This window comes from Microvirga terrae, from assembly GCF_013307435.2.
Classification (GTDB): Bacteria; Pseudomonadota; Alphaproteobacteria; order Rhizobiales; family Beijerinckiaceae; genus Microvirga; species Microvirga terrae.
Genome location: NZ_CP102845.1, coordinates 787,597 through 842,949, shown reverse-complemented (window position 1 = coordinate 842,949; position 55,353 = coordinate 787,597). Strand labels below are relative to the sequence as shown.

Here is a 55,353-nt window from a genome sequence, read left to right as displayed (position 1 = left end):
GAAGCCGGCCTTTTCCCGGTCCACCAGAGCGGCATAGCCCGTGATCACGCCGGTCTCCTCGAGCGTCCGCACCCGCCGCCAGCAGGCCGAGGTGGACATGCCGACATCGTCCGCCAGCTGCTGGTTCGTAGTGCGCCCCTCCCTCTGCAGCTGCGCCAGAATGTGTTCGTCCTGTTTCTCGATCATGGGCTTGTGCGTTCCCGGTAGGTTTTTCCAATAATCATGACGTCTGGCGTCCTTTCTACCACGAACACGCCGCAAGCAGGAAAGAATAGGAAACACCTACCAGCCGTTCGGGATTATCCTGGAGAGGCCGGCTGACGGCGCTCCTTTACCGGGATCAAGCCCATGGACGACGCTTCCTCACTCGATTCCTACCGGCTCGCCGACCGGTACAGCCGCGAACGGGGCCGGGTCTTCCTGACCGGCACGCAGGCGATCGTCCGCATCGTGCTCGACCAGGCGAGGCGCGACAGGGCCGCCGGGCTCGACACCGCCGGGTTCGTGTCCGGCTACCGCGGGTCGCCGCTCGGCGGCGTCGATCTCGAGCTCTGGCGGGTGAAGGATCAGCTGAAGGAGCACCGGATCGAGTTCCTGCCCGCGGTCAACGAGGACCTCGCGGCCACCGCCGTCCTCGGCTCGCAGCAGGTCGAGACCAATCCCGACCGGCAGGTCCAGGGCGTGTTCGGCCTCTGGTACGGCAAGGGCCCGGGCGTCGACCGGTCGGGCGATGCGCTCAAGCACGGCAACGCCTATGGCTCGTCGCCCCATGGCGGCGTGCTGGTGATCGCCGGCGACGACCATGGCTGCGTGTCCTCGTCGATGCCGCACCAGTCCGATGTCGCCTTCATGAGCTGGTTCATGCCGACGCTGCATCCGGCGAGCGTCGCCGAATATCTCGAATTCGGCGAGTACGGCTATGCGCTCAGCCGATACTCCGGCATGTGGGTCGGGTTCAAGGCCGTGTCGGAGATCGTGGAATCGGGCCTATCCGTGGACCTGCATCCCCCGCGCCATTTCGTCGAGCCCGACTTCACGCCCCCGCCCGGCGGCCTGCATTACCGCTGGCCGGATCTGCCCGGACCGCAGATCGAGGAGCGCATGGAGGCGAAGAAGCACGCCGTCTACGCCTTCGCCAAGGCCAATCCCATCGACCGGCGCATCTACGACATCCCGGACGCCTCCTACGGCATCGTCACGGCCGGCAAGGCGCATCTCGACCTGATGGAGGCGCTGCGGCTCATTGGGCTCGACGAGGCCGCCTGCCGGGCGCACGGCATCGACATCTACAAGGTCGGCATGGTGTGGCCGCTCGCCCTGCACGACGCCATGGAGTTCGTGAAGGGCAAGCGCGAGATCCTCGTGATCGAGGAGAAGCGCGGCATCATCGAAAGCCAGTTCAAGGAGTATTTTTACGACTATCCCGGCTCGAAGCCCGAGCGGATGGTCGGCAAGCACGACGAGACCGGCGAACGGCTCATCCCGTGGACCGGCGAATTGTCGCCGCGGTTCCTCGCGGGCGTCCTGGCGAGGCGCCTCGATCGGATCTTTCCCGATCTCGACCTCGCGCAGCGCGCCGCCGCCCTGACGCCGGAGCCGGAACGCGTCATCGCCGTGCCGGGCGCGACCCGCACGCCCTATTTCTGCTCCGGCTGCCCGCACAACACCTCGACCCGGGTGCCGGAAGGCTCGAAGGCGCTCGCCGGCATCGGCTGCCACTTCATGGCGAGCTGGATGGACCGCGAAACCTCGTCGCTGATCCAGATGGGCGGCGAGGGCGTCAACTGGGCGGCCTCGTCCCGGTTCACCGGCCAGGGCCACATCTTCCAGAATCTCGGCGAGGGCACCTATTACCATTCGGGCTCCATGGCGATCCGGCAGGCGATCGCGGCGGGCGCCAACATCACCTACAAGATCCTGTTCAACGATGCGGTCGCCATGACGGGCGGCCAGCCGGTCGACGGGCCGGTGAGCGTCCATGCCATCGCCCACAGCGTTCGCGCGGAGGGCGTGCAGCGCATCGCTCTGGTGTCGGACCAGCCCGGGAAGTTCGTGCCGACGGATCTGCCGAAGGGCGTGACGATCCACCCGCGCGAGGATCTCGATGCGGTGCAGAAGGAGCTGCGCGAGATCCCGGGCGTCACGGTGCTGATCTACGAGCAGACCTGCGCGACCGAAAAGCGCCGCCGCCGCAAGCGCGGACAGATGGACGACCCGAAGCGCTTCGCGGTCATCAACGATCTCGTCTGCGAAGGCTGCGGCGATTGCTCGGTCGCGTCCAACTGCCTGAGCGTCGAGCCGAAGGAGACGCCGTTCGGGCGCAAGCGCAAAATCAATCTCTCCACCTGCAACAAGGACTTCTCGTGCCTGGAGGGCTTCTGCCCCAGTTTCGTGACCGTGGAGGGCGCCACGCGCCGTGCCAAGACCGCGAGCGGCTTCGACGCGGTCACGCGCGCGGCAGCGCTGCCGTCCCCTGCCCTGCCCGATCTCACGCGGCCCTTCGACCTTCTGGTCACCGGCGTCGGCGGCACCGGCGTCGTCACCGTCGGGGCGCTCATCAGCATGGCGGCCCATCTCGAGGGGCGCGGCGTGTCGGTGCTCGACTTCACGGGCTTCGCGCAGAAGTTCGGGCCCGTGCTGAGCTATGTGCGCCTCGCAGCGAGCCCCGATGCGCTCCACCAGGTGCGCATCGACCAGGGTGCGGCCGACGCCCTGATCGGCTGCGATCTCGTGGTCAGCTCCTCGCCCAAGGCATCGGGCACCTATCGCCAGGGCACGCGGGCCGTGGTCAACATTGCCGAGATGCCGACCGGCGACGTGGTGCGCTTCCGCGATGCGGATCTTGCCGGCCGCACGCGCCTGCGCGCCATCGAGCGGGCGATCGGGACCGGCAACCTCGCGAGCCTCGACGCCAATGCGCTCGCCGAAACGCTGCTCGGCGACATGGTCTATGCCAACGTGATGATGCTCGGCTTCGCCTGGCAGCAGGGCCTGGTGCCGGTCTCGCTCGCAGCGTTGTCGCGCGCCATCGAGCTCAACGGCGTGACCGTCGAGCGCAACCGGCAGGCCTTCGCCTGGGGCCGCCTCCTGAGCGCCGATCCGGATGTGGTGCGCCAGGCGGTCGGCGACACGCCGGACGAGGGCGAGACCCTCGATGAGGTGATCGCGCGGCGGGTCGCGTTCCTGACCGGTTACCAGAACGCCGCCTATGCGGCGCGCTTCGAGGCCGTGGTGGCGCGGGTGCGCAAGGCTGAAGGCGCGCTTGGGTCCGACACGCTGACCGACGCGGTGGCACGCTCGCTCTTCAAGCTCATGGCCTACAAGGACGAGTACGAGGTCGCGCGCCTCCACATGGAGACAGGGTTCCTCGACGGGCTGAAGCAGCAATTCGAGGGCGACTTCACGGTGCATTACCATCTGGCGCCGCCGCTCCTGCCGTCGAAGCGTGACGCCCGCGGCCGCCCGAAGAAGCGCAGCTTCGGCCCCTGGATCCAGACGCCGATGTCCGTTCTCGCCAGGATGAAGGTGCTCCGCGGCACGCCCCTCGACATCTTCGGCTACACGGCCGAGCGGCGCACGGAGCGGGCCCTGATCGGCTGGTACGAAGAACAGGTCGACCGGATCCTCGCACGCCTCGGCCCTGCCCATTTCGCCGAGCTGCTGGCGATCGCGAAAGCCCCGATGGACATCCGCGGCTACGGCCCGGTCAAGGAAGCGGCGATCCACCAGGTCCGATCCGATGTCGATCGGATGTGGGAGCGTATCGCGAACGAGTCACAGGTCATCGATCGCCGCCAGCCCGAGCCGCTGCGCGCTTGATGGACACTTACCAGGTCATCACCGGGCTTGTCCCGGTGATCCCGATCGTCTCGAACGCTGCGCCTCGCCGCATCGGGATGGCCGGGACGAGCCCGGCCATGATGGGGCGGTGTGACCGTACGTCCGACAGGTTGGGCAGCCATGACGCCCCGGTGAGGCAGGCCTCAAGATCCCTGCGCGACGCTGCTCTTGGGTGTCGCGGCCATCGCTTGCGTGAGCGCCGCCACCAGATCGTCCGGCATGATCGGCTTGTGGAGGAACGTGGCATTGGGCGGCAGGTCGCCGGGTTCGGGGGCGGTCTTGCCGGAGATCACCAGCACGCCCACCTCGGGCCAGCCCTGGCGAACCAGACGCGCGAACTCGAAGCCGTCGATGGAGCCCGGCATGTCCACATCCGTGAGGACGACGGAAATGTCGGGGCGCGTCTTCAGCAGCTCGAAGGCTTCGTCGGCGTCCTGCGCCTCGACGACCCAGAACTCCGCCTCTCGCAGAATGTCGACCTGCGTGAGGCGAACGAGCGGCTCGTCTTCCACGAGGAGAACGACCGGATGTTTCACGATTCGGCGATGCGGTTTCATGCTCCAGGAAACGGGTCTGTTCCGATCGAGTTCCCTTACGTCACATGAGCGTGAGCGTTTCGAACCCGTCTGAGAGCTCTCAAGCCCGCTTCGCCTTCGCCGTGAGCTGCCGGATCCGATCGACCACGTCCTGCGACGGATAGGGCTTCTTCAGCAAGGGGCCCGCTTCGCAGAGCGTCGCGGCGATGTCGGCCGATCGCTCCGCCCCCGAGGTGAGGATCACCTGCGTGCCCGGCTTGTTGGCGCGGACCCACCGCGCCAGCCCGAAGCCGTCCATGGACCCGGTCATCTCGACGTCGCTGAACACCACGTCGACCGACACCTCGGGTGACTGGAGGATCACCATCGCCTCTTCGGCGCTCACCGCCTCATGGACCCGGTAGCCGCATTCGCGCAGGTAATCGGCGATGACGAGGCGGATCAGAACCTCGTCCTCCACGACGAGAACGGTCTGGAGGGAGGAATCGGCCTCGGCCGTGATGTTGGTCGAAAGAGTGCTCACGGCGTGCTAACCGCCGAGCTTTTGCCTTTGTTCCACGGGCCCCTCTTCAGGGTGGGTCGGGCCAGTTGAGGCTGCGCATGACGAGGCCGACGACCTGGGACGCATGATACGGCTTGCGGATGAGAGGCCCGAGATCGCCCAGATCCGGGCCGTCCGGACCGGGGGTCCCGGAGCGGTCTCCTTCGGCAGAGGCGAGGATGATCCTCATGGCCGTCTGCCGGGCGCCGAGAAGCCGGGCCGTTTCGGCGCCGTTGTCGGATCCCGGCAGATCGAGGGCTACGAAGAGAAGCTCGATCCGGACCGCATCGAGCACCGTGAGGGCCTCTTCGGCGGAACCCGCCTCCAGAACCTTGAAGCCCGAGCCGCGCAGTTCATCGCTGACCAGGCAGCGGATGCGCGCATCGCCTTCGACCACGAGGATGGCGGGGGGTGTCCGGCGTGGAAGAGCCGTGACGGATCCAGCGTTCATTCTTGCCCCTGACGCGATACAATACGCCAACAACGTGCGTCTGACCGAAGGGTTCTCCTGCTCAAGGGTTCTCCTGCGTCAGGCCGGGATCTCGCCCCGACCGGCTGGCCTTGGCAGACGGAACCGTCTATCAATGGCCACGTTTCGTTTTTTTGGCCCTCCTCCTTGCCCCATCGGTCCCGTGTCTGATCCGAAACCCTTAGGCGTCATTCTCCTCGTGGAAGACGAGCCGCTGGTGCGGCTGGTGGCGGCCGACATTCTCATGGAGGCGCATTTCCGCGTGATCGAGGCGGCCGACGCCCAGGAGGCCCTGAGGGTCATGCAGGCGGAGGTCGGCGTGGACCTGGTGCTCTCGGACGTGGAAATGCCGCCAGGCATGAACGGCTACGATCTGGCCTGGGAGATCCACCGGAACTGGCCCTCGACGGGAATCCTCATCACGTCGGGCCGCGAGTGGCCGCGGGCCAACGACCTGCCGCCGGGCGCGGCCTTCCTGGCCAAGCCCTTCTCCCCTGCCGCCCTGGTGTCTCATGCGCTGGCCGCGGCCGAGAAGGCCCAGGCCGCCCGTGCCCAGCGTCCAGGCCTGCCCGGCGAGGCCGCCGACGGCGCGGCTCCGCCCGTTCCGAAGACGGCCTGACCTCCCACGAAAAGAGGGCACGGCGTCGATGCGCCGTGCCCTCTGATGGGTTCCAGGTGAGAGCTGCCGTCCGCCTTCAGGCGGCGCGCACGCCCTGGAGAAAGCCTTCGACCTCCCGGCTCAGGGCCGTCGAGTTGGAGGCCAGCTCGCCGGCCGCGGCGAGCACCTGGGAGGCGGCCGAGCCCGCATGGGTGGCGGCACCCTGGACCTGGACGATGCTCTCGCTCACGTCCTGCGTGCCCCTCGCGGCCTCGCTGACATTGCGCGCGATCTCCTGCGTGGCGGCCTGCTGCTCCTCGACGGCGGCCGCCACGCTCGTGGCGATCTGGTGCACCTCCTCGATGGTGTGGCCGATGTCCCGGATGGCGTCGACCGCATCCCGGGTCGATTGCTGGATCTGATGGATATAGGCCGTGATGTCCTCGGTGGCCCGCGAGGTCTGGTTGGCGAGCTCCTTCACCTCGGAGGCCACCACGGCGAAGCCCTTGCCGGCCTCGCCCGCGCGGGCCGCCTCGATGGTGGCGTTGAGCGCCAGCAGGTTGGTCTGGCTCGCGATCGTGTTGATCAGGGCCACGACCTCGCCGATCTTCTGCGCGCCGTCCGCCAGGGTCTGCACGAGCTGGTTGGTCTTGCGGGCGTTCTCCACGGCCCGGGCGGCCGCGACCGACGTCTGCGACACCTGCGAGCCGATCTCGCTGGATGAGGCGGCGAGCTGCTCCGCCGCGGCCGCGACGGCCTGCACGTTGCTGGAGGTTTCCTCGGCGGCGGCCGCCACCGAGTTCGATTGCTGGTTGGTCTGCTGCGCGGTCGAGGCCATCGAGCGCGCGGTCGCCTCCATCTGCTGGGCCGCCACGGTGAGGTGCTGGACGAGGCCGCCGACGCTGCCCTCGAAGCTCTGGGCGAGCGACATCATCTCGATCCGGCGGCGCTCGACGGCCTGCTTCTCGGTTTCGGCCTGCGCATGACGAAGGGTCTCGGCCTCCTGCATGGCGCCGGCGAAGACCTGCGTGGCCTTCCAGATGTCGCCGATCTCGTCCCGGCTCGCCTTGGCCTGCGGTAGGTTGTAGTCACCCGAGGCGAGGCGCTGAATGGCCTCGGTCACGCGCCGCAGGGGCTGGGCGATCTGCCGGTGTCCGACGAGCCATCCGATGAGCAGCGCGATCACGGTGCCGGCGAGCGCGATCGACACGAGCAGCATCAGGCGCTGGTCGTAGAGCTCGGCCGCGCGCCGGTTGACCGCCTCGATCTCTTCGCTGCCGCGCTTGGTCAGGGCGTCGATGCTGACCTGGAAGGCCTTCCGGTTGGCCCGGTTGGCATCGGTGTTGCCCTGCGCGTTCGCGGCGGTCGGCGAGACCTCGGCGCCCAGGCGGACCGTCTCGGTGCGGAACGCCTTGAACTCCGCCGCATCCTTGACCACGGCGTCGAACAGGGCCTTGCCGTCGCCGGGCACGATGGGCTCCCACTCCTTCAGGAGGGTGTCCATGTCCTTGAGGGTCGCGGCGAGCCCGTCGCCGAACTTGCGCGCCTCGGCCGTGTCCTTCGACGCGTAGATGCCCCGAGCCTCCATGACCACATGGGTCACCAGCCGGTTGAGGCGCTCCCCGTAGAGGGCCCGGGTGGCCGCGAGCCGGACGTCGTCCACGGCCTGGTTGTAGGTCTGCAGCGTGCTGATGCCGACGGCCGCCGTCAGGACGGCGACCAAGCTCAACGCCGCGACGAGCGCGAAAATCTTCGTTCTAATCTTCATGATCACCCCGATCGGCCCAGGCCGCTGCAACATCCTTGAAATCACGCCATGGTATGCTGCCGATGCTTGCGCGAGGCTTGTTCTTGTTCCTCAGGGGAATACGGCCAAGTTTCTCTGCGTCAGGTGACGGAATGTTAAGCATAACCCCATAGGAATGATTCCACGCGATTCTCAACGTGGCGGGTCCCATGGGCATTCGGTTCGACAAGGTATTGGAGCAGGTAGCCAGAGCCGGAACCGTCAAGGGCCCTGTCTCCACGGCCGAGCAGCGGGAGCGCAAGGTCCAGCGGATCGAGGAATCGATCCGCGCCCGCGAAGCGGTGGGCGACCGGATCGTGATGTGCCTGGGCCTCGCCCTCACCCTGTCGGCGATCGGCCTGCCGGTCTATGCGCTGAACTTCAGCGACGGCTACACCTACATCAAGACGGCCGTGACGGACAATGCGGTCGGACGGGCCGTTGCCGCGAGCGTGACGCGCCCCGCCGATCCGAACCCCGCGACGACCGGCTCCCTGACCCGGAAGGATGTCGAGCTCTCGGCCGGCCACAAGGGCGACGCGGCCGCGCAGAGCGCCGACAGGCGGGTCCAGTTCCAGCGCTACGTGATCCACCGCGCCACCGGCGGGTCGGCCCTGATCGAGGGCCCGGAAGGCCTCTGGTGGGTGACGCCCGGAATGACCCTGCCCGGGATCGGTCAGGTCCTGTCCATCGAACGGTCCGATGCCGGCTGGGTGGTGCTGACCACCGAGACCATGATCACGCAATCGCCCGGATCGCGCGCGTCGAGCTAGCGCCGCAGCCGAGACCGGGAGGAAATCCGGCGCGCGGCTTCGTTCGCATGCGGTGGCGCGCTTGCGCTGTCTCGCGACTACTTGGCCGCCGTCACCGTGGGTGCCGCCTGGTTTCCGAGCCAGACCCAGGCCGCGCTGTCGGAGCCTTCCCGCTTCACATAGCGGTAGCCCGTCTCCTGCCAGGACAGGACGGCGTTGCGCTTGTTGTCGAGGATGTAGTCGCCGCGATCCGTGCGCACCATCATGACCGCGTGGCCGGCACCGATCTCGTCGATCACCACGGTCATGCGCAGGGCCCGCTGCGGCAGGCCGGCCTGGGTGAGGCGCCGGCGCTTCAGCAACTGGATGTCCTCGCAATCGCCGAGTCCGTCATCGGGAAAGTCCCAGCGATCCGCCACGCCCCAGTGATCCTGATCCGTGACCGGCAGGATCTCCTTGTTCACCTGCTCGTTCACGTCGACGATGGTCTTCCAGGTCGACTGGTCGAGAACGATCGTGTCGGGCTCGGAGGGATTGTGCGCGCATTCCTGCGGCTGCTGTGCGCAGAATGCCAGCCAGGCCGGCGTCGGACCGGCCGCTCCCACCGAGGCCAGAGCATCGCCGGACCCGCGCGTGGCCCATTGCGGGAGTGCGAGAGCCGGCGCGGCGGCGCCGGCCATGACGGACAGGGCGGCAGCAACACTCGCCGAAGCGAGGAGGCGATCGAGGCGTCGACTGCACCTCGCCAGTATCCTGAGAGAATTCCCGCACATGCCCCGCACCTGTTCAGCATTGTTCTTTTGAATAAAGCTGTCAGCCGCAGGCGCTCGGCGCAAGCGCGAACTCGTCGCAAGATCACGAAGGATCCGCCAGTGTTGACTTCCAGCAACAGGGCAAGCATTCGGCCGCGGATCGTGCTGCCGACCTCTCTGAACGTAGAGGGAAGATCAGTATTCGCGCGACTTCAATTCAACCGAGCCGCTTCGACCCCGCGGCGCACATTCGGCAAGGATGACGTCGCGCAGATGCGCGATGAATGCGATCGCTGACGGCGGCTTCAACGATGACCGACGCCGCAGGATCGGCGCTCCCATTCTTCAAGCCGTCGTATCATTCAAGAGCGGCTCTGCGCGAGGCTGCGATGTCTTGCCCAGTGCCTCGTTCTCTTCGACGAAACCATGAGGCGAACGACGGGCGTCCCGATCAGCCCGACCAGGGATGCCGCGACAACCGGCACGAGAATGACAGCCACGGATCTCTCCTCATCCTTCGGAGGTAACCCCTTCTCTATGGCATCGCGAGCTTGCCCGAACCTGACGCCGTGCTCTCGGGATTTACTACAATCCCAGGAAGAGCTTCGGTTGCGCCGGGTCGCGCCTATAATCAGGCGCAGAAGCGATTTCGAATTTCTGGGAGATTGGTGTGAGAGCGCTCTTCGTGACCCTCGCGGCGGCCATCGGCGCCGGCGGCTGCGTGCCAACGACCCAGGAAACGCTCGCCCTGTCGTGCTCGGATTATATCGGCAAACCCATTTCGGCGCGCATCGCCGCCTGGGGGCCGCCGCGGACCGTCTACAGGATCAGCCCGACCCAGATCGGCTACATCTTCGAGAGCCGGCAGACCGCCTATGTGGGCGGCGAGCCCTATTACACGGTCAACTACCTGATCGGCGCCGACAAGCACCACGCGCCGGTGCGCAAGCTCACGACAATCTGCAGCGGCGTGTTCGTGGTGAACGCGCCCACCGATGCGGTGCCGCTCTCGGAACGGACCATCGTCGATGTCGTCGTCGCGAAGGGATGATCAGAAGCCGCCGAGCCTGAGCTTCGAGATGCTCATCATCAGGTCGACGCTGACGCCCGCTTCCGCGGGCTCCGAGAACAGGGTCAGGACTGGAGCCGCCGTGGCCGCGCTGACATTGTTCATGTCGTACATGGCGGAGAAGCGCTGGATCAGCTTGTCGACCTTCTTGGGATCCTGGAGGTCCTTGACGTTGATGTGCTTCTCCAGGTTGCGGACCTGCAGGTCGAGATCCGCCTTGGAGGCGCCGGTCGGGATGTTGAACGTGGTCTGCACGAACTTCAGAATCGCTTTGTCGCCCAGAAGCCCCATGGTGGTGGTGATGCTGGACGCCTTGCGTTTGAAATAGAGAGCGATCCGCACCCCCTCGTTCTGCTCGCCTTCCTTCTTCTCGAGCGTATACTCGTAGTACCGGCTGACGGCTTTCGTGGTGGCGCTCGCCTGGGACGTCGCCTTGTCGCCCTTGGCGGCGAAGTCGAAGGCGGCGGCGAACTCCTTGTAGCGCGAGTCCGTCATCTTGTTCGCCATGCTCTTGGTATCCGTGATCCCTTCGGTGAGCACCTTCTTGACGAAGGCCTTGGCGTAGATCATGTCCTCGAGGCCATAGGCCTTCATGGCATAGCTGTACAGGCGGTAATCCTTCATGAAATCGTCGATGGTCTTCACCTTCGAGATGTTCGCCAGGTAGTACTCGGTGTCGCGCTTGACCATCGCGTCGTTCTGGGTGAGCGTCTTGGTCAGCGCCGTGTTGGTCTGCAACATCTGGTAGCGGGTCATCGTGCTGATCATGGTTCACTCCTTCGGCCCGCATCGCCGCGGGCCGCGCATCAATCCTGAGCCGTTGCGATGGTCCGGCAATCCTTCGCGAACCGCTCGGCGACCGCCTTGGTCTCGTCGGGCACGAGGGCGAACGTCACGCTCATCGGCTCGAGGCGGTAATTCGCAAGCTCCACGATAAGGGTCTGTGCTGTCGCGAGGCTTGCCACTAAACCCATGACCTCGCTCTCGCCGCGCAGCTGCCCGTAGCGATCGCGGTAGATCCAGGGGGCAACCTCCGGCGGGCGATCGTCGAGCCAGTAGACCGTGCTCCGTCCCCGCGCATCGCTCGGGCCGAGATAGGCGCGCTGCGTCACGGTCGCCGCCATGGCGACCTGCAGCGGCTCGCCTTCCTCGGCGGCGACCCGCGTGCAGGAGAACCAGAGGGAGCTCCCCTCCCCTCCCCGGACCTGTGCCAGCGCCCGGTACGGAAGTCCGCTCTGGTCGGTCTGGAGGGCGTAGTTCCAGGTCCGGAGCGAATCCGTCGCCGAAAGAGCAGAAAGGTCAGGGACGACCAGCCCGAGCGTGCCCGCGAGCACTAGGACGGTCGTGCGGTGAAATGCATTGAACATGGCTCAGCGTTCCGCGAGCGATCCAAAAAGAAGGCCCCGCCTTTCGCAAGACGGGGCCTCATGGTCACCGATCAGGAGGCTCTTAGTTGAAGAGCTTCAGGATCATCTGGCTGTTCTGGTTCGCGATCGAAAGCGACTGCACTCCGAGCTGCTGCTGCGTCTGCAGGGCCTGCAGGCGGGTCGAAGCCTCGTTCATGTCGGCGTCGACCATCGCGGAGACACCGTTCGTCAGCGAGTCGGACAGAACCTCAATGAACTTGGACTGAGCTTCGATCTGGTTCTGAACCGCACCGAAATCCGCTGCGAGTTCACGAACTACCTTGAGAGCATCATCGGCAAGACCCATAGCAGTCGCAATAGAACCAGTTCCGGCCGGAGCATCCGGGGCATTGATGTCAGCGAGATTGATCAGACCGTCGAGTCCGGTAGCGGTCGCGGAAAGGAGATTGACGCTGGCGGGACCAGAGATCGACGTAAACGTCTTCTCGCTATAGCCGGTCACAACACGCAATGCATCACCGGCAGTCGTAGCGTCGCCGCCAGTCAGGAGGTTCACACCGTTGAAGTTCGCTCCCTTCACGAGACCGTCGAGAGTCTTTCCGAGGCCGTCGAGGGCCTTATTGATTTCAGCGTAGCCAGCAGCTGCCGTCGGAGCCGTGCCGTCGACGTCTTTCGCCTGAGTGAGCTGCTCTTTGATCTTCGTGATGGTTTCGACAACCTGGGAAAGCGCAGCGGTGGTCGTCTTAACGAGAGCCGAGTTCTGCTTCAGCGAGTCCTTGACGGTGCCAAGCACGCTGTTGTCGGACTTCATCTGCGTCGACACCGACCAATTGGTCGCGTTGTCGGCAGCGGTGGCGACCTTCAGACCCGTCGAGATCTGGCTCTGCGTCTTGCTCAGAGCGCGCTGGGTGTTGTTCAGGTTCTGGAGAGCGGTCAGCGCGCTGGAGTTCGTGAGAATCGAAGACATGTGCTTCTTCCTTGAATGATGTGAGATTTTTTCAGGGAATGTCGGATTTTAACCGACCCAGCGGAGTGGCTTCATGCCTCGAGACGACCTCGATCCGCTGCTCACATGGCATCCGGGCTTTTACCGGCAAAATGGAATGGCATCATGCCTGGCCTTCATCGGAAGGCGTACCATAGTGCTTTCTTGAGCACCCGAAGCGATGAGCGCTTCGTCGGCGGTGCTTGTGCTTTCTGTTTACTGAGGGGTGTCCGTTGCGTCAAGCAGAAAGAGATCGATTTTCGCAAAAATTGTTGTGTTTACAGTTTGTTAACTATGACGGCCCGCTCTGCGCGGCATAAAAAGAGCGCCCGACCCTCGGGGTAGACGCTTCCGGCGATCACGCTTGTTTGGAACGCGACTCTGCCCCTTCCGTCGTCATCACCGGCCTTGTGCCGGTGATCTCGATGCCGTGAGGCGCTGCGTTCCACCGCAGCGGGATGGCCGGGACGAGCCCGGCCATGACATGGGGAGGGTGTCGGCCCCGAGGGCGCCGGACGGCCGGGACAGGCCCGGCCATGACGCGGGAGAGCTCACTGGCGCAGCGTACGGGAAATGAAGTCCACTTATCGCTGACGCTACCCTTTCGGGCCCTTACGACGCTCTACCGCGCGCCGATGGCGACCATCTTCGGGGCACTCGCCACCGGAGACTTGGAGTAGAGCCCGCGATGGGCCGGATCGAGGGTCAGGGCGTCCGTGACGCCGAGCACGGTCTCGGACGCTCCGAGCAGGAGCGAGCCGTCCGCCGCCATGATGGTGGAGATCCGGCGCAGAACGTCCGCCTTGAGAGGCGCGTCGAAATAGATCAGCACGTTGCGGCAATAGACGATGTCGAACGGGCCGAGGCGGCCGAAATCGTCGAGCAGGTTGAGGTAGCGGAAATCCACCATGGCGCGGATCTCCGGGGCGATCTGCCATTGGTCGCCCACCTGCGTGAAGTACTTCACCAGGAGGCGGATCGGCAATCCGCGCTGCACCTCGAACTGGTTGTAGAAGCCGGCCTTCGCCTTCTCCAGCACCTCGGTGGAAATGTCGGACGCCACGATGTCGATGTGCCAACCCGGCATGCGGGCGGAGGCCTCCTTCAGGAGCATTGCCAGCGAATACGGCTCCTGGCCGCTGGACGCCGCCGCGCACCAGATCCGCAGCCTGCGGCTGGTCGCCCGCTCCTTGATATACTTGGGCAGCAGGACGTCCTGGAAGAGATCGAACGGTGTCTTGTCCCGGAAGAAGAAGGTCTCGTTCGTCGTCATCGCCTCGATCGTCGCCTTTTCGAGCGCGATCGCGCGGCCGGTCCTGATCTCCCGCACGAGGTGCGAGAGGGTCTCGAGCTTGAAGCGCGTGCACACGGACGAGAGGCGGCTTTCGACCAGGTAGCGTTTGTCGGGAGACAGCGCCAGGCCGGACCGGGCCTTCAGGAAGACGCGCAGGGCTTCGAATTCGGCCTCGGTCATTTCGACGCTCCGGTGATGAGGCCCTTCAGGGAACGGCCGATGGATTCCAGGGGAAGGATGTCATGGGCGAGGCCCGCCTTCACGATGCTGCCCGGCATGCCCCAGACGATGCTCGTCGCTTCGTCCTGGGCGATCACGGTCGCGCCCGCCTTGGTGAGGAAGCGCGCGCCCTGCGTGCCGTCCGAGCCCATGCCGGTCAGCACGACGGCGAGCGCCGAGGCGCCGTAGATGGCGGCGGCCTCGCGGAACAGCACGTCGACGGCCGGGCGGCAGAAATTCTCCGGCGGCCCGTCGTTGAGACGGATCGTCGTTTTGCCGCCGGACGACACCACGCCCATGTGCCGTCCGCCGGGAGCGACCAGGATCGTGCCGGGCGCCACCACGTCTCCGTCACGCCCCTCGCGGGCCGGAACGGACAACAGCGTCTGCAGGTGCTCGGCGAAGACGGCCGTGAACATCGCCGGCATGTGCTGGACGATCAGCACCGGGATGGTGGCCAGCGCCGGCTTCAGATCGAGGAGCACGCGCTCGACGGCGCGCGGACCGCCCGTGGACGACCCGATGAGGAGGCATTGCGGCCTGGTGGCGCTCGGCCGCGCAAGCGGAGCGGGCGCCGGGGAAACGACGGTCGGCGCGGGCGCCGCGAAGGTTCTCGCCGGGCGGGCCTTCGTCTCGCCCAGGGCCCGGAGCTTGTCCACGAGGTCGCGGCGGAAATCCGCCGCCGCGCCGGCCGCGCGGGCGCTCTCCGGCTTCGCCAGATAATCGACAGCGCCGAGCGAGAGGCATTTCAGGGAGATCTCGGCGTTCCTCTGGGTGAGGGTCGAGATCACGATCACCTTGCTGGCCGGATGCGCCTTCAGGATCATCGGCAGGGCCGCGAGGCCATCAACCTCCGGCATCTCGATGTCGAGCAGGATGATCTCGGGCTTCGAGCGCTCCGCCGCATCGACGGCCATCCGGCCGTTCGACGCGGTCGCCACGATGTCGAAGCCGCCGGCTTCCGTGAGCCATCGGCCGATCATCCCGCGGATCACCGCGCTGTCGTCGACGATCATCACGCGGGTGAGGCGGCCAGGAGCGGGGCCTGTCTGGGATAAGGGAGAATGGGACATCGTCTCACGCCGAATGCGTTGCTGAAAGAACACCGAGCCCCTGGAGCTTGGCGGCGAGGATATCCTTGTCGAACGGCTTCATGACATATTCGTCCGCGCCCGCTTCCAGCGCACGCGTGATATGGTCGAGGCCGTTCTCCGTCGTGCAGAAGACCACCTTCGGGGACCGGCCTTCCGGCGTGCTGCGCAGCGCCTTGAGGAAGCTGTAGCCGTCCATGACGGGCATGTTCCAATCGAGGAGGATCACGTCCGGCATCTCGTTCTGGCAGGCTTTGAGGCCCGCCTCCCCGTTCTCGGCTTCGGAGACGCGACAATCCAGGCTCTCGACAATGTCGCGGGATACCTTTCGGATTACGCGGGAGTCATCAATGATCAGGCAATAGGTCATCAAAAAATTCTTTCCAGGCGTCGCCGCCCCGCCGCACCGGGTCGACCGGCGCGCTAGGAGCGGATGTCGGATTTGTCCACGAAGTTGAAATTCTCGACCAGGATCTCCTTGACGATCTCGGCCCCCAGGCGCTTGTTGATCTTCTCGCGGACGCTGCCGATCATGCCGTTGACGTTGTACCGGGAGAGTTTCTTGAAATCGAGCGTCTCGTCGGCATAGACATGGCGGAAGATCTCGTCCTGGATGAAGGCTTCAGGCGGCACGGAGATCTCGCGCAGGGTCTTGGCATCCGCCGTGAAGACGAGATTTGCGATCACGTAGCCCTGCACGGCTCCTTCCGCGACGATCGGGATGTTCATGGGCGGCAGCTTCTTGTACTGCAGCCCTTCGTAACTTCCCTTCTCCTCCGCGGGCGCCTTGCCGACCGTCCAGGTCACGGCCGCATAGCAGGACGCCAGCGTGACCGCGCAGACCCAGAAGCCCGCCATGACGTTCTTCATCATGCGCCGAAGCCCGCCTTGTTCATGTGCACCGAATATGTGCTGTCGGATTCAGCGCTCTGGATCGCCGTCGAGATGATGCTCGCGACCTCCTGAACGGCCTGCATGTGGCGCCGCAGGATGTCCTGGTTGGTCTCGATCTTGGCCTGGAGATCCTGCAGCCGCTTCGTCGCCTTCTGATCGAGCGCGTGGATCTCGGCCGTGCGGACGATCCGGCTGATCTCGAGCAGGCATTGGCTCTTGCGCCGGTTGAACTCGTCCAGGTTCGACAGGTCGCGCGCCATGAGAGCAGCGGTTTCCATGTCCAGCGTTTCTTCGAGTCGATCCAGGGACTTCATCAGCATCATGGTGGTTCCTGTTTTCTGGCGACGGTCGGACGCTCTTGCCGTCGTGCGCTCTGAGGTCAAATCTTGGTCGAGAACGGCGGGATCGGCCGAGGAGCCGGGATGTCGGAGGACGGTCCGGTCACCCGGGATCCGAGGACATGCTGCGCGATCCCGATGCCGCCCGCCTTCGAAATCTGCGCGCCGATCTGCTCGGCCATCATGGATTTCCAGATAGAGCCCGCATTGCCCTTGCCGTAGGTGTTCTCCGCATCCTTCGGGAGCATGGATTCCACGAAGGTCTGAAGAATATAGGCCTCGAACTCCTGGTGCGCCTTCTTCGACCGGGCGGCGCCGGCCGACTCGGCGTCGTTGCGAAGCGAATTGCGCAGGGTATAGACATCCGCGCCGGACGCCATGAGAGGCTGGCCGGCCACTGACTTCACCGCGTCCTCGAAGCTGGCTCCGTCCACCGCGGACGCGCCGTCGAGGAGCTTCTGCGCGGCCGCCTGGTAGCGTGCGGGATCCGCCGCTCTTGCGACGTCGTTGACAATATCGGAGGGCGGGCTGATCGCCATCTCGCATCTCTTCAGGTTTCTAAACTCGAGGCAAGGTGTAACCCGGCTAGCTTACGGGAAGCTTGCGCTGCCGCCTTTTGCAAGCCCTTCGAGGATCGTGGCGAGGTCCTTCTTTTCGGCCTCGCGGCGCTCATGCCCCTTCAGGCCGGTCAGCATCTTTTCCGTGCGCTTGGCCTGCATGGCCCGATCGATGGTCATCGCCTTCTGCACCGTCTTCGCCTTGTCCACTTTGCTCGCCTGGGACGCCAGCCCCTGCAGGCGCTTGGCCGTGACATCGACGAAAAGCCCGTGCAGTGTCTCGTGATCGTTCATCGTCCGGATGAGCGTCTCCTGGGCGGCCTTGAGCTCGGTCGACTCCCGCTCGAGCGTAGCGAGCCTCAGCTCCGCTTCCTTCTGGAGATGCTGCTGGACCTTCAGGATACGTTCGATCTTGCGAACCCTCTGCTTCATGGGCCTATCCGTTCCGAAGCCAGGTTGAGAATGCCTCCATGAAGAGGAGCACGTAATCGCTGGCGGCGAAGTACACGATCAGCAACCCGCCGACCATGACGAAGGGGGTCGCCAGGAAGTACACCGGGATCTGGGGCGTGAGCTTGTTCGTCAGCCCGACCGCGAGATTGACGATGACGGAATAGAGGATGAAGGGGCTGCTGATCCTCAGGGCAAGCACGAACGCGATGCCGATCTGGTCGACCAGCTGCGTCAGCGACAGCCTCGTGCCCAGTCCCTCGCCCATGGCAAGCCGCGAGTAGGAGTCGACGAGGCCGCGAAACACTTCCCAGTGAAGATCGGAGAGGAACAGGACGGCCGTTGCCACCATCATGATGAACGAGCTGATCGCAGGAAGGGGCTCCGCCTCATCGATCGGGGTGCCCGGCATGCTGAAGCTCAGCGCCATCGCGACGGCGCTCAGCATGGATTGCAGGGCGAAGAAGTATACGCGTCCCAGCAGGCCGATCAGGATTCCGGTCAGGAGCTCCGAGCCGATATAGACCAGGACGGCCGCAGGCGCCTGGGACGCGATGCCGGCCTGAACCTTATCGAGAAGGACCGGAGCCAGCGCCAAGCTGGTGGCCAGGCCGATGAAGAGGCGGACTTGCATCGGAATCCGGCTGCTCGAGAATCCGGGCGCCATCATCAGGCATCCGCCGATCCGGCAGAAGATCAGGAAGATCGCCAGCAGGATCTCGGGTGTCAGCTGGCTCACGAGATCGTACCAAGCGAATTGACCTCCACGCCGCGGGCAATTTCGAGATGCGAGAGAACCGGCAGGGACGAGAACATGCGCTCGATGATCATGCGCACGTAGGGGCGCGCATCCGGCGCCGTCACGACCGCGAAGGTATGAACCTGACCCATGCGGGTCTTGATGGCATCGGACGCCTCGGTCCCGAACTGTTCCACGAGCCGGGGATCGATGTCGAACTCGACCACGTCGCCCTTGGCGTCCCGCTTCAGGCTTTGATGGAATGCGATGTCCCATTTGTTGCCGAGCCTGAGGACGTTCAGAGCGCCGCCCTCAGCGAGATCGCCGCAGATCTGCTGGGCGATCCGGACCCGCACATGCTCCACCAGCTGCTCGGCTCTGCGGGCATGGGGGGCGATCTCGGCGATCGCCTCGAGGATGAGGCTCAGGTTGCGGATCGAGACCCGCTCCGCCAGCAGGAGTTTCAGGACCGACTGGAGCCCGGAATAGGAAATCTGCGAGGGGCAGATGTCGTCGAGCAGGCGCTTGTACTCGGAGTCCAGGCCATCCAGCAGATTGCGCACATCCTTGTAGGACAGAAGCTGCGGCAGGTTGTTGCGGATCACCTCGCTCAGGTGAGTGAGGAGGACCGACGCTCCATCGACGGCCTGGAATCCCTGCCGCTTGATCTCGCTCAGATAGACATCCGACACCCACATGGCCTTCATGCCGAAGGCCGGCTCCCGCACTTCGTCACCCGGCACGTCGGGCATCGGTCCGTCGCCGAGCACGACGAGAAGATCGCCCGGGCGAACTTCCTGCGTCGCGATGACGGTTCCGTGGATTTTGATCTGGTAGCTCTTGGGCGGGATCATGAGGCTGTCGGAGAGCTTCACGTCCGGCAGCACGAAGCCGTAATCCTGAGCGAACTTCTTGCGCATCTTGCTGACGCGATGAGCCAAGTCCCCATGGGAACTGGTGAGATGGGAGGCCAGATGCTTGCCCAGGCAGAGCTCGATCTCAGCGAGCTTCAGGGATTCCTTGACCGTATCCCGGGACTCCAGAAGGGTCTTCTGCTGTTCCTGCGCGAGCTTGGCCTGAGCCTTTGCTTCCTGCTCGGCTCTCTGTTTGGGAATCGAATAGGCGATGAAGCCCATGCAGCAGCCGAGCACCAGGAACGGGAGCATCGGCAGGCCAGGCACGATCGCGAAGACGAACATCAGAGCGGCGGCAACCATGAGGGCCCGGGGATAGGCGCCAAGCTGCCCGAGCACGGCCTGCTGTGCCTGTCCTCTCGTACCGCCCTTCGACACCAGAAGGCCTGCGGCCAGGGAGACGACGAGCGCCGGGATCTGACTGACAAGTCCATCACCCACGGAGAGCTGGACGAAGACGTCGGCGGCCTTGGACAGAGGCATGCCATGGCGCGTGACCCCGATGACGATGCCGCCGAAGATGTTGACGGCGATCGTGATCAGGCTCGCGACGGCCTCGCCGCGAACGAACTTGGAGGCGCCGTCCATGGATCCGAAGAAGGCGCTTTCCTCTTCGAGCTCACGCCGGCGTTTCTGAGCGTCCTTCTCGTCGATGAGTCCGGCCGACAGATCGGCATCAATGGCCATCTGCTTGCCGGGAATGGCGTCGAGCGTAAAGCGCGCGCCCACTTCCGCGATACGGGTTGCGCCTTTCGTGATCACCAGGAAGTTGACCGTGATCAGGATGATGAAGACCACGATGCCGATGACGAAGTCGCCGCTCATCACGAACTGCGAGAAGCCGCTGATCACGTGGCCGGCCGCGTCGACGCCTTTATGGCCGTCGGACAGGATGAGACGGGTCGACGCGATGCTCAGCGCAAGTCGCAACAAAGTTGCGATGAGGAGGACGGTAGGAAAAGCCGAGAAATCGAGGGGCTTCTGGATCCAGAGCGCCACCATCAGAATCAGGACGGAGAGGGCAACCGAGAGGGCGAGGCCCATATCGATCGCAATCGGCGGGATCGGAAGAAAGAGGATGGCGAGAATGCCGACGACCGCGCCGGCGAATGCCAGGTCTCTGCCACGCCCCGGGGCTGTCACTTCACTTGCTTCCATGTGCCTGCCAGCTCAACGAATGAACGATCAGACAGACACATGAACCACGAAGCTTGCGCGAGGGTCGCTCATTCGCCCGGACAGGGAATTCCGCAGCGCATCAGTCGATCGCAAGACCAGGAACTAGAACCCTGTTACAATCTTGCCGTAGACCAGTTCGGTGAAGGCAAAGATCTGCGATCCGACGAAGGAAGCGGTGACGAGCGCGACCACCAGAATGGCGATGATCTTCGGGATGAAAGTGAGGGTGACCTCCTGGATCTGCGTCAGCGCCTGAACAAGCGCGATGACGATGCCGATGATCATTGCGGCGGCAACTGCCGGCCCTGCCGCAATGATGACGGTCCAGATGGCTGCCCGGACAAGCTCCAGGGCATCGACCTCGTTCATCGTCAGCTCACCACGATGCCAGGCCCGAGGAGAATCTGTTCTCCGCCCTTGAGCTTGGCCACCGCGCCGTCGCTGGCGATCGTGACGGACAGGACCTCGCCGGAGATCTTGCCGTCAGCGGTCGAGACAGTGCGGCCAATGACGCTGTCGGCCTGGGCCCATGTCGAGGACGAAAGCAGCGCATCGAGCTTGGAATTGCTCTTCACGGTCTGCTCGACCTGGGAGAAGGTCGCGAGCTGGGCCATGTAGTCGGTCGACTTCATGGGCTCGGTCGGATCCTGGTTCTTCATCTGCGTGAGCAGCAGCTTCAGGAAGTTGTCGTAGCTCGCCGTCGAGGACGTCTCGGTCGCGGCCGTCCGCTGCGTTGCGATGTTGTTTGAGATTGAGGAGACGTTCATCGTGGGGCTCCTGAATTAGGCTGCCTGAACCGCGGCGGCTTCAGCGGGTGCGGAGGGATGAGCCTCGATCGGCTCGAACAAGGTGCGGATGAGCTTCAGCGCATCGAACGTGCGGTCCGCTTCCACGAGGTCCCCGACCTTGCGAAGCGAATCCTTCACGCCTTCATCGGTCGCGACCGTGATCAAAGCATCGTGCAGTTTGCGGAACGCGCCCGTGACCTTGCCGGCTTCCTGAGGGTTGATCAGGAGCGACTGCACGACGAAGTAGAGCTGGCGCATCGGAGTCGTCGCATCCGTGACCTGGAGGACATGGCTTTCCAGGAGGAAGCGGGCCTCGTTCAGGAGGCTCAAGGTCACCTTCTGACTCACGGTGAGAACGGCGCCGTTGATGAAGATGCGCTCCCCGGCCTTCAGGGAGAATCTCATTTTGGCTTTCATCTCAGGCCCTCCTGGATCATGGTGTTGATATCGATAAGCGCGTTCAGGTCGTTGTGCTCGCCCAGCGCTACGCGGCTGGACTCGCGCATGACCCAGAACCCTATCGAGATGAGCTGGGCTTTAAGCTTGTCGGGCAACTCGTTGTCGGGATGCGCCAGGTCCTGGACGAAGGCTGTCCACAGGCGCTGGAGGAATTCCATCGCGTCATTCACCTCGGGCGATCTGGAAGGCCGCCCCTCGGCAGCCTTCAGGAGTCCGATCGCACGTTCGAAGACCTCATATTCACGCTGCCGGCATTCTCTAGGAGCGTCTTCGACAACTTCTGCATATGAAAATCGATACATCGACTCAACCCGATACTAGAGATAGTTGATGAGGCTCAGCTGCTTGAGCTGAGCAGTCAGGGAGTAGGAGGTCTGGATTTGCGTCATGAGTTGATCGACACGGACCTTTGCTTCCGTGGGGTCGACGGCCTCCAACCCTCCGATGCGTTCGTCGAAGATCGACTTCTGCAACTCCATCCTCTGGTTGGCGGTCTCGGTTCTCGCCTGTGCTGTTCCGATCCCCGCCTGGACGTCGATCAGGCCGCTGATGGCTGTCGAAAGCACCGCGATCGCCTTCGTGAACACGACGTTTCTCGCTTCGGGACTGAGCGCCTCGATCCCGAGGTCGAAGACCATTGCGTATGCCATGGCGATCTGACGGACGGGCGTTGAATTCGCATTGGTCGATGTCTCGACCTTCTCCGTCGGCGAGATCAGGCTCTGGATGTTCTGGTCCGATGCATTGGAAAGCTTGTTCCAGTCGGCACCTTCGAATATCTGCTTGAACGGCCCGTCCAAGAAGGCCTCCATATCGGTGGCCGAGATCCCGGAGGCGAGCGGGTTGTTCTGAGGAAAGCCGAAGCCGCCCGATGCCGCAGGCGCGGAGAATGCGGTCGCAACCACCCCCTTGAGCGAGACCGGGCTGCCGCCGGCATAGTCGTTGGCCGGCGCCGCCTTCGTGTTGATACCCCCGAAGATGAACTGGCCGCCGATCGAGACATTGAGGTTTCCGATGAGGCTGCTCATGTAGGCCGCGGCTTGGCCCTTGACCGTCTCGACGGGAGGGTTGGCCGGCAGTCCCACCAGGGCATCCCGGAACTTGGTGGCGCTTTCGCGAATCCCGTCCAGGGCAGACGTCGTCGTCTTGAGGCGCTGGATGGCCAATCCGTTGCTGCTGGTCAGCGTGTCGATCTCAGTTCGCTGCTGGCGCAGGGACAGCGACTCTCCGACCTTGTATCCAAGAGCGAGCCCGACATCCGCATGCCGGCCTGTCGTCAGCTCCGTGTTGGCCTTCGTGAGGCTCTCCTGAAGCCTGTCGAGCGACGATCGAGGGGAGTTCCACAGCGTCACCGTCGAGATGAATGTCGTCTTCATGCCCTAGCCCACCGCGTTTAGGAGCGTCTTGATCATTTGATCGATCACCGAGATCAGCTTCGCGGAAGCCGAGTAGGATTTCTCGAGCTGCAACATCAGGGCGGTTTCATCATCCTCATTGACATCGGTTGCGTTCGAGAGCGCTTCCGATGCATGTCCCAGAAGAGTATTCCGGTAATTCAGCGACTGGTCGGCGCTCTGACGCGAGGACTCGACCCAGCTGGCGGATCCCTGAGCAAATTCCCGCAGGGACACCGTCTCTCCCAGACCGAGTGTTTTATCGAACGTCCGCTCCTTCGAAATCTCTCCGACAAGTCCGTACAGACGACCGGAGAAGGCCGCATTGTCCGGATCGGGATTATAGCGGTAAGCCGCGCCATTGATCCCGCCATCGCGAATGTTCGCGAAGGTTCCAGTTGCGCTCTTCGTGGGATCGATCTCGTCCGTGACCCTGATCAGGCCTGCCAGACCTGTCGTCGCCGGCGGTGCGGGAACGCTGGTTGCGCCTGCAACCGTGAAGACACCCGGGAGATCGGGCTTGGATGCGTCGGTCTGATGTTTCTCAGCAAAAGTCTCGATGAGGCCGCGCGCGAGTTCGTCGAGCTGCCGCTGGTATGTCACGGCGACATCGTCCCGCACCGCCACCAGCCCGACGAGGTTGCCGGAATTAAGAGGCATCAGGGCCTCCGCACCGGTCACCTGAATGCCGTCAATGTACACGGCCTTACCGGTTGTGCCGGGAGCGTAAACGTTTGTCTGGTCGAACTTGACCTGCCTGGCTGTCTTGTCGAACAGCGGAACGCCACTATCGGTATAGAGGGCAATGTCGTTGCCGGCACGCGGCACAACAGTCACGCCGATTTCCTCGGACAGCTGAGCGATCAGATTGTCCCGGGTGTCCATGGCGTCGGTGACGTCGGCCCCGAGGGCTGAACCGCTCACGACCTGCTGGTTAGCCTTTTCGAACTTCGCCAGAAGGTCGTTGATGCGGGCGACGGAGTCCGCAATCTTGCCGTCGGCTTCCAGCCGGATGGCCTGAACGGCCGATGTGGCCTGATTCAGACTGGATGCCATGTTGGTGGCCGCCGTGACGAAGGCCCGGGCGTACTGCGAATTGTCCGGAGCATTGGCATATTGCTTGAGGGCACTGTCCAAGGCTCCGATGCGGGCGGCGAGAGACTCGTCGAGTTCCGTGTCGCCCACGGTTTGGCTCAGTTTCTCCAGCCCCTCCAGCAGCGCCTTCTGAGTTGCTGCGTCGGACGTAGTCTCGAGCATTTTCGACAGCAGCGCCGCATCGCTTGCTCTCAACGTCACGACGCGGGCCGCGCCCCCTTGAGTCACCAGTGCCGCGATCTTGCGTGAATAGCTTGGATCGGACGCGCCGGTGATGTTGCGTGAGACCGTCGCCATCTGCGATTGCGACGCCAGGAGCGATGAACGCGCCGTGTTGTAGGCTACTGACAGAGACATGGATCAATGACTCTCTAACGATTACCGCTTCAGGTTCATCAGGACGTCGAGCAGTTCGGATCCGGTCTGGAAGACCTTCGAATTGGCCGTGTAGCTGGTCTGAGCCTCGATCATCGCCGTCAGCTCGGTGCCGATATCGACGTTCGACCCTTCGAGGGCGCCCGACGCGATCGACCCGAAGCCGGACATCTCCGGGAAGCCGACCTGGTAGCCCCCGGATGCGGCCGTCGTCTCGTAGACGTTGCCGGCGCGCGGGCTCAGGTTGTCCGGGCTCGACACGTTTGCCAGGGGAATCCGGTAGGCGCCGACGCGGGTTCCGTCTTCGTAAACGGCATAGACGGTGCCATCCGAAGCGAACTCGACGTCCTTCACGGCGGACGGCGCATTGCCGTTGGCCTCACCGGTGACGTTGTATTCGCCGGCGAGTTGCGTCATGCCCGCCATATCGAGGTCGAATGTCTCGCCGCCTGGGATTGTGAAACTCAGCACAGAAGAGGGCACATCGAGTTGACCATCCCCATCGAACTTCAGGACCATCGATGGTGTGGCAGGAACCAGCGGTTCGGAGCTCGTGCCATTGCTGACAGCAATAGTCCACTCGGTCGCACTCGTCTTCGTCAATGCGATGTCGATTTTGATCGGGTTGCCGACCTTGTCATAGACCTGCAGCGACGATTGCTTGCTGACAGTGGCCGGGGGAGCAATAACAGGCTCGCCGTCAGGCAGGTTGCCTTTGAACGACCCCTTCGTCGACCCGCTCGCCTGCATGGCGAAGGAGGACATGTTGACCGGTTCGACGCCGTCGAGGCTGTTCAGGGAAGGATTGACGGCCCCCGCCCCAAGCTTGTAGCCCATGAGCGTGAAGCCATAGGCGTTCACGAGATTGCCCGTCCGCCCGTCCTTCACGAAATTGCCCGCGCGGGTCAGGTATGGAGATCCGCTCGGATCGGTCACCACGAAGAAGCCGTTGCCAGAGATGGCAAGGTCGGATGCCGAGGTCGTGTACGCGATCGGGCCCTGGTCGGCGATCGTGTAGCGAACCCTGCTGGTGACGGAGCCGGAATTGTAGTTGCCTTCGCTCGACGGAAGGATGAGGGACGAGAACTCCGTCGAAGCTCGCTTGTATCCGGTCGTGCTCGAGTTCTGGATGTTCTCCGCAACGGTACCCAACTTGTTCGACTGAGCGTTCATGCCAGAAACGCCGCTACGAAGAACGCCATAAAGACTCATCTAAAGCTCCTACGGTTTCAAGCTGGACCTAACACCATGACGCTTGCGCGAGGCTGTATTCCGATCCAGTCCTAATGTGAGAGGTGAACAACTCTATTGTTTGAGGGCCTGTGCCAGGTCCATGAAGGCGTCTCGACTGGCGGGCATGGACGGATCCTGCCTGAGCGCTTCGTAGATCTTCGGGACGAGCACGACCGCTTGGTCGAGTTCCTGATCGTTGCCGGGATGATAGCCGCCCATGAGCCTGAGATCCCGTGTGTCCTCGTAGCGGGCAATCAGCCCGCGGAGGCGGCGAACCAGTTCCTTCTGGTCGGGAGACCAGACGTGGTCGGCCAGGCGCGAGATCGATCCCAGAACGTTGATGGCCGGGTACCGTCCCTGATCAGCGATAGCGCGATCCAGAACGATGTGACCATCGAGCGTGCCGCGAATGTTGTCGGCGACCGGGTCGTTGTGATCGTCGCCGTCGACGAGCACGGAGAAGATGCCCGTGATCGATCCTCGTCCCTCCTGTCCAGGCCCCGCCCGCTCCAGCAGCCTGGGCAGGTCGCTGAAAACGCTCGGCGTATAGCCGCGTGCGACGGCGGGCTCCCCTGCGGCCAGAGCGACGTCGCGGGCGGCATGGGCATATCTCGTGACCGAATCGACGATGAGCAGAACCGAGTCGCCGCAATCGCGGAAGTACTCGGCCAGCGCCACCGCCGTTCGGGGAGCCTGTCGCCGCATCATCGGGCTCTCGTCGCCGGTCGACACCACCATGATGGACTTATGCAAGTTCGCGTGAATGGGTCCTTCCAGGAATTCCCGGACTTCGCGACCCCGTTCTCCCACCAGCGCCACGACGATCGTGTCGAAGCCCTCACACTTGGCGAGCATGGTCAGAAGAGTGGACTTTCCGACGCCGGAGCCCGCGAAAATGCCGATGCGTTGCCCCTGACAGAGCGGCGTGAACAGATCGATGGCCTTGACGCCTGTCTTCAGGGGAGTCGTCACCCTGGCTCTCGTCATGGCGGACGGGGGCTCGGCATCGTTCCGGACCGGCCTGTGACCGGGAACCAGAGGCCCCAGATCGTCCAGCGGATCACCGAGAGCATTGATGACCCGCCCGCGCCAGCTGTGGTCCGGGCTCAAGGCCGTGTCGCCCAGGATGAAGGCGGGCGTTCCGATACCGGCTTCGATGCGCCCGTTGAAGGGCTTTATGGTGACCCCGCCGTCGTCGATTCGAACCACCTCTCCGGCCTGCGTCTTCTCATGCGCCTCAAAACCGACCCGATCGCCAAGCTTCACGAACTGGGACAATCCGGCAACGCGATAATAGCTCGGATTGACCTCGCGTATGGTTCCGCTGATCTGAACCTTCCGCCTGCCGGTGCCTTCGGTGAGGACGAACTCCTCGAGTCTTTGGAGAGCGTTCATCGCAGCCATCAGGAACTGGGGCCAAGGGTCCGGATGGCATCCATGAAGGTCGACTCGCTTTCTTGGATGCTCGTCGCCGCGCTATCGAAGTTCCTTTGCACCGCGATCATCTTCGTCATTTCGAGCACGGGGTTGACGTTTGATCCCTCGCTGAAGCCCTGCTGAACCCCGGTGGAGTTGAAATCCTGAACGACCTCTCCCGGAATGCTGGACATGACGCCGGAGTTTCCGAAACGGGTGAGGCGGCTGTCGTTCCTCAAATTGAAGAGACCGATGGCTCCAACCTGGTTGGTGCCCTGCATGATCGTCCCGTCGTGCCCGATCGTCGGCGAACCCGCCATCGGGTCGAGTGCGATGGGCGCGCCGCCCGCGTCCAGAACCTGATAGCCTTCAACCGTCAGAAGATCGCCATTCTCGTTCATCTTGAACCGGCCGTCGCGGGTATAGACCGCCCCGTTGGGCCCGTTGAAGGCAAACCAAGCCTCCCCCTGGATCGCGACATCGAGGGGGTTGTCGGTCTTCACGACGGGACCCGTTCGCCGAGACACGAAGTTCTGCCCGGAGGACGCGAAGGACACGTTCTCCTTGGCTGCGAGCGAGAGTATTTCCTCGAACTTGACCTCGTCCGCACGAAAGCCGCCCGTGTTCATGTTCGCAACATTGTTCGCTATCGTGTTCAGGCGCTTTTCCATGGCCACCTGGGCGGACAGCGCGACATAAAGCGAGGATTGCATGGAGGAGCTCCGGCCTTTTCTCATGAGGGCGGCCCAATAGCGCCAGCCCTGACGGCGCGGCATTCCATTTGCCGCATGAACTTGGCCAGAGGGGTAATCGAACAGCCTTGCACGAGGCTTGCTCCCTGGTTTCCAGCTTCGCGCAAGCCTCCGGGTTTAAGACATCCTCAACAAGTTGGACTTTCATAAAAGGACCGCGACTTTGGGCGTTTTGATCGGACTGGCAGTCGCCATCGGCTCGCTTGTGAGCGGCTATGTCGCCATGGGCGGTCATCTGGCCGTCATTTGGCAGCCTTGGGAATACGTGATCATCTGCGGGATCGCGATCGGCACATTCATCATCGCAAATCCCATGCCCCTGGTGAAGGATACCGGTCGGGCCGCGCGTGAGGCCATCTCCGGGGCCGTGCCGAAGAGAGATCACTATCTTGCAATCCTCGGCCTCCTCTATGCCCTCATGCGGGAGTTGAAGAACAAGCCGCGGAACGAGGTGGAAGGCCATATCGACCAGCCGGAAGAATCAGAGATCTTCAAGGCCTTTCCGGGCGTCCTCAAGGATAAGGATCTCACGCTCTTCATCTGCGACTATGCCCGGCTGATCATCATCGGCAATGCGCGTCCCCATGAAATCGAGGCTCTCATGGAAGAAGAGATTGCAACCCTCAAGCGTGATCGCACGAAACCTTATTACTCGATCAACACCGTGTCGGAGGCTCTCCCCGCTCTCGGCATCGTGGCTGCCGTCCTCGGGATCGTGAAGGCGCTCGGCGCCATCGATCAGTCGCCGACCATTCTGGGTGGGCTGATTGCCTCGGCGCTTGTCGGAACATTCGGCGGCATCTTCATCTCCTATGCCTTCCTGTCACCACTTGCGAACAAGGTGAAGGCGACACGGGAAAAGCAGACCCGCGTCTATGTCATCGTCAAGCAGGCCTTCATCGCCTACATGAACGGCGCTCTCCCGCAAATTGCCGTGGAGCATGGCCGCAAGGGCATCTCCGTGGAATACCGGCCGACCATCGACGAAGTTGAGACCGCGACGACGACCGGCGGCCGCTCCGAAGATCTGAAGGAGGCCGCGTGATGATGAGCGGATCCCATAGCGCCAACGACATCCGCGACATGCTTCTGGATGCAGCGGGCCTCTCCCTCGATCGCCTGCCGATGCTCCATGTGATCTTCGACCGCATGACGACCAGCTGCGCCGAGCACCTGCGCCACCTGGCAGCATCACCCATGTACTACTCGCTCAGCGGGCTTGAGAGCGGTCGCATCACCGAAATTCTGGAGATGTACGAGGCAAACGCAGTCGCGGGCATCTTCCATGCGCCGGAATGGGACAGCCACATCCTGATCGGCTTCGACCGGGACTTCATCTATACGATGGTGGAGGTTCTCTTCGGCTCCGACGGCTCCGAACCTCCCGTCGAGGAGGCGCGCGGCTTCTCGAGCATCGAACTCCGGATGGCTCAGACCCTTTTCGAGCACGTCGCGAAGGCTCTTCAGGCATCGTTCTCCCTGATCGTCGATACGAAGTTCAAGCTCGAGCGAATCGAGACCCGTATGGACTTCGCGGTCATCGGGCGGCGGAACAATCAGGCGGTGGCGGCGAAGTTCCTTCTCCAGGCGCTCAACCGCGGCGGCGAGATGTTCGTCATCATCCCGCAGTCCGTCCTCAACCCGATGCGGAAAGCCCTCTCTCATGTGGTGACCGGCGAATCATCGGGTCGTGACCCCCGGTGGATGAAGCAGATCGCCACGGAGGTGAAGAAGACGGAGGTTACGCTCAAGGCCGTTCTCGAGGAGCGGTTCCTCTCCCTGGGAGAGATTGCCGACCTCAAGATCGGAGACGTCATTGAACTGCAGGCGACCCCCCGCAGCCGCGTCAAACTTGAGAGCAATCAGCAGGGTCTTTTCTGGTGCCATATCGGCCAGTCAGAAGGGTCCTACGTTCTGAAGGTCGATGAGCTCATCGACCAGGAAAAAGAGTTTCTCGATGATGTCCTCCCTCGCTAACGCCGTCCTCTTCCTCGCCCTCGTGACGACCAGCGTCATGGTCGCCGTCATGTATCGCAAGCTCAAGAGGCTCGACCGGTACCATGCCGAGTATCAGCAGATCTTCGACAAGACCGGCGCGGCCTTGATGGCGGCTCAGGGGGCCGTTGCAACCTTCGGCACGGAAGGCAAGGAGACGCTCGTCCTGCTCGGTAAACGCATCGAGGAGGCCCAGGCGATCACCAGCCAGCTCGAGCACCTCCTGCAAGACGCACGCCAGCAGACCCAATCCCTCGCCCGCGCATCGCAACCATAAGGCCCATTCCCATGACGAACCCCTTCGAGCCCAAATCTCAGGACAAAGCCGTGTGGCAGCAGGACGCTGCTTTTGAAAGTTCTGCTCTGCAGGACGAAAAGCTGGGCGGCGGCAAGAACCTCGACTCGATCCTGCGCATTCCGGTCACCATTCAGGTCGTTCTCGGCTCCGCCACGATGCCGGTCGCCAACTTGATGAAGCTCGGCCGAGGTGCGATCGTTCCGCTGGACCATCGGGTCGGCGAACCGGTCGACGTGGTCGTGAACGGCCGCATCATCGCCCGGGGCGAAGTCGTTGTCGTCGAGGACGACAACTCCCGCTTCGGCATCTCGCTGACGGAAATCGTCGGCCCTCCGACCAACGATCTTAACGGCTAAGTTGGCTTCACGGCATGGTCGCTCACGTTCCCATGAAGGCGAATGGCACTAAGGTTCTGAAAGGACCCGAGCGCGTCGCAACCCTCCTCTTCGCCATGGGGAAGCCTGCAGCAAGCAGGATCCTCAAGCATTTCAACGAAGAGGAGATTCGTCTCGTCACCAAATCGGCCGCTCAGCTCGGGCCGGTGTCCCCGACACAGATCGAGCAGCTCGTTGAAGAGTTCGCGTCGAATTTCTCTGACGGAGCGGACCTGGTCGGCGGTGCGGCACACATCGAGAAGCTGCTTACGGGAATCCTGAGTCCGGAGCAGATCGCCAGCATCATGAACGAGGTTGTCGGAAACGCCAACCGAAGCATCTGGGAGCGAATCTCCACCGTCAGCGAAAGTGCGATTGCATCCTACCTGATGAAGGAGCATCCGCAGACTGCGGCTCTGATCCTGTCGAAGGTGAAGCCCTCCTGCGCGGCGAAAGTCATGACGCAGCTGCCGCAGCCACTGCGGAACAACCTCATGCGCCGGATGCTCAGCATGAAGCCGATCGTCGATGAGACGATGAAGAACATCGAGAAGACGCTTCATGAGGATTTCATGGCCAACTTCTCGAAGAATGCTGGTGCGGATACTCACGCGAAGATCGCCGACATCATCAACAAGATGGAACGGGATCACATGGAGGATGTGCTGACAAGCCTGTCGACCGTTCGCCCGAAATCGGCAGAAATCCTCAGAGGCCTGCTCTTCACCTTCGACGACATCGTGAAACTGACGCCCAAGGATCGCACGACCCTGTTCGATCAGGTCCCGCCGGATCGCGTCGTGCTCGCCCTCAAGGGCACGAACGACGAGTTCCGCAAGGTGGTTCTCTCGGCTCTCTCGTCGCGAGTTCGCCGTATGATCGAGCACGAACTCAACAGCAAGGAGCCGTCCGCACATCGCGATATCGCAGATGCACGGCGCAGCATCACGGACCTGGCTCTCGAGATGGCCGGTCGAGGAGAGATCGTCATCAACTCGGAGTCCGAGGAAGAGGCCTATTTCTAGAGCATCGAGGATTATGAGAGGATCTCCCCGCCGCGAGGCGCCTCACTTTCCGCCATGCGTCACCCAAGATCTGAGCATCGGGTCCGGAACGGTACCTGCCCTTCGAGTCCGATGCTCTCGCAGCCGAACCTTGGAACATGTCTGACACGGACGATAAGGACAGCAAGACAGAAGCGCCTTCCGATAAGAAAATTCGGGACGCGATCGAGAAGGGGAATATCCCGTTCTCGAGAGAAGCTCCCATGTTCGCTTCCCTTGTCGGGATCCTCCTCGTTCTGGCGTTCACGACCCGGAGCACGACGAGGAGCCTGACGGAGAAGCTCTCGCTGTTCGTCAATCGCCCTCAGGACTTCCGTCTCGATTCGGGCTCGGACGCGACCGCGCTGATACACGCGGTCGCCCTCGAGATTGGTCAGTTCCTGATCCCGGCAATCATCATCTTGGCCGCTTGCAGCCTCGCTGCATCGATATTGCAGAATGTCCCGTCCGTTGTCTCCGAGCGGATCAGACCGCAATGGAACAGAATATCGCCCGTGAGCGGCTGGAAGCGGATCTTCGGACGCCAAGGTTTAGTAGAATTTTCAAAGTCATTGTTCAAGTTTGCAACGATGACGCTCGTCAGCCTCCTGCTTCTGAAGTCGGAGCAATACAAGGTTTTGAATGCCATGATCACCGATCCCTCCCTTCTTCCGGAGCTGATGTTGACCATGGCCATGCGTCTTGTCTCGGCCATCGCCATCGCGACGATCGTTCTTGTTGCCGCCGACCTGCTCTGGGCTCGGTTCAAGTGGCACAGTGATCTGAAGATGACCAAGCAGGAGGTTAAGGAAGAGTACAAGCAGATGGAGGGCGATCCGATGGTCAAGGCACGGATGCGCTCCCTGGCGCAGGACCGAAGCCGCAAGCGGATGCTGGCGGCGGTGCCAAAGGCGACGTTCGTGATCGCCAATCCGACCCACTTCGCGATTGCCATGCGCTACGAACGCAGTGAAGCCAGCGCCCCGATTGTCGTCGCGAAGGGCAGGGATCTCATCGCCTTGAAAATCCGCGAGATTGCCGAGAATAGCGGCATCCCGGTCATTGAAGACAAGCCTCTGGCAAGGTCCATGTACGACCATGTCGAAGTCGACCGAATGATTCCTCCCGACTTCTACAAGGCCGTCGCCCAGATTCTATTCTACATCCTCACGAGGTCTAAATGAGAAGCCTTCGCACCGTCGAAGTTGCGGCTCCGCTGAGAGAGCATTGGGATATGCAAGCCTTCGAGGAGGTTTTGGCGTGCAATATCAAGGACGTCATCGCTGATTTCTGCCTGACGGACGCAGAGATCATCCGCTTTTATGCCGACAATCAGCTGCACGGCAACATGGACGAGATGGTAACATCCTCCGCGGAACTCTACTTCAAGGGTGAGACACTGTCATATGGTTACGTCGCCCATGTCAGTGCCGAACGGGAAGATGCAAAGCATGTCGTTCTCGACATGGAGTTCGTGCACGACTCGGTCACCGTCTTCTTCAAGATCATTTTCGGCAACTACGACATCGGAGTCCAAATCAGCGAAGTGCTTCTGGACACGGCGATCTGCCAATCCGACTTCAACCCATCATCTTTCGAGATGATTCTCTCGTCCGCCCGCCTGAGGCCCCTGCCGGCCCGGTTCAAGTCCTCCTATTGCCCTGCCGGCGCGTTGCGCCATTGACCATGGCTGATCCCAGTGCGATGCAGCGCAAAGTCTTGACGACGACAATTCTGCTGACGGTGGCAGGCACGATCTCGGCCTGCAACGGAACGGGGGCGTCGTATGATCACGGGCCGTGGGGCACGGCGCGCGGCCGCACGACCTACCCGGAATATTCTGCGCCCTGGAGCCGACAGGCCGTCGGGCCAGCCTATTATGCGGTCGCCGAGCCTGCCACGGTCGCGACCAGGATTCCGGAGCTCGATGTCGTGCGTCCGGCACGGTCTCAAGACGTTCAACTCGAAATCGATATGGACCCTCCTGCCTCGGCGCCGGTCGTTGGCACCCTAGAGCCCTCCGGCAGCCCGGTTCCGGTGGAGCCGGCTCCGTCGAGCAGCGCTCCTGTCTCGACCGGCCAAAGTTCTGCCGGTTCCACGTCCAGTCCACCAGGGGTTTTCGCCGCTCCGCAGCGCGCCTCTTCCTACGCGGGCGCCTGGAAGGCCAGTGTCGACGCATCCACCTGCAAGGTGCAGCTGTCGAGCGTCCCATCCCTGGATCTTTACAGGGCATCGACGCAAGGATGCGCCCACGAGGGCATGCGAAGTGTCAATGGCTGGAGTTTCCGTGACAACCAGGTGATCCTCTTCTCACGCGGCCAGCCGGTTGCCCGGTTGGCGGGAGCCGAGGCCGCACTTGCCGGACACTTGAATGGTACCGGCTCCGAAATCCGCATGACGCGTTAGCGCCAGTGCGAGGGCAGGGGCCCGCATCGGCACAATTGTCGGTCTGGTGTCCGAGGTTGTATGACAGGACGCCTTGATAAGGGAGGCTCGGCGCATCAGCCGTCTGAGGCGGTCTGTCCGGCGCTCAGGCCCGGGGCATCCGCACAGAAGGTCCGGGCTCCGGGCGTCCATTGACCGAATCCGGTCGCCACCATATTGGCGATCACCCGGCACACGTAGCGCTTTTGGGCCGGGTCATTGTTTGGCCCGGCATGATAGCGGGCGACGGCCATCGTCCATGTCTCGTGCCGTGCCTTGAGTTCGCGCAGAAAGCGTGCGGCGTACTCGACGTTGGTGCGTGGGTTCAACATGCTCTCAAGCGACGGGAAATTCTCGCGGTGGTAGAGATGGTTGATCTGCATGCAGCCAAGATCGATGAGCCTCGCTCCACCTCGGCTGGCTTCCTCGAAGCGTTGCGTCGCCTCGGCCGCGGTGTTCGAGAAGACAGCCTTTCCTTCAACGTTCATGGCATAGGGCTGCAGGCTGCCGCGCCGACCCGTTTCGGTGAGGCCGACGGAGTAGAGCATGCCCAACGGGACCCCGTACTTGGACGCGGCTCGCATCATCTCCCGCTCACACAGGCCGGACGGTGACTGCGCGAGGGCGGGCAGCACAGCACCCGGACTAAAGGTAGATCCCGCCAGTACGGCTGCTGCCAGGGTTCGACGCATCTTTCCCGTCGTTAGGGAGGTCCAGCCTGCCACCGGCATGGCGGTTATCCTGGTGACGGGGTGAATTGCCCTGCCCTGCTCCCGCACCTTGGTCAAAAGACTGTCCCTGTGTCTGATTGCCTTGAGGAGGACGTTGGAACGAGGCGCGGTCATGGGAGGAAGCTTCGGTGGATTGAATGGTGATCACGTCGGGACGGTAGCCGGACGCTCTCAGGAGGTTCGACAGCTTCTCCGCGTCATGGCGCAGAAGGTCTACGGTTTCGTCGTTCTGGGCCTGGATTTCCATCTCGATGCTGTCGCCGGCAAGCCGCATCCTGATCGTCACCAGGCCGAGCTCCGCCGGCTTCAGCTGAAGATCCAGGACCCGCAGGACGCCAGCAGACGCTCTCGCGGTGGCGACCCGGTTCAATCCGTTCTGTTGGAAGGTTGGTGCTTGGGGTTCCGACACGCTCTTGGCGTCATCGACGATGGACTTGGCGAGATGCTGAAGCGTCGAGGGCGGGAGAGACGGAGCCTCGGCTTTCGCCGCTCCGATGGACGACTGCTTCTGCAGCTCGGCATGATCGGGAGCACGATCGAAGGATCCGCGTCTGACGACGTCGTCCTCTTGCTCTTTGGCGGCATTCACTGCGCCGGTCAGACCGCTCGAACCTTGGGCGGCTCCTGCAGTGGCGTCCGGGTGCGGGCTCTTCACAGCTGCCCCCTTGGACTTCCCGATCAGCGGAGCGCCCGTGGTGAGATCGAGCTCTTCGCGAGGCGCTGCGGCTTCTGCCTCGAGCGAAGCATCGTTCAGTCCTTCAACGATAGGTCTGAAATGGGTTTCCTGGTTCTGAACTGCGATCGAGAGCTTTGACGCGGACCCCGTTGTCGTCGAGCTCAGCTCGTCCGTCTCTTGTGGCGACATTGCAAGATAGGGGGATGCAGACGATGCACCTGGCTGCCCCGCGTCGGGATGTCCTTCCGCGGCTGTTCTCGCCAGTATCCGGGGAAGGATGCTCTCGAGAAGCGACATCGCGGGAATTCCAGACGGAAGAACCGGACTGCCCGTAGAGTTACCGCTGGTCGTTACCTCAGGAAGGAGCGCCTGTAGCGGGTCGGTTCCCGCATTCACTTCGGAATCAGCCTTGTCCGGCTCGCTGTTTGAGAGCCCAGTCTCTTCGGAGATCACCAGTCCCTCTCGCTGCGGACGACCAGAGAACCCGTCCAGCAGTGAGGCGAAGTCGGATGACTGAGCGGTTCCAGCACCGTCCTGTGCATCCATGACGGTGGCTGGATTGCGCGACTGGGCGTCCACAAGCCTAGGTGTTGCCTGCGATAATAGATCTAATCGGCTCATGGGCTCTTACACGCTTAATTCTTGATCAGTCTATCGACGCGACTTAAGGCGTCACGTGCCTTAGATAGCGCCTGAAGCTTTTCCAGCCCTTGCGCGGAATCAGGACTGGCCTGCGATCCTTCGACAGTGAGCGTGGCCTGTATCGGCTTCGTTGCTCCTCCCTGCGCGGATCGAACTTCGGGTACTTTGCGTATCTCGGCAGCCATCGCGAGGGCGGATTTCAGCAGGTCGACGTCGCTCTCCGCAAGAAGGGACTGATCAATGCCATGAAGATCATTGACGGCACCATCGATAGCTTGAGGTGACGTGATCAACGATGCTGCCCGGTAGAGATTTGCTCTTGCAGCACTGACCTTGTCCGATCCTACCAGTTCCTGTGCCTTATCCGCCATCATCCGGGCCGAGGTCGTGAATCCCTGTTCGATGGACGATCGCGCTGCCAAGAGATAGAGGTCGCGCCGTGCGTCTGGCTCGAGTTCCGACATCATCGCAACCGCGCCGTCAAACCGGGAGGCTTCCTTTCCGAAATCGACCCGCGTGAGCGCTGAAGCCAATCGCTGTCGGAAGTTGCCGGCATAGATCGAATGCCGGTAGCGCCGCAGATAGTCAGTCGCGAGCGACTGGAACTTCGCCATGTTGTTCGTCTGACTTGCCACAAAGACTTGCCTGCGCAGGGCCGCCTCCTCAAGGAGCGTGCCGGGTGCCTGGAGCCGGACAAAATCCAGTAGCTCGTCCGATTTCGCAACGTTCTTCCGGACCATGAGCGCTGCCTGCACGAGTGCCAGCTGCGCCCCGAGGGTGGGCGGAAGGGAATGAGGATCCAGGGACACGAGTGAGTTCTGCGCGGCCTCCTCCCTGCCCTCGACATAGGCGAGCGCGCCCTCGATCAAGGGCCTGTCGTTCTCTGTGATCGCTGCGGAGCCCAGATCCAGGAGCTTTCTCAGGATGCCGGGATTTCCGCCACTCAGGACGAAAGACACTGCCGCTCGGACATTCTTGCCCGACTGCCAGGTTTCGGGTTCCAGATTCATGAATCTGGTGTCCAGAATTTCCAGCAGACCGCGTTGCCCGAGATGGGCCTCCGTGGAGCCTATCGCAATCTGATCCTGCATCAGATGCAGCGTTCGCACGAGCTGCACCGGACTGGGAACCGTCGAGGACGGTGCACTCTGTTCGACTGTCGCCTCGGATGGGGCCACGTTCTCACCCATTGCCGCATCGGCTGCGAAGAGCCAGGAGATCGCAATGAGGGGCAGTGAAAGACGTTTCAACGGGATCACTCCTGCAGAAGGATCTCGACGCGGCGATTCTGATCGGCATTCGGATTATTCGGAACTTTGGGATCCCGATCCGCATGCCCCTCGACCCGCACGATCCTGCGCTCGCTCAGCCCACCTCGAACAAGCATGTACAGCGCCATCTGAGCTCGCGCCTGGGACAGCCGCCAGTTGTCGTAGGTGGCAGACTTGAACGGACGAGCATCCGTATGACCGCGAATCACGATTTTGCCCGGACGGGACTGCAGGATCCTCGCAATCTCGGCCATGGCCCGCACGACCTTTGCATGCGGTTCGGCCGAGCCGACGGCAAACATCGTGAAGTCGAAGTCATCGGTCAGGCTGATCAGAGTTCCCGCGCCGGTCCGGCGAACCTCGATATGCGGCTGCGGTGTCGCATCCTTCGATGGTTGTACGGCCTTGAGGATCTCTCGTTTCAGTTCAGCAGCCTTCATGTCCGCGGCCGTTGCTGCGCTGGCATCGCTATCGGAGGCCTGAGCTCCCGGGTCGGAAGCGGTCCCGTTCGCCTGCATATCGCTTCCCTCGTTTGACGCCGATGGCTTGGCGGCAGTCTTGGAATCAGGGCGGCCGCCCGTGGCGGGCTTCTGGCTCAAAGCCGCAACCGCATCCATGACGGCCTTCGAAGGAGCCGGAGCTGCGGTGCCCGGCTTTGAAGGCGTGTCAGTCTTCAGCTCGTCAACCGGAGCCACTTGCCAGTAGAGCGGGTCGAAGGGATCCCTAAAAGCCTCGCCCGCCTTGAGGCCCGGCACATCGCTCTCACCCGGGGTGACGTCCGCACCCAGTGTGTCATGGGGGTTCACTTCGACCTCGTCGGCGATCTTGGCAAGAACGGCATAGGGATCCTGGAAGAGCGCGCCCTCTTTGAAGCGGGGCTTTCGCAGCTGGTGCGACTTTCCTCCCGTTCCCTCGCCGCTTCCCTTCTCCTTGCCGTCCTTCGTATTGTCCGTTTCGTTGTCGGGCGGCACAGTCTGCGGATCGTCGAGCCCTTTCTTGTTTGGAGTCGACTGGGCCAGTTGAACGGGATTGAAGTAGTTGGCGACACCGCTTCGCGTCTCCTCGTCGGTCAGGCTGATAAGCCACATCACGAGGAAGAACGCCATCATGGCCGTCATGAAGTCCGCATGAGCGATCTTCCAGGCGCCTCCCTTGACGACATCCTCGCTGTCATCGTTCCGACGAACGATGACGATCTCCTGCTTATCTGAACTCGCCATCGGTCATCAGCTCTCTAACGTCTGGGCCAGCCGCGAGGCCCAGGAACTCAACTGCGTTTGAACGAATGTGTCTTGAGCGGTCGCGCTGACCTCGATTTGGTCGCTCGGAACAAATTCGATCGAGCTCCCATAGCTTTCGAGATGGGGCTTCATGGCGGAAAGGAGATCGTCCGGTCCCGAGATCGTCAAAAGCCTCTCACCTCGCCCGGCGAGCAAGGCTGCGAGCACATCCTTGAACTCGGCGAGAGTCTGCTGGCGATAGGCCTCCGATACGAAGGGCCTGAGGACATTTGCAACCCGCTCCGAGACGCTCAGATCGATGTGGTCGATCGCCTCTGAGATCCGAGCTGACAGCTGCTGAGCCTGCTGCTCCGTCCAGAGGGCTCGCTGAGCGTCCATATGCTCTGCATGGCGGGCCCGCTCGGCCGCGATGGCATCCTCGAGCATCCTGCGGGCCGTCTCTTTCTCCTCGGCTCTGATCCTTGCCTCTACCGATCTCACGAGCTCCGCCTGTCGATCCACAGCGGGCTGCTGCGGTTCGGGAACCGGTTCGGGCGCTACTTTCGCGGTCCGCAAGAGGCTGATGCCCGAGACGTCGCCGGCGGCCGGACTTGAGAAATCCGCCAAGAGGCTGGCTAGCGTTCCGGCCATTACGCAGCCTCCCGCCCGAGCCATTGTTTGAGAACGGCTGCAGCCTGTTCCTCACTCAGTTCGATGATCTGCTCGAGCTTGCGCTGCGGAGTCCTCGGCATCTCGATGAGATTCTGTTCATCGAGATCGGATGCAATTTGCAGAGCAGTCTCCTTGCTCGCCTCGAGAGCCTCCTCCGCCTCTGCCGCGGCCAGTGCCGCCGCCTGCTCACGCTGGAGCTCGAGTTCGGCTTGGTGACGGGCCATGAGCATGCGAACGGCCGGGCGCAGTCCGAACCAGATCATCATCGCGCACAAGGCCAGGATGGTCAGTGCGTTGACGACCGTCCCGAACTGACGCATCAGGATCTCTGCAAGCGACGGGCCAGGGACGGGCTGAAGCATTCCGCTGTCGTCGACGAAGCTGACGGCAGCAACCTTGATCTGATCGCCGCGAGGTTTGCTGAATCCTGCAGCAGAGGACACGAGCTGCTCGATTTCCGCAACCTTGGCATCCATTTCGGCCGGGGTCGCATTCTCGCCCAGCAGCGATGCGATCCGGGATTTGTTGACCAGGACGGCCACGGACAGGTTCTTGATCTGATATCCGTCGCTGATCGTCTGGATTGTCTTCGAGGAGATCTCGTAGTTCGTCAGCTCTTCGCGGCGCTGGTTGTCTTCGCTCGAGCTGTCGCCCGACTCGCTCCGAACATTCTCTTCGGGAAGATTCTGCTGAACAGTGGTCGGCTTCTGGCCGCTCTTGTTCTGCGAAACTTCCGTCTCCTTGATGGTGCGGGTGGAGCGCTCGACTTTCGACTCCGGATTGAAGATCGTTTCATTCGTGCTGATCTTGTCCGTGCTCAGGCGCGCAGCCACGCTGACTTCGAAGTTGCCGGTCCCGAGGTAGGGAGCCAGGGTGCGACGCACATTGTCCTGGATTTCCAGACCAACGCTCTTCTCGAGGCGAGCCATTTTTCCGGTCGATGCATTGGCCGCATCGTCTCCGGACATCAGGAGAGTCCCCTCCGTGTTCATGACGGTGACCTTGTCGACAGCCATGCCTGGAATGGCGGCGGCGACGAGATGCCTGATCGCCTGAGCCGACGATGCGTCGTCCGCCGGTACGGTCCGGATGACCACGGAGGCGGATGGCGGCTGCTGCTCGCGGCGGAACGAGCCACGATCTGGCAGAACAATATGAACTCGCGCGGCCTTGATACCCTTCATGCCCTGGATCGTGCGGGCAAGCTCTCCTTCAAGGGCTCGCACTTTGGTGACCTCCTGCATGAAGGAGGTCAGCCCGAGCGAGCCGAGGTCGTTGAAGAGCTCGTAACCGGACTTGGTACTGTGCGGCAGCCCTTTCTCGGCCAGCAGCATCCGAGCCTGCGCTGTATTGCCGTAGCTGACGAGGAGAGCCGTTCCATCGGCGCTCACGTCGAAGGGTATACCGGCATCCTTCAGGACAGCTCCCATGCGTCCGACATCCTCACGGTCAAGGCCCGTGTAGAGCGTCTCTTGGGCAGGCCGGCTGAGGTAATAGGTGCCGATACCCACGGACAGGAAAACCGCAAGACCGATTGCGGCTAAGGCAGCCAGGCGACGCGCGCCCAGCAGCATTAAACTACTCCATAATCTTTCGGCGTGTTGACGACCAGGCATAGAGGATCTCGGTACTGATAAGAGGTGTCGAGATCACTTGTGCTTCGTTAACCTTGTGCGAAGGTTGCCAGCCTTGCCTCGCAGCGCGGATTTATGTCCTGCGAAGTCGGGCGGGGATCAGAAATAGGAGCGCACCAAGCCGCTCACGAGGATGTTCCAGCCGTCGATGAGGACAAAGAACAGGATTTTGAACGGAAGAGCCAGAACCGTCGGAGGCATCATCATCATGCCCATCGACATGACCAGTGTTGCTACGATCATGTCGATCACGAGAAACGGCAATGCGATCAGGAAGCCGATCTCGAAACCGCGCCGGAGCTCGGAGATCATGAAAGCGGGAATGAGGATTCGGAGGTCGATCTTCTCACCCTCGGCGGGCTTGGGATAATTGACGGCAGCCAGATCGCTGAACATCTGGAGATCCTTGGGCCGCACATGGGTCAGCATGAAGTCGCGGAAGGGCTCCGTCGTCTTGGTGAATGCCTCCGCTTCCGAGATGCGGTTTTCCGTCAAAGGCCTGACTCCGTCATTCCAGGCCCGGTCGAAGGTCGGCCCCATGACGAAAAAGGTCATGAAGAGGGATAAGCTGATCAGGAATATGTTGGCAGGTGTGCTCTGGAGGCCCAGGCCCGAGCGCAGGAACGAGAAGGCGACCACGAACCGGGTGAAGCTGGTCACCATGATCAGCAGACCTGGCGCCAGGGACAGCACGGTCAAGAGGACGACGAGCTGGATGATTCGGCCGCTGACGGCGCCGTCGCCAGGCGGAAGGAGGGCCTCCAGACCTGCGATCTGAGCGTGGGCGCTCGTTGCCGCCAGGAGGAACGTTATGGCGAATATGAAACGACGGAGCATCACTATATCTTTCAGGAAATCAGATGGCAGTCACCCGGGAGCGGGCGAGCGCAGCAATGTCGGCAAATTACTGAACGATCAATGTTTCGAGCACCAGCTCCCGGATGGCTCCCTTCGAACGCAGTCTCGCGCGTTCGTTGAGGTCTTCACGCAGGTGGAGAAGACCGCTGGGACCCTGGATCTGAGCCAATGACATCGTGCGGATATAGGACAACATGTCCTGCCGGGCCTCGGCGACAAGAATATCGGGGTTATGGTCACCGCCCGGCTGGTAGACAATGGACGCCTCGATCCGGACCCAGTCGGTCTCCGAACCGGCGAGGTTGGTGACGACTGGGGCGAGCTTCTTGACTGCGACGTTTCCTGTGTAGGGGCTGACGACTTCCGCCTTGTGCGGCAGGGCCTTATATTTTTCCTCAACCTGCTTTTCGATGCCGGACACCATCACCAAGCCGAATCCGCCACCGATGGCGGCCGACAGGAGCGTCAGGAGGCCGAGCGTCAGGAGCCATCGGAGCGATCCTTCTTTGCTCGGCGCGCTTCCGGAAGGCGCTGGAAGTTCTAGGGCCTTGGCCATTCTTCTCTCGTCTTGATGATCTGTCTAGAAGGGCGCCACGACATCATAGATCTGCTGTCCATAGGCGGGCTGCTGGACTTCCATCAGGCGTCCACGGCCGCCATAGGACACCCGAGCCTCGGCAATCTTGTCGTAGCTGATCGTATTCTTCGGCGAGATGTCTCGCGGGCGCACGATGCCGGCAATGTTCAGGATGCGGAGCTCATAGTTGACGCGCACTTCCTGAGATCCACTGATCACGACATTTCCGTTCGGCAGGACCTCGTTGACGACCGCAGCGACGGAAAGGCGCAGCTTCTCGGACCTGTCGATCGTGCCCTGCCCATTCGACGAGGACGAGGAGTCGACACCGAAATCCCCGGTTCCATCGGCGTTCCATCCCTTGAACGAGAAGGCGTAATCCAGCCCGGCGCTGATCGAGGACTTCCTTGACCGATCGCTCGCATTGTCGAACTCGGCCTTATCGTCGATCTGGATGTTCACCGTGACAATATCGCCGACCTGCCTGGCTCGCGGACTCGTAAAGAGATCCGCGCTGGCATTGCTCCAGGTCGAGTTCGCCGCAGACCTGCCGCCCGCCTTGAACAGATGAGGAAGCGGCTCACGGTCGACCGCGATTCCCGAACCGACGGGTGTCATGACCGGCTCACGTCCAATTTCCTCGGGCCTCGTTGCGCAGGCACCGAGGAAACACAGGCCGACAATCAAGATGATGTGTTTCAATTCTGCCTCACGGTGTTCTTGTCCCGCTTCGGGGCATCGGTGATGACATTAGCCAATTGAGCCGCCCGTCCAGGTTCCATTTCGTTCAGGACGGCGCTTGCCACCCGTGGATTGAGCTTGGCGATGACGGCCGCAGCGATTTCCTCATCCATGTTGGTGAGCTGCAATGCAGCGGCATCGGGGCGCATGCGCGAATAGATCAGGACGATGGTCTCATCGGCCTTCTCTAGAACTTCGTTACGGCGCCTGAGCCACTCTTCGTATTCGGCGCGCTTGGATTCCAGAACCTTGATGCGGCTCTCGATCTCCTTCTCCATGTCGGCGAGCGCCTGCTTCTGAAGTGCAAAGCGAGCGTCCGACGCGGCATCGGCAATGTTGGCGCAGTACTGGTTGTTCTTGGCATCCGGCTTCGCGTCCTGCGCCCAGGCCGCCTGATAGAGTGCTGCTCCGGCGAGCATGCAGGCGGCGAGCGCCATCGGCTGAAACGCCTTGATGATCGTCGATTCGGTCATTGGATCACCAGTTCTGCTTGCAGTGCCCCAGCCGTCTTCACGGCCTGGAGAATAGCGATGACGTCGGAAGGCTTGAGACCCATTTGATTGAGGCCTTTGACGAGGGTCTGCAGATCCGCTCCTCGTACGATGGCAAGGGGCACCCTCTCCTCCGCGGCCGTGATCTGGGTGCGAGGTACGACGACAGTCTGGCCCATCGAGAATGGGTCCGGCTGCGATACCTCCGGAGTTTCCGTCACGCGGATCGTCAAAGCACCATGCGTGATCGCCACTGTGGAGATCTGGACATTCTTTCCGATCACGACCGTTCCGGTCCGTTGATCCACAACGATCCGGGCCGGCGTGTCCGGTCTGATCTCGAGATCCCCCAGTTCAGCAATGAACCGTGTCGCTGCGACGTTCTTCGGCTTCTGCAGTACGACGGTCCGGAAGTCGCGAGGGGACGCGACGCGCGCACCATACCGCTGCTGGGCATATTGGTTGATAGCATCGGTGATGAGAGTCGCGGTCTTGTAATCGGGGTTTTTGAGTTCGAAGGCCATCGGCCCGACAGTGTTGAACCCGCCTTGGACTTCCCGCTCGATCAGGGCGCCGTTCGGGATGCGCCCTGCGGTCGCGACCCCTGAAGTCAGCGTCTCCGCTTGGCCCTGTGCGGAGAAACCGGATACGGCGATGGCTCCTTGGGCGACGGCATAGACCTGTCCGTCTCCACCCTGCAGGGCCGTGAGCATCAGAGTGCCCCCCTTCAGGGACGTTGCATCCCCCATTGATGTAACCGTCACATCGATGCGGGATCCTGCGCCCACGAACGGAGGAAGGTCGGCCGTAACGATGACTGCCGCAACGTTGCGGGTGCGCAGGTTGATATCACGGACATTGACGCCCATCCGGTCCAGCATCGATTGCAGCGATTGTTCCGTGAATTGGGAATTGCGAAGCGTATCGCCGGTGCCCTGGAGACCCATCACGAGGCCATAGCCAATCAGCTGGTTGTCGCGCACGCCCTGAACGGCCGCCACGTCCTTGATGCGCGTCGCAGCGTGGCTCTGGAAGGAGACGAGAACAGCGAGAAGGAAAAGAATCGAGCGTAGCATCATCAAAATCCGATTCGGACTCGACCGTCGGGCTGGACCCGGCCGGTAATGATTCGGCCGCTGTCGACGTTCTTGACCTGGATCGTCTCTCCCAAGGTTCCCGATTGCAGCGGGATCCCGGTTCCCATGATCGCCAGGCCGCCTTCTTCGAAAACGATCTGGGTTTGAACACCCCGCGTTACGAGCTTCGGATCGTCGACGGCATTCATCGGAATAGGCTCCCCAGGGAGAAGAGTTCGGCGGGCCATCTTACCTGCAAGGACCCGGGGAGATTCAATGACGGCCGTCCGATAGCGATAGTTTTCGGGAAACGTTCGATCCTTGAGCATCGACTCGGTGATCGTGTCGCCGGCATAGATCGTGATTGAAGGCACCGGGAGGATACGCTCTTCAGCTAAGGCAGCCCGAGATCCCGCCGAAACCAGGGTGGCTACCGAAAGTGCGATGTGGAAGAGATGCTTCATGAGACTATCACCCGGCCGCCTGTCTTAGCGGATCCCCTTGGAAACCGTCCCCGCCATATCGTCGGCAGCCTGGATCACCTTCGAATTCATTTCGAAGGCGCGCTGGGCCGAGATCAGGTTGGTGATTTCCTTGATGGGATCAACGTTGGAAGCCTCAAGGTAGCCCTGATGGATCTTGCCAAAACCGGGATCGGACGGAATGCCGGTCGCCGGCGCGCCGGACGCCAGGGTCTCGCGATAGTAATTGCTGCCGATCGGCTCCAGGCCGGCGTCGTTGGCAAAGTTCGCAAGCGTCAGCTGACCAAGATTCTGCGGCTGGGCCTGTCCGTCGATCTTAGCGAAGACCTCGCCGGACTCGTTGATGGTAACGTCGAGCGTGTTCGCGGGAATAATGATCGGGGGGTTAAGCGTGTAGCCGTCGAGAGTGACGAGCTGCCCGTCACCGTTCTTGTTGAACGATCCCGCTCGCGTATAGACGATTTCCCCGCTGGGGGCATTGACCTGAAACCAGCCGCGGCCGTTGAGGGCGAGATCGAACTGGTTCGACGTATTCGTCAGCGATCCCTGCCGATGCAGATTACGGATAGCTGCGGTCTTCACGCCAAGGCCCAGCATTGCTCCCTCCGGCACCGGGCTTGAGCCTGCCTGGTTCGGAATGGCTTGGGAACGCTCGGTTTGATAGAGCAGATCCGTAAACTCAGCCCGAGCTCCTTTGAAGGCGGTGGTGTTCACGTTTGAGATATTGTTTGCAATGACTTCGACATTCAGCTGCTGTGCATTCATGCCTGTTGCAGCGATTGCGAGCGCTCTCATCTGAATCTCCTTAAATCGCCATCCGGGCAATTTCTTGATATGCCGCAACCACCTTGTCGCGGATGGCAATGGCCGTCTGAAGGGTCTGCTCGGCCGACATGACGGCTTCAACGACTTGCTGCACCGAGGCTTTGCCTTGGATCCCGGCGATGGATGCGGCCTCGCCAGCCTTCATGGTATCGACCGCCGAGGTCGCCACTTGAGCCATCGTTTCGCTGAAGCTTGCCTGGGACGCGCCTGACACCGCTCCCGCGGCCGGGGGCGCCCCGAAGGTGGGGATCGCAGCGACCGCCGCGGGACGGTCGATCATCGAGGAGATTGAGGAAACTGCACTGACCATATCAGCCTCTCATGAGATCGATTGTTGCAGAGATCATGGCTCTGGCCTGCTTCATCATCTGCAGGTTTGCCTGATAGGATCGATTGGCCTCCCTCATGTCCGCCATCTCGATCAGCATGTTGACGTTGGGCTTTTTGACCATGCCGTTCTCATCCGCAGCTGGGTTGCCCGGATCGTACTCGACCGGAAACGCGGACTCATCCTGCCCCACGTCTTTGACCGTGACCGAGGCCGCTCCAAGAGTGCGGTCGAGTTCGGACTTGAAGGTGATGGTCTTGCGGGTATAGGGATCCGCCCCCGGCGTGCGGCCGGTGGATTGGGCATTCGCGATGTTCTCGGAGATCACACGGAGGCGGGCAGACTGCGCCTCCAGACCCGAGCTCGATAATTTGCCTGATGCAACCAGGGGATCGATCATTACGAAGTCCTCACGCTCGACATCAGCATTCTGTGGAATGACTTGACGATGCTTGTGTTCAGTGAATGCTGCCGATTGACCTCACCGGCCTTGATCAGTTCCTGCTCGACGCTGACGGAATTCTTGGAATAAACCGTGTCCCAGCTGTCGGCCTTCTTGACTTTGCTGGCTTCCGCCTTGGAGGGAGTAAAGCCAATATGACTGGTATTCGTTGCGGCCATCGCCAGTTTGGTTTTATCCAGAACGTCGGCGAACGGCTCGACATCCCTGGCGCGGTAGCCGGGAGTGTTGGCGTTGGCAACGTTTCCGGAAATAGTCGTTTGGCGAGCGGCTAGCCACTGGGCCTGTCGCGATGCCAAGTCGAACAGATAGACAGGTGCCGTCACAGAGGTCTCCAGGCAAGTATTGTAAAGAGGCGTTTAACCTTCCAACCTTGCATGAGGCTGACTTGCCGGCGTGACGACAGTTCCTTGAGTCCATGGTTTCAGTCCGAATTCCGAAGGAGCCGACCATGGCTTCTCAAAGAGTGCGACAACCGAACTGACTGTTGTTGCACGTTGTAACTTTACAACGGAGAGCGGTTCTTGAGACGCCGGCGCGATAATGTCGCAACAGCGTCCTATGCTTTTTCGATTGCTGATGACGCGGCATTCGTGTCATCGCACCGATGACTTTCATTGCCGAACGGGCATATCACTATTACTAGTCACGGCGCTTCTGCGCCGCTAGACTTCGTTCCTGCATGCAACGCAGCACATGGGTTGGGGGGTAATGACTCATACTTCTGCGTTAACAAACGGATTCGATACGCGCTCAGGTCGAGAGGTGCGACCGATTGCGGATGCTGATCGCGTGCTGCATTCGATTCGCGACTTTGCTCTGATCACACTGGATATGACAGGGAATATCGTATCCTGGAATCAGGGTGCGGAGCATATCTATGGCTGGGCGTCTCTGGAGGCTCTGGGGCGACACTTTTCGATATTGTACCCGCCCGATGCAGTCAGCCGAGACAAGGCGCTTGAAGGCTTCCGAGTAGCCAAGAAACTCGGACATTATGGAGATCAGGCCCGCTGCACGACCAAGAGAGGTGGCCATCTCCTTTGCAGGATAACCATCGACGCTGTCGAGGACGGATCCGGGAACATATGTAACTATGTCCTGACATCCCGTGATGTCAGCCGCTTCATGGCCGCAGAAGCGGCTCTGAGAACTCAGGAGGAGCGATACCGAGCTCTCATCGAAGCAAGCGCGGCAGTGGTCTGGCGAGCCTCACCAACTGGTTCGATCATTGACGGGGCCTTAGGTTGGGGAGCCCCTGACGGCCAATTCCTGAACGACCTCACGGATTTTGCCTGGCTTGAGAATGTCCACCCTGAGGATCGCGCACGCGTCACGTCGGCTTGGCTGGAGACGCTTGCATCCGAGAAAGCCGGCACGATCGAGTATCGTGTCGGTGAGCCGAACGGCGAGTATCGCTGGGTTCTGACGAGAGCCGTTCCCCTTCGGGATCTCGATGGTGTCGTGCAGGAATGGGTTGGTACGGTCGCTGACATTCATGAACAGAGGGCAGCAGCCGAGCGACTTCGTCGAAGCGAGGAGCAGTATCGGGCTCTGATCGAAGCGAGTGCCGCCATTGTCTGGCGCGCAACGACGGACGGTTTGATCACGAAGGTGTGGGGTTGGGAAGCATTCAGTGGTCAAGCCAAGGGGGATTACACCGGCTACGGGTTCCTGGAGGCCGTCCACCCAGATGATCGGGAGAAGTTGCAAAGCCAATGGCAGGTGGTTCGGACCTCGGACGAGCCACGCGTCTTCGAATATCGTGTTCGACATTCGGATGGGATGTATCGATGGGTGCTGATGAGAGCCGTCCCGCTTCTGAATGAAGATGGACATGTCGTCGAGTGGGTCGGCACGGTTACTGACATCCATGACCAGCGGCTCGCGGAAATGAAGCTTCGCAGCAGCGAGGAACGCTTACGCTTGGCCATTGAAACGACGGCTCTCGGCATCTGGGACCAAGACCTTGTCACCGGCCGGCGTCAATGGACACCGGAGGCGTGCCAGATCTTGGGCTTGCCACCAGATGCCGAAATCACCCGCGACGTTGTTCTCGGCTGTGTTCACCCGGACGACCGCGCGCAAATGGAAACGACTTTCTATGGCAGTGGACCTGACACCAGCTTGACCTATAGCGGCACCTTCCGGGTCATTCGTGCCGATACGGGGAACGAGCGCTGGGTCACAGCCATCGGTCGCACGATGATCGATGAGAATGGCCGGCCTGTTCGTAAGATCGGTACGATCCAGGACATCACGGAGCGCAAGCTTGCGGAGAATGCCCTGCTGTCCAGCGAGGAGCGGCTACGAACGAGAGAGGCTCACCTGAGATCCATTCTTGAAACCGTTCCGGATGCTATGATCGTTGCCGATGAGAGCGGCATTATCCGCTCCTTCAGTGCCACGGCTGTCCGCATGTTTGGCTACCGTCCGGAAGAAGTCATCGGAACAAGTGTCAAATTTTTGATGCCCCTCCCCTACAGGGAGCAGCATGATGGCTACATCCGTCGGTACCGTGATACAGGAGAGCGCCGCATCATCGGGAGCGGCCGTGTGGCCGTGGCTCAGCGAAAGGACGGCTCGACCTTTCCCATGGAAGTTCAGGTTGGCGAGATGGAAGCCGATGGTGAGCGTTTTTTCACGGCCTTCATTCGTGACCTGACCGAGCGCCAACGGACCGAGACAAGGATGCAGGAACTGCAATCCGAGCTTGCCTATATGTCTCGTTTCACAGCATTGGGTGAGATGGGATCGACGCTGGCCCATGAAATCAATCAACCTCTGACGGCCATCACCAGCTATCTCAAAGGCTGTGGGATGATCCTGAGTAACATCGAGGGCGACAAGGTTGCTCTTGTCCGGCATGCTGTGAATGAAGCGGCCGAAGAGGCTTTACGCGCGGGCGAGGTCATCCGGCAGTTGCGCGAGTTCGTCGCTCGGGGAGGCAGTGAACACCAGATTGAAGGTTTGCAGCGACTTGTCGAGGAAGCCAGCGCCTTGGCTTTGGTGGGAGCCAAGGAGAAGGAGATCAAGGTCGAGTTTGATTTCCCGTCCGAAAACCCGCTGGTCTTCGTGAACCGTGTCCAGATCCAGCAGGTTCTGCTCAATCTCATCCGCAACGCCATTGAAGCGATGCAGGACGTGAGCCTGCGTGAGCTGACGATCAGGGCCAGAGCCCTACACTCCGAATCTCTCGTTCAAATCAGCGTTCAGGACACCGGATCGGGTATTGCGCCGGAGATCTTGAAGAACCTGTTCAAGCCGTTTACGACCACGAAACAGAGTGGCATGGGGGTCGGCCTCTCGATCAGCCGAACGATTGTCGAGTCGCACGGGGGCAAGATCTGGGCGGAATCAACCCCCGGCGAGGGAACAACCTTCCATTTCACTCTTAGAACTGTCGACAAGGAGGACATGGCCAGTGTCGAACACGCCGATCGTGTATGTGGTGGATGATGACGTTGGAGTTCGCAAAGCTCTCTCGTTTCTGCTGGTATCGGCTGGCCTGAACGTTCGTCTTTACGACTCCGCGAAATCGTTTCTCGACGAGGTTCAAGATCCAGGCCGATGCTGTATCGTTACAGATGTTCGGATGCCTGGCGTCGATGGTCTGGAGTTCATCCGGCGTCTCCACAGTCGCGGGCTCAATGTTCCGGTCGTCGTTATGACGGGTCATGCCGACATTCCTCTTGCCGTCGAGGCGATGAAAGCAGGTGCGATCGACTTCCTCGAGAAGCCCTTCCGGGAAGACCGGTTTCTGGAGGTCGTGCGCTTCGCTCTGGTATGCGACGAGAAGAGCGTCCGTAAGAACCAGGAACTGCTTCGGACGCAGGCTCGTCTGCAATCGCTGTCGCAACGGGAGCGCCAGGTGCTCGACGGCCTCGTTGCTGGAAAAGCCAACAAGATGATTGCCCATGAGCTGAACATCAGCATCCGCACCGTGGAAATCCACCGCTCCAATGTGATGTCGAAGATGGAAGCGAAAAGTCTCTCCGAGCTGATCCGCATGGCGCTGTTTCTCGAAGTCGCAACTGGAAACTAGATATCTGCGTCCGGATGAACACGGCAAGCGTCCATCGAGATCCTGGAATCAGCGCAGCGAACAGGCTCTCTCGTCATTGCCCGTTCTTCAGTCCGGTTCCGAATGTCCGGTCGTCGCACAGCAATCGCACTCAGCAAGGTTTTACGATAAGGCTTTGGTATCTGCATGCCTGAAGTTACACGCATTCTGCCGGTTCCTCGCGATCAGGCTGCAGAAGGTTCAGCAAATCCCGGCGACGACATCCAAGTCGTTGCAAATCATAATCGCTGGTCCCGCGCCGTTTATGAGTTCAGAGACGTTTCCAATGACGCGTGGTGCGAGCTCAACTTCCTCATTGCTTGGCATCAGGAAGAAACGAGCAGGGCCGTTCAGGATTTCGCAGCAGTCGGTTTTGATTTCCTGACCGAAGATGGATCGAGCATCGAGTTCGCTTATGTTCCAGGGTTATCAAGAAGCCAGATCGATCCTCACAGCTATCATGTAGCAGGACCAGCGTTCTATGATCGGTCCAGCGAGCATTCTCATTCAGCGCTCGTCGGATTTCGTTTCTTCATCCCAGCACCGGCAAAGCGTCTCACCGTCACGATACGCAGTTGGCGCAACTCGCATCCGTTTACGATCAGCAATCTTCGAATCGAGCAAAAGGCTCAGTCGGCATCTGACAATCAGGAAGCAAATAGCGAAGCTCCTGTCGGCGGCTCGACCGTCCCGGCGTCACGTCGTCCATGGTGGGGCTTAAGCACGACGCCGCGCTGGCAAAGATATGGAATCGTTCCGGGTCACCCGCTTTTCGTGCGGGGGCAACTCGTCAACCATGGCCCGGAAGGCGACGGCGCTCTGGCGCGTGTCGTTTTCCGGGACGCACAGGGGAATGAGTTGAAACCGCCCTACGAGGGAGTTTCATCGTCTTCCATCATTGATGCCTATATCGACATTCCGGTCCATCGGCAGACGAGGCGTTTTACGCTTGAGCTGAATCCTCCTGCTGGAGCGGCCTTGGTCGAACTCGGCTTCCAAGCTTGGAGGGATGAGGCTGCGATCAGCCTCGTAACACCTCTTGAAGTTACAGCAGGTGAAGACCTTCTTCTTGAGAACATTCTTGAGGAAGACAGGTCCGATCCACTCGACTTCCTCGAGGCGGTGCGCAACCGCCTTGGAGGCCTCCCTGGCTTGGAGACCCGCAAAGCGCCCGTGGGGCCAGTCGATTGGTTTGGCGATGCGGAGCGCCTGACCTCGCCAATGACTTTTCACGATCGTCTCAAGGCTGTGCAGCACGGCGAAGAGCCGACGATCATCGACAATCGCCTCGCTCTCGGGGGCCAGGAGCCGTGGCCCATCCCCGACGTTTTCGAGTGGACGGAAGATCCTTATCATTCCTCATCGTGGCGCCTGGAGTTTCAGTCGCTTTCGTGGCTCCTCGATCTTGCCAGGAGTCCGGCAGCGGGTGGATCGACAAGGGCGGTGGATCTCGCACTTGCATGGATACAGTCGAATCCCTGGGGGCATTCGCGAGACCCGTTGAGCACCTATCCCCTCTCGATGGCAACTCGGGCTGAGGTATTCTTGCGGCTGGTCGCATTGGCCCCGGAATCCCGCCGCCGCAAAGGTGACAGGCGACAGAACATTCTCCTCGCAGAAACCATGAGATATGGCTTCGCCCTTTCGGAGATCCTGAGCCAGAACATTTTCCCGGCATCGGATACTCAGCTGCGGACGGCCTGTGCATTGCTTGCCATCGCCGAGGCAACTCCCCTCTTCCCGATGGCTTCATACTGGAAGTCCGTCGCACTTTCACAGCTCCGCAGCGGATTCGATCAACTGATCAACCATGATGGATCATCGATCGAGCAGTCGCTTCATAACCGGCTCGAGATCATGTCTGCCGGATTGCTTCTGGTCGAGAGTCTAAGGAAAATTCCAGAAGGCAAGGAGTTCCAGGACAGCCTTGAAGCCCGATTGAAGCGCGGTCTTAGAACCATCGTCGGCATCACGGATCCGGCCGGCATGCTCCCTCCCCTCGGCGAAGCTCCTCGCGGCTACCATCACGCATCTTGGCTGCGTCGACTGATTTCCAAGTACGGACGATCGCTGCTCTCGGACCCGGAATTGGCAGCAGAGTTATCCTACCCGCCAGGTCCACGGATCTTTGTCGCGGAGGCGGACGGCGTCGTCGTCTTCAGAAATTACGAGCACAAGCCACACTGGAGCTACCTTTGCGCATCATTCGGCGAGCAACGCCACGAGAATGGTCACTTCGATTGCTCGTCCTTTGTCTATGTCGCCCGCGGCGTGCGATGGATTACGGACCCCGGTGGCTCAAGTCACAATCACGCAGGTCCAACACGCCACTACCTCGTGTCGCCGGCAGCTCACAACATCGCAATCCCGGAAGGCTGCAACCAGTCCTCCGGACATGGTTGGGTCGAGTCCAGAACAACATTCGACAACGTGAATGTCATCCGAATCGGTACGAATGTGTTTGGACCAAGGTTCGAGCATACCCGGACCATTATGTGCCTGGATAACCTCGATGCGGTGGCTATCTTCGACCGCTTCCGCAGCTCTGGGGAGAACCTGTCGTTCGACGGGCATTTTCACTTTGCAGAAGGAATCGCGGTTGCACTCGCGAATGCAAACCTGGCGATCGGCTTTCGCGACAAGAGCCGGCTGCGCATGATCCCGCACGAAATCACAGGTCAGCACAGTGGAATGAGGATCCAGAATGGCTGCAACGATCGCCCGAGTTCTCTGCAGGGTTTCCTTTCGCATCCGTCGGGAGGACTTCAACCAGCCAATGTCCTCACCTACAAATTCTCCGGCTCCGGCGAGGTCTGCGGAGGGATGATCCTTACCATCAGCGACCAGGGGCTTCGCCGAATCCTGGATCTGTTGGCTGAGCAGGAAGTCCGCAGCTTGCTCGCGTGACCCTGTGAGGCATGAGGCCAGGCAACCTCTTCATTGCCTCAGTCGCCGAACACCATAGGGCAGCTGGCAATGCCCGGGCTTTGGTGCCCGGGCATCGACCGAGGAACGAGGCTTCGACTAATCGAAGAGTGCGTCGATGGCATCCTGAGACGTCACACCCTTGTCAGTCGCGAGTGCGGGACCGTTCAGTAGAGCTGCCTCTCCCTTCCGGTTCGAGTCGTCTATGGTTTCGACATCCTTGAAGCTTTCGAGACCACCCCAGATGTCAATCATGTGATGGACGCGCTCTTCCACGAATCGCATCGCATTTACGACCTTGCTGATGCGTTGGCCGGTTATGTCCTGGAAATTGCAAGCCTCGAAGATGCTGATGACATGATCCAGGATTTCGCGAGCAATCTCCTGATCGCCGCCACTCAGGCGCGATGACAGGTTGCTGGACAGATCGTCGATTTTCTCGGCGGCCGCGAGAATTGAGTTGGTTGCCGTCTCAGTGCCGAGGACGATCGCACCGAGTTCGTCTGTCACCCTGTTGATCTCTTGGCCTTGTGCACCGGCATAGCGAAGAGTCGCGATTTCCCTCTTGGTACGGTTGATGGCCTCATAGATGGAGTCGAGTTCCACCTTCAGGCGAAGAGCCTCCTGCATGTCCCGCCGATGCTCCTCAAGCAGCGAGGCGGAAATGTCGCGTGCTGGAACGATCGACTCCCTGATCGTGCCGAGCAAACTCATGATTTCGGAATGCCGCTCGTGTACTCCCTCATCGTGAGGCAGCGCACCCATGCTCGCTTCGATACGATAGCTCTTATGTAACTTCATGGCCTTGCTCGTGATCACTTATCCGCCGAACACGGCGCTGATCTTCGTCCGCAGCGTATCCGCGTTGAACGGCTTGACGATGTAATTGTTGACGCCCGCCTTTTTCGCGGCGACGACGTTCTCGGTCTTCGCCTCGGCAGTGACCATGATAAATGGCAACGAGCTTAGCTCTGCATCGGACCGCACCTGTTGAAGCAGTTCGTAGCCCGTCATGGGGGCCATGTTCCAATCCGAGATGACGAGCCCGTATTTCTTGACCCTCAGCTTTTCGAGAGCAGCCTGCCCGTCTGAGGCGTCGTCCACATCGTTGAAACCGATCTGCTTGAGAAGGTTCCGGAGAATTCTGACCATCGTCTGGTAATCGTCGACGACAAGGACAGGAGTAGAAAGGTCGAGACTCACGATATTACATCCTTAGAAAGCGCAGAGACGCGATAGGGTCCCGAAACCGCTCATGCAGCTTCCCGCTCAGTTTCGAACGCCAGAACAGCATCAACATCCAGAACAATCAGGAGCTTGTCGTGCAGCTGATGAACTCCCTGCGATAGACCGACCCAGCCCCGGTCCATGTGAACAGGATTGGGCTGCATCTCGTCTGGATCGAGCTTAAGAACCTCGCCGACCTCGTCCACAAGGAGGCCGTAAGCCTCTCCATGGTTTTCGAGCCCGACCGCCATGCGCCGTTCAACTCCGGTCGAGTCTCCCAGGCCGAGGCGTCGGCGGAGAGAAACCGCAGTCACGACGCGGCCGCGCAGGTTCAAAAGACCTGCGATCTCGCCGGGAGCCAACGGAACAGTCGTCATTTCGCTGACGACGAAAACATCGTGAACACGGCTTATCGGCAGGCCGAGCAGCTGCCCAGCG

General features: G+C 61.5%; 62 protein-coding genes (2 of these 62 cut by a window edge). 15 read left to right on the top strand and 47 right to left on the bottom strand.

The window, feature by feature from the left end:
- On the bottom strand, positions 1–186 hold the 5' portion of the coding sequence (locus HPT29_RS03985) for an Lrp/AsnC family transcriptional regulator (protein WP_173950100.1). Its footprint begins 270 nt before the window's first position; 186 of the gene's 456 nt are visible here — the first part of the coding sequence; its start codon is at positions 184–186; its stop codon lies off the left edge, out of view.
- A 162-nt stretch (positions 187–348) separates the two neighbouring features.
- Here HPT29_RS03985 and HPT29_RS03980 point away from each other — a divergent pair, with 162 nt between their 5' ends.
- Complete coding sequence (locus HPT29_RS03980) at positions 349–3,819, top strand: indolepyruvate ferredoxin oxidoreductase family protein (RefSeq protein ID WP_173950099.1); 3,471 nt, start codon at positions 349–351, stop codon at positions 3,817–3,819.
- 164 nt (positions 3,820–3,983) lie between these two features.
- Here HPT29_RS03980 and HPT29_RS03975 read toward each other — a convergent pair whose 3' ends face one another.
- The 3 genes from HPT29_RS03975 to HPT29_RS03965 all read right to left on the bottom strand — a co-directional run bounded on the left by HPT29_RS03975 (position 3,984) and on the right by HPT29_RS03965 (position 5,368).
- Positions 3,984–4,397: a response regulator gene (locus HPT29_RS03975; protein ID WP_173950098.1), complete on the bottom strand. Its 414-nt coding sequence runs from the start codon at positions 4,395–4,397 to the stop codon at positions 3,984–3,986.
- A 79-nt stretch (positions 4,398–4,476) separates the two neighbouring features.
- Complete coding sequence (locus HPT29_RS03970; protein ID WP_173950097.1) at positions 4,477–4,899, bottom strand: response regulator; 423 nt, start codon at positions 4,897–4,899, stop codon at positions 4,477–4,479.
- Between the two features lie 46 nt (positions 4,900–4,945).
- On the bottom strand, positions 4,946–5,368 hold the full coding sequence (locus HPT29_RS03965; protein ID WP_173950096.1) for a response regulator: 423 nt from the start codon (positions 5,366–5,368) through the stop codon (positions 4,946–4,948).
- A 181-nt stretch (positions 5,369–5,549) separates the two neighbouring features.
- Between HPT29_RS03965 and HPT29_RS03960 the strand changes: the two genes are divergently transcribed.
- Positions 5,550–6,005: a response regulator gene (locus HPT29_RS03960; protein ID WP_259060468.1), complete on the top strand. Its 456-nt coding sequence runs from the start codon at positions 5,550–5,552 to the stop codon at positions 6,003–6,005.
- Positions 6,006–6,081: 76 nt separating this feature from the next.
- On the opposite strand, the gene HPT29_RS03955 is transcribed toward HPT29_RS03960, so the two are convergent.
- Positions 6,082–7,752, bottom strand: a complete 1,671-nt coding sequence (locus HPT29_RS03955) for a methyl-accepting chemotaxis protein (protein WP_173950094.1) — start codon at positions 7,750–7,752, stop codon at positions 6,082–6,084.
- 188 nt (positions 7,753–7,940) lie between these two features.
- Here HPT29_RS03955 and HPT29_RS03950 point away from each other — a divergent pair, with 188 nt between their 5' ends.
- A complete protein-coding gene (locus HPT29_RS03950) occupies positions 7,941–8,543 on the top strand; it encodes a hypothetical protein (protein ID WP_173950093.1) in 603 nt (200 codons plus the stop codon).
- A 77-nt stretch (positions 8,544–8,620) separates the two neighbouring features.
- Here the strand turns inward: HPT29_RS03950 and HPT29_RS03945 are convergent, their stop codons facing one another.
- Positions 8,621–9,295: a transglutaminase-like cysteine peptidase gene (locus HPT29_RS03945; RefSeq protein ID WP_173950092.1), complete on the bottom strand. Its 675-nt coding sequence runs from the start codon at positions 9,293–9,295 to the stop codon at positions 8,621–8,623.
- A 341-nt stretch (positions 9,296–9,636) separates the two neighbouring features.
- Positions 9,637–9,774, bottom strand: coding sequence for a hypothetical protein (locus HPT29_RS03940; RefSeq protein ID WP_173950091.1), 138 nt, complete (start codon positions 9,772–9,774; stop codon positions 9,637–9,639).
- 170 nt (positions 9,775–9,944) lie between these two features.
- On the opposite strand from HPT29_RS03940, the gene HPT29_RS03935 reads away from it, so the two are divergent.
- Complete coding sequence (locus HPT29_RS03935) at positions 9,945–10,325, top strand: hypothetical protein (protein WP_173950090.1); 381 nt, start codon at positions 9,945–9,947, stop codon at positions 10,323–10,325.
- Here HPT29_RS03935 and HPT29_RS03930 read toward each other — a convergent pair whose 3' ends face one another.
- From HPT29_RS03930 to flgF, 21 genes are all read right to left on the bottom strand, one after another.
- Positions 10,326–11,111, bottom strand: coding sequence for a DUF1217 domain-containing protein (locus tag HPT29_RS03930; RefSeq protein ID WP_173950089.1), 786 nt, complete (start codon positions 11,109–11,111; stop codon positions 10,326–10,328).
- A 38-nt stretch (positions 11,112–11,149) separates the two neighbouring features.
- Entirely contained in the window at positions 11,150–11,710 is a 561-nt protein-coding gene (locus tag HPT29_RS03925; RefSeq protein WP_173950088.1) for a hypothetical protein, read from the bottom strand.
- Between the two features lie 82 nt (positions 11,711–11,792).
- Entirely contained in the window at positions 11,793–12,677 is an 885-nt protein-coding gene (locus HPT29_RS03920; protein ID WP_173950087.1) for a flagellin N-terminal helical domain-containing protein, read from the bottom strand.
- Positions 12,678–13,317: 640 nt separating this feature from the next.
- Positions 13,318–14,169 carry a CheR family methyltransferase gene (locus HPT29_RS03915; protein WP_173950086.1) on the bottom strand — a complete coding sequence of 284 codons (852 nt, stop codon included), beginning with the start codon at positions 14,167–14,169 and terminating at the stop codon, positions 13,318–13,320.
- Positions 14,166–15,281, bottom strand: a complete 1,116-nt coding sequence (locus HPT29_RS03910; RefSeq protein WP_173950085.1) for a protein-glutamate methylesterase/protein-glutamine glutaminase — start codon at positions 15,279–15,281, stop codon at positions 14,166–14,168. The genes HPT29_RS03915 and HPT29_RS03910 overlap by 4 nt, the downstream gene beginning before the upstream one ends.
- Positions 15,282–15,285: 4 nt before the next feature.
- On the bottom strand, positions 15,286–15,669 hold the full coding sequence (locus HPT29_RS03905; protein ID WP_173950084.1) for a response regulator: 384 nt from the start codon (positions 15,667–15,669) through the stop codon (positions 15,286–15,288).
- 53 nt (positions 15,670–15,722) lie between these two features.
- Positions 15,723–16,172: a hypothetical protein gene (locus HPT29_RS03900; protein ID WP_247654767.1), complete on the bottom strand. Its 450-nt coding sequence runs from the start codon at positions 16,170–16,172 to the stop codon at positions 15,723–15,725.
- Entirely contained in the window at positions 16,169–16,471 is a 303-nt protein-coding gene (locus tag HPT29_RS03895) for a flagellar protein FlgN (protein WP_210812787.1), read from the bottom strand. The genes HPT29_RS03900 and HPT29_RS03895 overlap by 4 nt, the downstream gene beginning before the upstream one ends.
- A gap of 101 nt (positions 16,472–16,572) precedes the next feature.
- Positions 16,573–17,070, bottom strand: coding sequence for a rod-binding protein (locus tag HPT29_RS03890; protein WP_173950082.1), 498 nt, complete (start codon positions 17,068–17,070; stop codon positions 16,573–16,575).
- Positions 17,071–17,121: 51 nt separating this feature from the next.
- Entirely contained in the window at positions 17,122–17,520 is a 399-nt protein-coding gene (locus HPT29_RS03885; RefSeq protein WP_173950081.1) for a hypothetical protein, read from the bottom strand.
- A 4-nt stretch (positions 17,521–17,524) separates the two neighbouring features.
- Positions 17,525–18,277, bottom strand: coding sequence for a flagellar biosynthesis protein FliR (gene fliR / locus HPT29_RS03880; protein ID WP_173950080.1), 753 nt, complete (start codon positions 18,275–18,277; stop codon positions 17,525–17,527).
- Positions 18,274–20,349 (bottom strand): flagellar biosynthesis protein FlhA, encoded by a 2,076-nt coding sequence (flhA, locus tag HPT29_RS03875; protein ID WP_173950079.1) that lies wholly within the window; start codon positions 20,347–20,349, stop codon positions 18,274–18,276. Before flhA ends, fliR begins: the two co-directional genes overlap by 4 nt.
- Positions 20,350–20,472: 123 nt before the next feature.
- Positions 20,473–20,739, bottom strand: a complete 267-nt coding sequence (locus tag HPT29_RS03870; RefSeq protein ID WP_173950078.1) for a flagellar biosynthetic protein FliQ — start codon at positions 20,737–20,739, stop codon at positions 20,473–20,475.
- Between the two features lie 2 nt (positions 20,740–20,741).
- Positions 20,742–21,137 carry a flagellar hook assembly protein FlgD gene (gene flgD / locus HPT29_RS03865; RefSeq protein WP_173950077.1) on the bottom strand — a complete coding sequence of 132 codons (396 nt, stop codon included), beginning with the start codon at positions 21,135–21,137 and terminating at the stop codon, positions 20,742–20,744.
- Between the two features lie 15 nt (positions 21,138–21,152).
- Positions 21,153–21,575 carry a flagellar biosynthesis repressor FlbT gene (gene flbT, locus HPT29_RS03860; RefSeq protein ID WP_173950076.1) on the bottom strand — a complete coding sequence of 141 codons (423 nt, stop codon included), beginning with the start codon at positions 21,573–21,575 and terminating at the stop codon, positions 21,153–21,155.
- A complete protein-coding gene (flaF, locus tag HPT29_RS03855; protein WP_173950075.1) occupies positions 21,572–21,919 on the bottom strand; it encodes a flagellar biosynthesis regulator FlaF in 348 nt (115 codons plus the stop codon). Before flaF ends, flbT begins: the two co-directional genes overlap by 4 nt.
- Positions 21,920–21,934: 15 nt before the next feature.
- Positions 21,935–22,993, bottom strand: a complete 1,059-nt coding sequence (locus HPT29_RS03850; RefSeq protein ID WP_173950074.1) for a flagellar hook-associated family protein — start codon at positions 22,991–22,993, stop codon at positions 21,935–21,937.
- A 3-nt stretch (positions 22,994–22,996) separates the two neighbouring features.
- The gene (flgK, locus tag HPT29_RS03845) at positions 22,997–24,463 is read right to left on the bottom strand and encodes a flagellar hook-associated protein FlgK (protein ID WP_173950073.1); all 1,467 of its coding nucleotides are present in this window, start codon (positions 24,461–24,463) and stop codon (positions 22,997–22,999) included.
- A gap of 21 nt (positions 24,464–24,484) precedes the next feature.
- Complete coding sequence (locus tag HPT29_RS03840; RefSeq protein WP_173950072.1) at positions 24,485–25,693, bottom strand: flagellar hook protein FlgE; 1,209 nt, start codon at positions 25,691–25,693, stop codon at positions 24,485–24,487.
- Between the two features lie 93 nt (positions 25,694–25,786).
- A complete protein-coding gene (fliI, locus tag HPT29_RS03835; protein ID WP_173950071.1) occupies positions 25,787–27,109 on the bottom strand; it encodes a flagellar protein export ATPase FliI in 1,323 nt (440 codons plus the stop codon).
- Between the two features lie 8 nt (positions 27,110–27,117).
- Positions 27,118–27,843, bottom strand: a complete 726-nt coding sequence (gene flgF, locus HPT29_RS03830; protein WP_173950070.1) for a flagellar basal-body rod protein FlgF — start codon at positions 27,841–27,843, stop codon at positions 27,118–27,120.
- Between the two features lie 202 nt (positions 27,844–28,045).
- Here flgF and motA point away from each other — a divergent pair, with 202 nt between their 5' ends.
- The 8 genes from motA to HPT29_RS03790 all read left to right on the top strand — a co-directional run bounded on the left by motA (position 28,046) and on the right by HPT29_RS03790 (position 33,998).
- On the top strand, positions 28,046–28,927 hold the full coding sequence (gene motA, locus HPT29_RS03825) for a flagellar motor stator protein MotA (RefSeq protein ID WP_173950069.1): 882 nt from the start codon (positions 28,046–28,048) through the stop codon (positions 28,925–28,927).
- Entirely contained in the window at positions 28,927–29,859 is a 933-nt protein-coding gene (locus HPT29_RS03820) for a flagellar motor switch protein FliM (protein ID WP_173950068.1), read from the top strand. Before motA ends, HPT29_RS03820 begins: the two co-directional genes overlap by 1 nt.
- Positions 29,840–30,154 carry a hypothetical protein gene (locus tag HPT29_RS03815; RefSeq protein WP_173950067.1) on the top strand — a complete coding sequence of 105 codons (315 nt, stop codon included), beginning with the start codon at positions 29,840–29,842 and terminating at the stop codon, positions 30,152–30,154. The genes HPT29_RS03820 and HPT29_RS03815 overlap by 20 nt, the downstream gene beginning before the upstream one ends.
- An 11-nt stretch (positions 30,155–30,165) precedes the next feature.
- Positions 30,166–30,531: a flagellar motor switch protein FliN gene (gene fliN / locus HPT29_RS03810; RefSeq protein WP_247654768.1), complete on the top strand. Its 366-nt coding sequence runs from the start codon at positions 30,166–30,168 to the stop codon at positions 30,529–30,531.
- 14 nt (positions 30,532–30,545) lie between these two features.
- Positions 30,546–31,574, top strand: coding sequence for a flagellar motor switch protein FliG (locus tag HPT29_RS03805; RefSeq protein ID WP_259060467.1), 1,029 nt, complete (start codon positions 30,546–30,548; stop codon positions 31,572–31,574).
- Between the two features lie 137 nt (positions 31,575–31,711).
- A complete protein-coding gene (gene flhB / locus HPT29_RS03800; RefSeq protein WP_173950066.1) occupies positions 31,712–32,776 on the top strand; it encodes a flagellar biosynthesis protein FlhB in 1,065 nt (354 codons plus the stop codon).
- Positions 32,773–33,276, top strand: coding sequence for a BspJ family T4SS effector nucleomodulin (locus tag HPT29_RS03795; RefSeq protein ID WP_210272464.1), 504 nt, complete (start codon positions 32,773–32,775; stop codon positions 33,274–33,276). Before flhB ends, HPT29_RS03795 begins: the two co-directional genes overlap by 4 nt.
- 35 nt (positions 33,277–33,311) lie before the next feature.
- Positions 33,312–33,998 carry an AprI/Inh family metalloprotease inhibitor gene (locus HPT29_RS03790; protein WP_173950064.1) on the top strand — a complete coding sequence of 229 codons (687 nt, stop codon included), beginning with the start codon at positions 33,312–33,314 and terminating at the stop codon, positions 33,996–33,998.
- Positions 33,999–34,093: 95 nt separating this feature from the next.
- Here the strand turns inward: HPT29_RS03790 and HPT29_RS03785 are convergent, their stop codons facing one another.
- The 16 genes from HPT29_RS03785 to flgB form a co-directional block, all read right to left on the bottom strand.
- A complete protein-coding gene (locus HPT29_RS03785; RefSeq protein ID WP_173950063.1) occupies positions 34,094–34,708 on the bottom strand; it encodes a transglycosylase SLT domain-containing protein in 615 nt (204 codons plus the stop codon).
- Positions 34,662–35,720 (bottom strand): flagellar hook-length control protein FliK, encoded by a 1,059-nt coding sequence (locus tag HPT29_RS03780; protein WP_259060466.1) that lies wholly within the window; start codon positions 35,718–35,720, stop codon positions 34,662–34,664. The genes HPT29_RS03785 and HPT29_RS03780 overlap by 47 nt, the downstream gene beginning before the upstream one ends.
- Before the next feature lie 338 nt (positions 35,721–36,058).
- Positions 36,059–37,324 carry a chemotaxis protein MotC gene (locus HPT29_RS03775; RefSeq protein WP_259060465.1) on the bottom strand — a complete coding sequence of 422 codons (1,266 nt, stop codon included), beginning with the start codon at positions 37,322–37,324 and terminating at the stop codon, positions 36,059–36,061.
- A complete protein-coding gene (locus tag HPT29_RS03770) occupies positions 37,321–38,556 on the bottom strand; it encodes a MotB family protein (RefSeq protein WP_173950060.1) in 1,236 nt (411 codons plus the stop codon). Before HPT29_RS03770 ends, HPT29_RS03775 begins: the two co-directional genes overlap by 4 nt.
- A gap of 6 nt (positions 38,557–38,562) precedes the next feature.
- Positions 38,563–39,207 carry a hypothetical protein gene (locus HPT29_RS03765; protein ID WP_173950059.1) on the bottom strand — a complete coding sequence of 215 codons (645 nt, stop codon included), beginning with the start codon at positions 39,205–39,207 and terminating at the stop codon, positions 38,563–38,565.
- Positions 39,207–40,844 carry a flagellar basal-body MS-ring/collar protein FliF gene (fliF, locus tag HPT29_RS03760; RefSeq protein ID WP_173950058.1) on the bottom strand — a complete coding sequence of 546 codons (1,638 nt, stop codon included), beginning with the start codon at positions 40,842–40,844 and terminating at the stop codon, positions 39,207–39,209. Before fliF ends, HPT29_RS03765 begins: the two co-directional genes overlap by 1 nt.
- Positions 40,845–40,961: 117 nt before the next feature.
- The gene (gene fliP, locus HPT29_RS03755; RefSeq protein WP_173950057.1) at positions 40,962–41,699 is read right to left on the bottom strand and encodes a flagellar type III secretion system pore protein FliP; all 738 of its coding nucleotides are present in this window, start codon (positions 41,697–41,699) and stop codon (positions 40,962–40,964) included.
- Between the two features lie 67 nt (positions 41,700–41,766).
- Positions 41,767–42,276 carry a flagellar basal body-associated FliL family protein gene (locus HPT29_RS03750; RefSeq protein ID WP_173950056.1) on the bottom strand — a complete coding sequence of 170 codons (510 nt, stop codon included), beginning with the start codon at positions 42,274–42,276 and terminating at the stop codon, positions 41,767–41,769.
- 24 nt (positions 42,277–42,300) lie between these two features.
- On the bottom strand, positions 42,301–42,999 hold the full coding sequence (gene flgH / locus HPT29_RS03745) for a flagellar basal body L-ring protein FlgH (RefSeq protein WP_173950055.1): 699 nt from the start codon (positions 42,997–42,999) through the stop codon (positions 42,301–42,303).
- On the bottom strand, positions 42,996–43,475 hold the full coding sequence (locus tag HPT29_RS03740) for a MotE family protein (RefSeq protein ID WP_432807275.1): 480 nt from the start codon (positions 43,473–43,475) through the stop codon (positions 42,996–42,998). The genes flgH and HPT29_RS03740 overlap by 4 nt, the downstream gene beginning before the upstream one ends.
- A 32-nt stretch (positions 43,476–43,507) precedes the next feature.
- The gene (gene flgI / locus HPT29_RS03735; RefSeq protein ID WP_432807274.1) at positions 43,508–44,608 is read right to left on the bottom strand and encodes a flagellar basal body P-ring protein FlgI; all 1,101 of its coding nucleotides are present in this window, start codon (positions 44,606–44,608) and stop codon (positions 43,508–43,510) included.
- Entirely contained in the window at positions 44,608–45,069 is a 462-nt protein-coding gene (flgA, locus tag HPT29_RS03730; protein ID WP_173950052.1) for a flagellar basal body P-ring formation chaperone FlgA, read from the bottom strand. The genes flgI and flgA overlap by 1 nt, the downstream gene beginning before the upstream one ends.
- 24 nt (positions 45,070–45,093) lie before the next feature.
- Entirely contained in the window at positions 45,094–45,882 is a 789-nt protein-coding gene (flgG, locus tag HPT29_RS03725; protein WP_173950051.1) for a flagellar basal-body rod protein FlgG, read from the bottom strand.
- 10 nt (positions 45,883–45,892) lie between these two features.
- Complete coding sequence (gene fliE, locus HPT29_RS03720; RefSeq protein ID WP_173950050.1) at positions 45,893–46,222, bottom strand: flagellar hook-basal body complex protein FliE; 330 nt, start codon at positions 46,220–46,222, stop codon at positions 45,893–45,895.
- A gap of 1 nt (position 46,223) precedes the next feature.
- The gene (gene flgC / locus HPT29_RS03715; RefSeq protein WP_173950049.1) at positions 46,224–46,640 is read right to left on the bottom strand and encodes a flagellar basal body rod protein FlgC; all 417 of its coding nucleotides are present in this window, start codon (positions 46,638–46,640) and stop codon (positions 46,224–46,226) included.
- Positions 46,640–47,026: a flagellar basal body rod protein FlgB gene (gene flgB, locus HPT29_RS03710; RefSeq protein ID WP_173950048.1), complete on the bottom strand. Its 387-nt coding sequence runs from the start codon at positions 47,024–47,026 to the stop codon at positions 46,640–46,642. Before flgB ends, flgC begins: the two co-directional genes overlap by 1 nt.
- A 385-nt stretch (positions 47,027–47,411) precedes the next feature.
- Here flgB and HPT29_RS28785 point away from each other — a divergent pair, with 385 nt between their 5' ends.
- The 3 genes from HPT29_RS28785 to HPT29_RS03690 all read left to right on the top strand — a co-directional run bounded on the left by HPT29_RS28785 (position 47,412) and on the right by HPT29_RS03690 (position 53,670).
- Positions 47,412–50,159, top strand: a complete 2,748-nt coding sequence (locus tag HPT29_RS28785; protein ID WP_173950047.1) for a PAS domain-containing sensor histidine kinase — start codon at positions 47,412–47,414, stop codon at positions 50,157–50,159.
- Complete coding sequence (gene fixJ, locus HPT29_RS03695) at positions 50,125–50,745, top strand: response regulator FixJ (RefSeq protein ID WP_173950046.1); 621 nt, start codon at positions 50,125–50,127, stop codon at positions 50,743–50,745. Before HPT29_RS28785 ends, fixJ begins: the two co-directional genes overlap by 35 nt.
- 165 nt (positions 50,746–50,910) lie before the next feature.
- Positions 50,911–53,670, top strand: a complete 2,760-nt coding sequence (locus HPT29_RS03690; protein ID WP_173950045.1) for a heparinase II/III domain-containing protein — start codon at positions 50,911–50,913, stop codon at positions 53,668–53,670.
- A gap of 117 nt (positions 53,671–53,787) precedes the next feature.
- Here the strand turns inward: HPT29_RS03690 and HPT29_RS03685 are convergent, their stop codons facing one another.
- The 3 genes in view from HPT29_RS03685 to HPT29_RS03675 are tightly spaced (at most 50 nt apart) and all read right to left on the bottom strand, a layout consistent with a single transcriptional unit that may run on beyond the window.
- Positions 53,788–54,489, bottom strand: coding sequence for a protein phosphatase CheZ (locus tag HPT29_RS03685; protein WP_173950044.1), 702 nt, complete (start codon positions 54,487–54,489; stop codon positions 53,788–53,790).
- Positions 54,490–54,507: 18 nt separating this feature from the next.
- Positions 54,508–54,891, bottom strand: a complete 384-nt coding sequence (locus tag HPT29_RS03680; protein ID WP_173950043.1) for a response regulator — start codon at positions 54,889–54,891, stop codon at positions 54,508–54,510.
- A 50-nt stretch (positions 54,892–54,941) separates the two neighbouring features.
- A protein-coding gene (locus HPT29_RS03675; protein ID WP_173950042.1) for a chemotaxis protein CheW crosses the window boundary here: on the bottom strand, positions 54,942–55,353 show its 3' portion. The gene runs 77 nt beyond the window's last position; only the last 412 of its 489 coding nucleotides appear in the window; its start codon lies beyond the right edge, outside the window — the gene reads right to left on this strand; it ends in the stop codon at positions 54,942–54,944.

Bases quoted from the DNA above. Each gene is read 5' to 3' on its own strand.
- flgF (WP_173950070.1), bottom strand. From the start codon at position 27,843: ATGCAATCCTCGCTTTATGTCGCGCTGTCCGCCCAGGTGGCCATGGAA.
- HPT29_RS03900 (WP_247654767.1), bottom strand. From the start codon at position 16,172: ATGATGAAGAACGTCATGGCGGGCTTCTGGGTCTGCGCGGTCACGCTG.
- HPT29_RS03920 (WP_173950087.1), bottom strand. From the start codon at position 12,677: ATGTCTTCGATTCTCACGAACTCCAGCGCGCTGACCGCTCTCCAGAAC.
- HPT29_RS03795 (WP_210272464.1), top strand. From the start codon at position 32,773: ATGAGAAGCCTTCGCACCGTCGAAGTTGCGGCTCCGCTGAGAGAGCAT.
- flgD (WP_173950077.1), bottom strand. From the start codon at position 21,137: ATGAACGTCTCCTCAATCTCAAACAACATCGCAACGCAGCGGACGGCC.
- HPT29_RS03780 (WP_259060466.1), bottom strand. From the start codon at position 35,720: ATGTCGCTTCTCGAGAGCATCCTTCCCCGGATACTGGCGAGAACAGCC.
- flgC (WP_173950049.1), bottom strand. From the start codon at position 46,640: ATGATCGATCCCCTGGTTGCATCAGGCAAATTATCGAGCTCGGGTCTG.
- HPT29_RS03895 (WP_210812787.1), bottom strand. From the start codon at position 16,471: ATGGAAACCGCTGCTCTCATGGCGCGCGACCTGTCGAACCTGGACGAG.
- HPT29_RS03965 (WP_173950096.1), bottom strand. From the start codon at position 5,368: ATGAACGCTGGATCCGTCACGGCTCTTCCACGCCGGACACCCCCCGCC.
- HPT29_RS03905 (WP_173950084.1), bottom strand. From the start codon at position 15,669: ATGACCTATTGCCTGATCATTGATGACTCCCGCGTAATCCGAAAGGTA.
- HPT29_RS03945 (WP_173950092.1), bottom strand. From the start codon at position 9,295: ATGTGCGGGAATTCTCTCAGGATACTGGCGAGGTGCAGTCGACGCCTC.
- HPT29_RS03850 (WP_173950074.1), bottom strand. From the start codon at position 22,993: ATGAAGACGACATTCATCTCGACGGTGACGCTGTGGAACTCCCCTCGA.
- HPT29_RS03950 (WP_173950093.1), top strand. From the start codon at position 7,941: ATGGGCATTCGGTTCGACAAGGTATTGGAGCAGGTAGCCAGAGCCGGA.
- flhB (WP_173950066.1), top strand. From the start codon at position 31,712: ATGTCTGACACGGACGATAAGGACAGCAAGACAGAAGCGCCTTCCGAT.
- HPT29_RS03805 (WP_259060467.1), top strand. From the start codon at position 30,546: ATGGTCGCTCACGTTCCCATGAAGGCGAATGGCACTAAGGTTCTGAAA.
- flhA (WP_173950079.1), bottom strand. From the start codon at position 20,349: ATGGAAGCAAGTGAAGTGACAGCCCCGGGGCGTGGCAGAGACCTGGCA.
- HPT29_RS03840 (WP_173950072.1), bottom strand. From the start codon at position 25,693: ATGAGTCTTTATGGCGTTCTTCGTAGCGGCGTTTCTGGCATGAACGCT.
- flgG (WP_173950051.1), bottom strand. From the start codon at position 45,882: ATGAGAGCGCTCGCAATCGCTGCAACAGGCATGAATGCACAGCAGCTG.
- HPT29_RS03870 (WP_173950078.1), bottom strand. From the start codon at position 20,739: ATGAACGAGGTCGATGCCCTGGAGCTTGTCCGGGCAGCCATCTGGACC.
- HPT29_RS03740 (WP_432807275.1), bottom strand. From the start codon at position 43,475: ATGGCGCTCGCCGCCTGCATGCTCGCCGGAGCAGCACTCTATCAGGCG.
- fliF (WP_173950058.1), bottom strand. From the start codon at position 40,844: ATGCCTGGTCGTCAACACGCCGAAAGATTATGGAGTAGTTTAATGCTG.
- HPT29_RS03685 (WP_173950044.1), bottom strand. From the start codon at position 54,489: ATGAAGTTACATAAGAGCTATCGTATCGAAGCGAGCATGGGTGCGCTG.
- flaF (WP_173950075.1), bottom strand. From the start codon at position 21,919: ATGTATCGATTTTCATATGCAGAAGTTGTCGAAGACGCTCCTAGAGAA.
- HPT29_RS03885 (WP_173950081.1), bottom strand. From the start codon at position 17,520: ATGAAGCAGAGGGTTCGCAAGATCGAACGTATCCTGAAGGTCCAGCAG.
- HPT29_RS03910 (WP_173950085.1), bottom strand. From the start codon at position 15,281: ATGTCCCATTCTCCCTTATCCCAGACAGGCCCCGCTCCTGGCCGCCTC.
- fliI (WP_173950071.1), bottom strand. From the start codon at position 27,109: ATGAACGCTCTCCAAAGACTCGAGGAGTTCGTCCTCACCGAAGGCACC.
- HPT29_RS03690 (WP_173950045.1), top strand. From the start codon at position 50,911: ATGCCTGAAGTTACACGCATTCTGCCGGTTCCTCGCGATCAGGCTGCA.
- fliP (WP_173950057.1), bottom strand. From the start codon at position 41,699: ATGCTCCGTCGTTTCATATTCGCCATAACGTTCCTCCTGGCGGCAACG.
- HPT29_RS03930 (WP_173950089.1), bottom strand. From the start codon at position 11,111: ATGATCAGCACGATGACCCGCTACCAGATGTTGCAGACCAACACGGCG.
- HPT29_RS03785 (WP_173950063.1), bottom strand. From the start codon at position 34,708: ATGCGTCGAACCCTGGCAGCAGCCGTACTGGCGGGATCTACCTTTAGT.
- HPT29_RS03750 (WP_173950056.1), bottom strand. From the start codon at position 42,276: ATGGCCAAGGCCCTAGAACTTCCAGCGCCTTCCGGAAGCGCGCCGAGC.
- flgI (WP_432807274.1), bottom strand. From the start codon at position 44,608: ATGATGCTACGCTCGATTCTTTTCCTTCTCGCTGTTCTCGTCTCCTTC.
- HPT29_RS03815 (WP_173950067.1), top strand. From the start codon at position 29,840: ATGATGTCCTCCCTCGCTAACGCCGTCCTCTTCCTCGCCCTCGTGACG.
- flgA (WP_173950052.1), bottom strand. From the start codon at position 45,069: ATGAAGCATCTCTTCCACATCGCACTTTCGGTAGCCACCCTGGTTTCG.
- HPT29_RS03820 (WP_173950068.1), top strand. From the start codon at position 28,927: ATGATGAGCGGATCCCATAGCGCCAACGACATCCGCGACATGCTTCTG.
- fliN (WP_247654768.1), top strand. From the start codon at position 30,166: ATGACGAACCCCTTCGAGCCCAAATCTCAGGACAAAGCCGTGTGGCAG.
- HPT29_RS03915 (WP_173950086.1), bottom strand. From the start codon at position 14,169: ATGACCGAGGCCGAATTCGAAGCCCTGCGCGTCTTCCTGAAGGCCCGG.
- flbT (WP_173950076.1), bottom strand. From the start codon at position 21,575: ATGAAAGCCAAAATGAGATTCTCCCTGAAGGCCGGGGAGCGCATCTTC.
- HPT29_RS03955 (WP_173950094.1), bottom strand. From the start codon at position 7,752: ATGAAGATTAGAACGAAGATTTTCGCGCTCGTCGCGGCGTTGAGCTTG.
- HPT29_RS28785 (WP_173950047.1), top strand. From the start codon at position 47,412: ATGACTCATACTTCTGCGTTAACAAACGGATTCGATACGCGCTCAGGT.
- flgK (WP_173950073.1), bottom strand. From the start codon at position 24,463: ATGTCTCTGTCAGTAGCCTACAACACGGCGCGTTCATCGCTCCTGGCG.
- HPT29_RS03770 (WP_173950060.1), bottom strand. From the start codon at position 38,556: ATGGCGAGTTCAGATAAGCAGGAGATCGTCATCGTTCGTCGGAACGAT.
- HPT29_RS03975 (WP_173950098.1), bottom strand. From the start codon at position 4,397: ATGAAACCGCATCGCCGAATCGTGAAACATCCGGTCGTTCTCCTCGTG.
- HPT29_RS03890 (WP_173950082.1), bottom strand. From the start codon at position 17,070: ATGGCGATCAGCCCGCCCTCCGATATTGTCAACGACGTCGCAAGAGCG.
- HPT29_RS03925 (WP_173950088.1), bottom strand. From the start codon at position 11,710: ATGTTCAATGCATTTCACCGCACGACCGTCCTAGTGCTCGCGGGCACG.
- HPT29_RS03980 (WP_173950099.1), top strand. From the start codon at position 349: ATGGACGACGCTTCCTCACTCGATTCCTACCGGCTCGCCGACCGGTAC.
- fliE (WP_173950050.1), bottom strand. From the start codon at position 46,222: ATGGTCAGTGCAGTTTCCTCAATCTCCTCGATGATCGACCGTCCCGCG.
- HPT29_RS03765 (WP_173950059.1), bottom strand. From the start codon at position 39,207: ATGGCCGGAACGCTAGCCAGCCTCTTGGCGGATTTCTCAAGTCCGGCC.